The sequence below is a fragment of the Sodalis sp. RH24 genome, from assembly GCF_047324145.1.
In the GTDB taxonomy this organism is placed as follows: domain Bacteria; phylum Pseudomonadota; class Gammaproteobacteria; order Enterobacterales; family Enterobacteriaceae; genus Acerihabitans.
This window is the reverse complement of sequence record NZ_CP178729.1, coordinates 3,330,816-3,388,486: the sequence shown is the minus strand read 5'-3', so window position 1 is coordinate 3,388,486 and position 57,671 is coordinate 3,330,816. Positions and strand designations below refer to the sequence as shown.

45 protein-coding genes, 6 tRNA genes, 3 rRNA genes, 2 other RNA genes and 1 riboswitch (2 of these 57 cut by a window edge) are annotated in these 57,671 nt (G+C 55.3%); of the genes, 34 read left to right on the top strand and 22 right to left on the bottom strand.

Annotated elements, in window-relative coordinates; all coding sequences use genetic code 11:
* On the top strand, positions 1–891 hold the 3' portion of the coding sequence (rbsK, locus tag ACL2XG_RS15370) for a ribokinase (RefSeq protein WP_413721807.1). It extends 30 nt beyond the left edge of the window; 891 of the gene's 921 nt are visible here — the last part of the coding sequence; the start codon falls outside the window, past its left edge; the stop codon is at positions 889–891.
* A gap of 8 nt (positions 892–899) precedes the next feature.
* Entirely contained in the window at positions 900–1,901 is a 1,002-nt protein-coding gene (gene rbsR, locus ACL2XG_RS15365; RefSeq protein WP_413721808.1) for a ribose operon transcriptional repressor RbsR, read from the top strand.
* A 133-nt stretch (positions 1,902–2,034) separates the two neighbouring features.
* Here the strand turns inward: rbsR and tpiA are convergent, their stop codons facing one another.
* From tpiA to ACL2XG_RS15335, 6 genes are all read right to left on the bottom strand, one after another.
* Complete coding sequence (gene tpiA, locus ACL2XG_RS15360; protein ID WP_410012712.1) at positions 2,035–2,802, bottom strand: triose-phosphate isomerase; 768 nt, start codon at positions 2,800–2,802, stop codon at positions 2,035–2,037.
* A 125-nt stretch (positions 2,803–2,927) separates the two neighbouring features.
* The gene (locus ACL2XG_RS15355; RefSeq protein ID WP_410012711.1) at positions 2,928–3,521 is read right to left on the bottom strand and encodes a DUF1454 family protein; all 594 of its coding nucleotides are present in this window, start codon (positions 3,519–3,521) and stop codon (positions 2,928–2,930) included.
* Positions 3,522–3,567: 46 nt separating this feature from the next.
* A complete protein-coding gene (fpr, locus tag ACL2XG_RS15350; RefSeq protein ID WP_410012710.1) occupies positions 3,568–4,314 on the bottom strand; it encodes a ferredoxin--NADP(+) reductase in 747 nt (248 codons plus the stop codon).
* A gap of 240 nt (positions 4,315–4,554) precedes the next feature.
* Positions 4,555–5,565, bottom strand: a complete 1,011-nt coding sequence (gene glpX, locus ACL2XG_RS15345) for a class II fructose-bisphosphatase (protein ID WP_410012709.1) — start codon at positions 5,563–5,565, stop codon at positions 4,555–4,557.
* 124 nt (positions 5,566–5,689) lie between these two features.
* Complete coding sequence (gene glpK, locus ACL2XG_RS15340) at positions 5,690–7,204, bottom strand: glycerol kinase GlpK (RefSeq protein ID WP_410012708.1); 1,515 nt, start codon at positions 7,202–7,204, stop codon at positions 5,690–5,692.
* Positions 7,205–7,243: 39 nt separating this feature from the next.
* Complete coding sequence (locus ACL2XG_RS15335) at positions 7,244–8,101, bottom strand: MIP/aquaporin family protein (RefSeq protein ID WP_410012707.1); 858 nt, start codon at positions 8,099–8,101, stop codon at positions 7,244–7,246.
* A gap of 504 nt (positions 8,102–8,605) precedes the next feature.
* Here ACL2XG_RS15335 and zapB point away from each other — a divergent pair.
* Positions 8,606–8,845, top strand: coding sequence for a cell division protein ZapB (gene zapB / locus ACL2XG_RS15330; protein ID WP_410012706.1), 240 nt, complete (start codon positions 8,606–8,608; stop codon positions 8,843–8,845).
* A 61-nt stretch (positions 8,846–8,906) separates the two neighbouring features.
* Here zapB and rraA read toward each other — a convergent pair whose 3' ends face one another.
* The 7 genes from rraA to priA form a co-directional block, all read right to left on the bottom strand.
* Complete coding sequence (rraA, locus tag ACL2XG_RS15325) at positions 8,907–9,392, bottom strand: ribonuclease E activity regulator RraA (protein WP_162367566.1); 486 nt, start codon at positions 9,390–9,392, stop codon at positions 8,907–8,909.
* Between the two features lie 100 nt (positions 9,393–9,492).
* Positions 9,493–10,410: a 1,4-dihydroxy-2-naphthoate polyprenyltransferase gene (locus tag ACL2XG_RS15320; protein ID WP_413721809.1), complete on the bottom strand. Its 918-nt coding sequence runs from the start codon at positions 10,408–10,410 to the stop codon at positions 9,493–9,495.
* A gap of 92 nt (positions 10,411–10,502) precedes the next feature.
* Positions 10,503–11,834 carry an HslU--HslV peptidase ATPase subunit gene (hslU, locus tag ACL2XG_RS15315; RefSeq protein ID WP_410012704.1) on the bottom strand — a complete coding sequence of 444 codons (1,332 nt, stop codon included), beginning with the start codon at positions 11,832–11,834 and terminating at the stop codon, positions 10,503–10,505.
* The gene (gene hslV, locus ACL2XG_RS15310; protein WP_410012703.1) at positions 11,827–12,375 is read right to left on the bottom strand and encodes an ATP-dependent protease subunit HslV; all 549 of its coding nucleotides are present in this window, start codon (positions 12,373–12,375) and stop codon (positions 11,827–11,829) included. The genes hslU and hslV overlap by 8 nt, the downstream gene beginning before the upstream one ends.
* Positions 12,376–12,463: 88 nt before the next feature.
* On the bottom strand, positions 12,464–13,600 hold the full coding sequence (gene ftsN, locus ACL2XG_RS15305) for a cell division protein FtsN (RefSeq protein ID WP_410012702.1): 1,137 nt from the start codon (positions 13,598–13,600) through the stop codon (positions 12,464–12,466).
* 79 nt (positions 13,601–13,679) lie between these two features.
* Complete coding sequence (cytR, locus tag ACL2XG_RS15300; RefSeq protein WP_410012701.1) at positions 13,680–14,723, bottom strand: DNA-binding transcriptional regulator CytR; 1,044 nt, start codon at positions 14,721–14,723, stop codon at positions 13,680–13,682.
* 252 nt (positions 14,724–14,975) lie between these two features.
* A complete protein-coding gene (gene priA / locus ACL2XG_RS15295) occupies positions 14,976–17,171 on the bottom strand; it encodes a primosomal protein N' (RefSeq protein ID WP_410012700.1) in 2,196 nt (731 codons plus the stop codon).
* A 202-nt stretch (positions 17,172–17,373) separates the two neighbouring features.
* Here priA and rpmE point away from each other — a divergent pair, with 202 nt between their 5' ends.
* Positions 17,374–17,589 (top strand): 50S ribosomal protein L31, encoded by a 216-nt coding sequence (gene rpmE, locus ACL2XG_RS15290; RefSeq protein WP_162367573.1) that lies wholly within the window; start codon positions 17,374–17,376, stop codon positions 17,587–17,589.
* A 171-nt stretch (positions 17,590–17,760) separates the two neighbouring features.
* On the opposite strand, the gene ACL2XG_RS15285 is transcribed toward rpmE, so the two are convergent.
* Entirely contained in the window at positions 17,761–18,918 is a 1,158-nt protein-coding gene (locus ACL2XG_RS15285) for an ankyrin repeat domain-containing protein (protein ID WP_410012699.1), read from the bottom strand.
* Between the two features lie 658 nt (positions 18,919–19,576).
* The gene (gene metJ, locus ACL2XG_RS15280) at positions 19,577–19,894 is read right to left on the bottom strand and encodes a met regulon transcriptional regulator MetJ (RefSeq protein WP_410012698.1); all 318 of its coding nucleotides are present in this window, start codon (positions 19,892–19,894) and stop codon (positions 19,577–19,579) included.
* A gap of 324 nt (positions 19,895–20,218) precedes the next feature.
* Between metJ and metB the strand changes: the two genes are divergently transcribed.
* From metB to metF, 4 genes are all read left to right on the top strand, one after another.
* Positions 20,219–21,379, top strand: a complete 1,161-nt coding sequence (metB, locus tag ACL2XG_RS15275; RefSeq protein ID WP_413721810.1) for a cystathionine gamma-synthase — start codon at positions 20,219–20,221, stop codon at positions 21,377–21,379.
* Positions 21,380–21,381: 2 nt separating this feature from the next.
* Complete coding sequence (locus ACL2XG_RS15270; protein WP_410012696.1) at positions 21,382–23,817, top strand: bifunctional aspartate kinase/homoserine dehydrogenase II; 2,436 nt, start codon at positions 21,382–21,384, stop codon at positions 23,815–23,817.
* 227 nt (positions 23,818–24,044) lie between these two features.
* Entirely contained in the window at positions 24,045–25,232 is a 1,188-nt protein-coding gene (locus ACL2XG_RS15265; protein ID WP_413721811.1) for an ankyrin repeat domain-containing protein, read from the top strand.
* A gap of 190 nt (positions 25,233–25,422) precedes the next feature.
* On the top strand, positions 25,423–26,334 hold the full coding sequence (gene metF, locus ACL2XG_RS15260) for a methylenetetrahydrofolate reductase (protein ID WP_410012694.1): 912 nt from the start codon (positions 25,423–25,425) through the stop codon (positions 26,332–26,334).
* An 80-nt stretch (positions 26,335–26,414) separates the two neighbouring features.
* On the opposite strand, the gene ppc is transcribed toward metF, so the two are convergent.
* The gene (gene ppc / locus ACL2XG_RS15255) at positions 26,415–29,054 is read right to left on the bottom strand and encodes a phosphoenolpyruvate carboxylase (RefSeq protein ID WP_410012693.1); all 2,640 of its coding nucleotides are present in this window, start codon (positions 29,052–29,054) and stop codon (positions 26,415–26,417) included.
* 256 nt (positions 29,055–29,310) lie between these two features.
* Positions 29,311–30,462 (bottom strand): acetylornithine deacetylase, encoded by a 1,152-nt coding sequence (gene argE / locus ACL2XG_RS15250; protein ID WP_410012692.1) that lies wholly within the window; start codon positions 30,460–30,462, stop codon positions 29,311–29,313.
* Between the two features lie 220 nt (positions 30,463–30,682).
* Here argE and argC point away from each other — a divergent pair, with 220 nt between their 5' ends.
* The 3 genes from argC to argH all read left to right on the top strand — a co-directional run bounded on the left by argC (position 30,683) and on the right by argH (position 34,038).
* Positions 30,683–31,687: an N-acetyl-gamma-glutamyl-phosphate reductase gene (gene argC / locus ACL2XG_RS15245; protein WP_413721812.1), complete on the top strand. Its 1,005-nt coding sequence runs from the start codon at positions 30,683–30,685 to the stop codon at positions 31,685–31,687.
* Positions 31,688–31,710: 23 nt separating this feature from the next.
* The gene (gene argB / locus ACL2XG_RS15240; RefSeq protein ID WP_413723526.1) at positions 31,711–32,487 is read left to right on the top strand and encodes an acetylglutamate kinase; all 777 of its coding nucleotides are present in this window, start codon (positions 31,711–31,713) and stop codon (positions 32,485–32,487) included.
* A gap of 177 nt (positions 32,488–32,664) precedes the next feature.
* Positions 32,665–34,038: an argininosuccinate lyase gene (gene argH / locus ACL2XG_RS15235; protein ID WP_413721813.1), complete on the top strand. Its 1,374-nt coding sequence runs from the start codon at positions 32,665–32,667 to the stop codon at positions 34,036–34,038.
* A gap of 3 nt (positions 34,039–34,041) precedes the next feature.
* Here argH and ACL2XG_RS15230 read toward each other — a convergent pair whose 3' ends face one another.
* Positions 34,042–34,779 (bottom strand): glutathione peroxidase, encoded by a 738-nt coding sequence (locus tag ACL2XG_RS15230; protein ID WP_410012688.1) that lies wholly within the window; start codon positions 34,777–34,779, stop codon positions 34,042–34,044.
* Between the two features lie 149 nt (positions 34,780–34,928).
* Here ACL2XG_RS15230 and oxyR point away from each other — a divergent pair, with 149 nt between their 5' ends.
* Positions 34,929–35,846 carry a DNA-binding transcriptional regulator OxyR gene (gene oxyR / locus ACL2XG_RS15225; protein ID WP_162367587.1) on the top strand — a complete coding sequence of 306 codons (918 nt, stop codon included), beginning with the start codon at positions 34,929–34,931 and terminating at the stop codon, positions 35,844–35,846.
* Here oxyR and sthA read toward each other — a convergent pair.
* Positions 35,829–37,229, bottom strand: a complete 1,401-nt coding sequence (gene sthA / locus ACL2XG_RS15220; RefSeq protein WP_410012687.1) for a Si-specific NAD(P)(+) transhydrogenase — start codon at positions 37,227–37,229, stop codon at positions 35,829–35,831. The genes oxyR and sthA overlap by 18 nt on opposite strands.
* A gap of 210 nt (positions 37,230–37,439) precedes the next feature.
* On the opposite strand from sthA, the gene fabR reads away from it, so the two are divergent.
* The 5 genes from fabR to ACL2XG_RS15195 all read left to right on the top strand — a co-directional run bounded on the left by fabR (position 37,440) and on the right by ACL2XG_RS15195 (position 40,743).
* Complete coding sequence (fabR, locus tag ACL2XG_RS15215) at positions 37,440–38,084, top strand: HTH-type transcriptional repressor FabR (protein WP_410012686.1); 645 nt, start codon at positions 37,440–37,442, stop codon at positions 38,082–38,084.
* A 5-nt stretch (positions 38,085–38,089) separates the two neighbouring features.
* Positions 38,090–38,455, top strand: a complete 366-nt coding sequence (locus tag ACL2XG_RS15210; protein WP_410012685.1) for a YijD family membrane protein — start codon at positions 38,090–38,092, stop codon at positions 38,453–38,455.
* 300 nt (positions 38,456–38,755) lie between these two features.
* Positions 38,756–39,274: a hypothetical protein gene (locus ACL2XG_RS15205; protein ID WP_410012684.1), complete on the top strand. Its 519-nt coding sequence runs from the start codon at positions 38,756–38,758 to the stop codon at positions 39,272–39,274.
* A 119-nt stretch (positions 39,275–39,393) separates the two neighbouring features.
* Positions 39,394–39,909: a hypothetical protein gene (locus ACL2XG_RS15200; RefSeq protein WP_410012683.1), complete on the top strand. Its 516-nt coding sequence runs from the start codon at positions 39,394–39,396 to the stop codon at positions 39,907–39,909.
* A gap of 204 nt (positions 39,910–40,113) precedes the next feature.
* Complete coding sequence (locus tag ACL2XG_RS15195; protein ID WP_410012682.1) at positions 40,114–40,743, top strand: hypothetical protein; 630 nt, start codon at positions 40,114–40,116, stop codon at positions 40,741–40,743.
* 159 nt (positions 40,744–40,902) lie between these two features.
* Here the strand turns inward: ACL2XG_RS15195 and trmA are convergent, their stop codons facing one another.
* The gene (gene trmA, locus ACL2XG_RS15190) at positions 40,903–42,012 is read right to left on the bottom strand and encodes a tRNA (uridine(54)-C5)-methyltransferase TrmA (protein WP_410012681.1); all 1,110 of its coding nucleotides are present in this window, start codon (positions 42,010–42,012) and stop codon (positions 40,903–40,905) included.
* Positions 42,013–42,144: 132 nt separating this feature from the next.
* Positions 42,145–42,334, top strand: a riboswitch (cobalamin riboswitch).
* Between the two features lie 69 nt (positions 42,335–42,403).
* Between trmA and btuB the strand changes: the two genes are divergently transcribed.
* From btuB to birA, 10 genes are all read left to right on the top strand, one after another.
* Positions 42,404–44,281, top strand: a complete 1,878-nt coding sequence (gene btuB, locus ACL2XG_RS15185; protein WP_413721814.1) for a TonB-dependent vitamin B12 receptor BtuB — start codon at positions 42,404–42,406, stop codon at positions 44,279–44,281.
* Positions 44,226–45,104, top strand: a complete 879-nt coding sequence (murI, locus tag ACL2XG_RS15180) for a glutamate racemase (RefSeq protein WP_410012679.1) — start codon at positions 44,226–44,228, stop codon at positions 45,102–45,104. Before btuB ends, murI begins: the two co-directional genes overlap by 56 nt.
* A gap of 351 nt (positions 45,105–45,455) precedes the next feature.
* Positions 45,456–46,998: ribosomal RNA gene (locus ACL2XG_RS15175) — 16S ribosomal RNA — on the top strand.
* A 75-nt stretch (positions 46,999–47,073) separates the two neighbouring features.
* Positions 47,074–47,150: transfer RNA gene (locus ACL2XG_RS15170), tRNA-Ile, on the top strand.
* Positions 47,151–47,441: 291 nt separating this feature from the next.
* A tRNA-Ala gene (locus tag ACL2XG_RS15165) sits at positions 47,442–47,517 on the top strand.
* Positions 47,518–47,894: 377 nt separating this feature from the next.
* Positions 47,895–50,808 (top strand): 23S ribosomal RNA (locus ACL2XG_RS15160).
* 230 nt (positions 50,809–51,038) lie between these two features.
* Positions 51,039–51,154, top strand: a 5S ribosomal RNA gene (gene rrf / locus ACL2XG_RS15155).
* The 16S, 23S and 5S rRNA genes sit together here with 2 tRNA genes alongside, the layout of an rRNA operon.
* Before the next feature lie 293 nt (positions 51,155–51,447).
* The gene (locus ACL2XG_RS15150; protein ID WP_413721815.1) at positions 51,448–52,374 is read left to right on the top strand and encodes a hypothetical protein; all 927 of its coding nucleotides are present in this window, start codon (positions 51,448–51,450) and stop codon (positions 52,372–52,374) included.
* 217 nt (positions 52,375–52,591) lie between these two features.
* The gene (gene murB, locus ACL2XG_RS15145; RefSeq protein WP_413721816.1) at positions 52,592–53,629 is read left to right on the top strand and encodes a UDP-N-acetylmuramate dehydrogenase; all 1,038 of its coding nucleotides are present in this window, start codon (positions 52,592–52,594) and stop codon (positions 53,627–53,629) included.
* Positions 53,626–54,585 (top strand): bifunctional biotin--[acetyl-CoA-carboxylase] ligase/biotin operon repressor BirA, encoded by a 960-nt coding sequence (gene birA / locus ACL2XG_RS15140; protein ID WP_413721817.1) that lies wholly within the window; start codon positions 53,626–53,628, stop codon positions 54,583–54,585. The genes murB and birA overlap by 4 nt, the downstream gene beginning before the upstream one ends.
* A 123-nt stretch (positions 54,586–54,708) precedes the next feature.
* On the opposite strand, the gene coaA is transcribed toward birA, so the two are convergent.
* Positions 54,709–55,659, bottom strand: coding sequence for a type I pantothenate kinase (gene coaA / locus ACL2XG_RS15135; RefSeq protein ID WP_410012675.1), 951 nt, complete (start codon positions 55,657–55,659; stop codon positions 54,709–54,711).
* Positions 55,660–55,863: 204 nt separating this feature from the next.
* Positions 55,864–56,412: a GNAT family N-acetyltransferase gene (locus tag ACL2XG_RS15130; protein ID WP_410012674.1), complete on the bottom strand. Its 549-nt coding sequence runs from the start codon at positions 56,410–56,412 to the stop codon at positions 55,864–55,866.
* 312 nt (positions 56,413–56,724) lie between these two features.
* Between ACL2XG_RS15130 and ACL2XG_RS15125 the strand changes: the two genes are divergently transcribed.
* The 7 genes from ACL2XG_RS15125 to tuf form a co-directional block, all read left to right on the top strand.
* Positions 56,725–56,800: transfer RNA gene (locus ACL2XG_RS15125), tRNA-Thr, on the top strand.
* 10 nt (positions 56,801–56,810) lie between these two features.
* Positions 56,811–56,895, top strand: a tRNA-Tyr gene (locus tag ACL2XG_RS15120).
* 43 nt (positions 56,896–56,938) lie between these two features.
* Positions 56,939–57,065, top strand: a non-coding RNA gene (locus tag ACL2XG_RS15115) — RtT sRNA.
* Positions 57,066–57,107: 42 nt separating this feature from the next.
* Positions 57,108–57,235, top strand: a non-coding RNA gene (locus tag ACL2XG_RS15110) — RtT sRNA.
* Positions 57,236–57,377: 142 nt separating this feature from the next.
* Positions 57,378–57,452, top strand: a tRNA-Gly gene (locus tag ACL2XG_RS15105).
* A 5-nt stretch (positions 57,453–57,457) separates the two neighbouring features.
* Positions 57,458–57,533 (top strand) — tRNA-Thr (locus ACL2XG_RS15100).
* Between the two features lie 110 nt (positions 57,534–57,643).
* A protein-coding gene (gene tuf, locus ACL2XG_RS15095) for an elongation factor Tu (RefSeq protein ID WP_410012673.1) crosses the window boundary here: on the top strand, positions 57,644–57,671 show its 5' end (the start). The gene runs 1,157 nt beyond the window's last position; 28 of the gene's 1,185 nt are visible here — the first part of the coding sequence; it begins with the start codon at positions 57,644–57,646; its stop codon lies off the right edge, out of view.

The window sequence follows — 57,671 nt, the reverse complement described above, 5'->3', positions numbered from 1 at the left end:
AGCATTAACGCGGATCATATACTTAATCTACAACAGTTTCCCCGTCCCGGTGAAACGGTAATTGGCGGCAGCTATCAGGTGGCTTTCGGCGGCAAAGGCGCTAATCAGGCGGTGGCCGCCGGCCGCAGCGGCGCCGATATCGCCTTTATCGCCTGCGTGGGCGAGGATGCCATCGGCGCGCAGATTCGCCGGCAGCTGCAGGCGGACAACATTGATATTCTGCCCGTGGAACCCAGCCCGGGCGCCAGCACCGGCGTCGCGCTGATTTTTGTCAACGCGGAGGGTGAAAATGTCATCGGCATCCATCCCGGCGCTAACGCCGCGGTAACGCCGGCCTACCTGGCCCGCTATGAGCAGTTGGTCATCCATGCCGCGGCATTACTGATGCAGTTGGAATCCCCCCTTGATACCGTGATCGCCGCCGCCCGCCTGGCGCGCGATCACCAGACCCAGGTGATATTAAACCCGGCCCCGGCGCGTCAGCTGCCGGACGAATTGCTGGCCTTGGTAGACATTATTACGCCCAATGAAACCGAGGCGGAGCAACTGACCGGCGTCGCCGTCACCGATGACGCCAGCGCCGCCCGCGCCGCGCGGATTTTGCATGATAAGGGCATCGCTACGGTTATCATTACCCTTGGCCGCCGCGGTGTGTGGCTGAGCGAACGTGGCAATGGCAAGCGGGTTCCCGGATTCAAGGTCAAGGCGGTGGATACCATCGCGGCGGGCGATACGTTTAACGGCGCGCTGATGACCGCGCTGCTCGAAGACCAGGACCTGGATAACGCCGTCAGGTTCGCCCATGCCGCCGCCGCGTTGGCGGTAACCCGTCCGGGGGCGCAGCCGTCAATTCCCTGGCGTGATGAAATCGACGCTTTTCTGCAGGGTTAGGAGCTTATTTGGCCACCATGAAGGATGTTGCCCGTCTGGCGGGCGTTTCCACGTCCACCGTATCGCACGTGATCAATAACAACCGGTTTGTCAGCGATCGGGTGCGCGCTAAAGTGATGGCGGTGGTGGAACAGCTCAACTACGCGCCGTCGGCCCTGGCCCGCAGTTTAAAGATCAACCAGACGCGCACTATCGGCATGCTGATTACCTCCAGTAATAACCCGTTTTACGCGGAGGTGGTGCACGGCGTCGAACGCAGTTGCTACGAGCGGGGCTACAGCCTGATCCTGTGTAATACCGAAGAGGATGCCGATCGCATGAGCCGTAGTATGGAGACGCTGCTGCAAAAACGCGTCGACGGGCTGCTTATCATGTGTACCGAAAATAACCGGCCTTCCCGTCTGGCGCTGCGCCGCTACCCCTCGCTGCCGATTGTCATGATGGATTGGACGCCGTTTGAGGACGCGCTGGATATTATCCAGGATAACTCGTTATTGGGCGGGTGCCTGGCTACCGACTATCTGATTGCGCGCGGCTACAGCAAAATCGCCTGTATATCCGGCCCGCAGGATAAAACCACCGCCCGCCATCGCCTGCAGGGGTATCGCCTCGCCATGGCGCGCGCCGGGCTGGCGGTGCCGGCCGGTTATGAGGTTTTCAGCGATTTCGAATTTGGCGGCGGCGTAAGCGCGATGCAACAACTGCTGTCCCTCAGCGAGCCGCCCCATGCGGTATTTACCGGCAACGATGCGGTTGCGGTGGGCGTCTACCAGGCGCTGTACCAGGCCGGGCTGTCGGTGCCGGGAGATATGGCGGTCATCGGTTATGATGATATCGAGCTGGCAAAATACCTTACCCCGCCGCTGACCACGATTAACCAGCCGAAAGACTCGCTTGGCCAATTGGCGATCGACACCCTGCTTTACCGGTTGGAACATCCCGATACCGAACCCCAGGTGCTGGTGCTGACCCCCGAGCTGGTGGAGCGGGCGTCGGTCGGCCGTCGCTGAGTTGTGCCGTGGGTTTAATCATGGCGAAAAAAAAACCGCAAACACGGGGGATGAGACCCGGTTTACGGTTCAGGGCGACGATAACGAGGGGGCGGGACGGTTAACGCGTCGTGAACCCGCCCGTGGCGTTATCTCAGGCCTGTTTGGCCTGCGCCGCCGCTTTGACGATCACCGCAAAGGCGTCGGCTTTCAGCGAGGCGCCGCCTACCAGCGCGCCGTCGATATCCGGCTGGGTAAACAGTTCCGCCGCGTTGCCGGCATTCACCGAGCCGCCGTACTGAATAATAACCTGTTCAGCCACCGCGGCGTCGTGTTTGGCGATATGGCCGCGGATAAATTTATGAACCGCCTGCGCCTGCGCCGGGGTGGCCGATTTGCCGGTACCGATGGCCCAGATAGGTTCGTAGGCGATAACCGCGTTGTCAAAGGCCTTGGCGCCCATGGCGTTTAATACCGCGTCCAGCTGGCGGGCACAGACCGCTTCGGTCTCACCGGCTTCGTTTTCGGCTTCGCTTTCGCCGATACACAATACCGGGATCAGGCCCGCTTCTTTCAGAACCGCGAATTTCTCGGCGATAAGTTCGTCGCTTTCTTTATGATAGGTGCGGCGCTCGGAGTGGCCGATGATGATATATTTGGCGCCAATATCCTTTAGCATCTCGGCGGACACTTCACCGGTAAACGCGCCGGAGAGATTGGTATCGACGTTTTGGGCGCCCAGCGCCAGTTGGCTGCCGGCAAGCTGGCGCTTAGCCTGCTCCAGATAGACGACCGGCGGCGCAATAGCCACGCCACAGCCGGTCACGCCGTTTAATTCCGTGCGCAGCGCGGCGATCAGATCGTTAACCAAACGCTTGCTGCCGTTCAGCTTCCAGTTACCCATCACTAACGGATATCGCATTTTAAAATCTCCAATAGGGAACGCGAAATAAAAAAATTGACTGTCCCGGGGACAGCATTACCTGTCCCCAGTATAGAGAGAAAGCGCCGCGGTGGCTTTGTTTTTTGTCATGAAACCGCGGCCGCTCAGGGTTCGGATAAGGCGAGCTTAACCGGCTCTATGGCAAAAGTGAGACCTTTATCACCATTATCGGCCACCACATAACGCAAGGCTCCCCAGGACTGCTGGAAAAAGCGCGAGCCTTTCCCTTTGGCCAGCAGGTCGGCCACCCGGGCGTTACTTTGCGCCGCCGTCAATGCCGGCTCGAACTCCCGCAGCAGCGCGGCCATATAACTCACGGCCACGGCGCGCGCCGCTTTTTCGCTGCCGCCTTCCACCGCCAGATAGGTCAGTTGCAAGGTCTTGATCTTGCCGCTGCCCTTTTCCAGGGCGGTGGACGCATACAGGGTGCCGTTGATTTTACTGGCGGCGCGCGTGAGATTCATGCCGTCGCCACGGCTGTCGATAGCCCGGAACTCGCCTATCTGCAGCGCGGGATTGTGCGCATTAAACTGCTCGCGGAATGTCACCACCGTCAGATCAAAGGTGGGGGCGCCGGCCAGCAAATAAGGCGCGGGGGCGGGCGTGTCGGCGGGGTTTTCCGCCGCCGCGCCCATCGCCGCCGGGAACAGCAATGCCAGCAACAGGGCCGGGATAACGAAGCGGATTTTGCTGTTCACAGTGCGTAGATTCCCAGTGATCTTAACCAGTAAATTCGCATGGCGCTTACCAGTAGTGCTCGCTGGTAATATGGCCCGGCTTGCGCCGCAGATGTTTACGCATTTCGCGGGTATCTTTTAATATCTGCTGGGTGTCCCTGACCATTTGCGGATTACCGCATAACATCACATGGCCGGTTTGGGCATTTAACGGCAGCCCAACCGCGGCTTCCAGGGACCCGTCGGCTATCAGGGCGGGAACGCGGCCGGTCAGCGAGCCGGGAACCTCCTCGCGGCTGACCACCGTCTGCACATGCAGCTTGCCGTTAAAACGCTGCTGCAGTTCCAGCATCAGGGGCAGGTAGCTGAGGTCACGGGCAAAACGCGCGGCGTGTACCAGCACGATATCCTTAAAGCGCTCCAGTCCCTCCCCCTGCTGCAGGATGGACAGAAAAGGCCCCAGCGCCGTGCCGGTCGCCAGCATCCATAGCGTTTCACATTCCGGGATTTCATCAAGGACAAAAAAGCCGGCGGCCTCTTTGGTGATCATTAACGAATCCCCGGGCTGCAAGGCGTGGAGCGGCGGGCTAAGCTTACCCTCCGGCACCGTCACCAGGTAGAATTCCAGGTTATCGCTGTGCGGCGCGTTGACGTAGGAATACGCGCGCTGGACACGCTCGCCGTTGATCTCCAGACCGAGTTTGGCAAACTGTCCGGCGGTAAAAGGATCGACGGGGGCGTTAACGGTTAAGCTAAACAGGCTCTCCGTCCAGTGTTCCACATGTATGATTTTCCCGGTCACCCATTCTGCCATAACTCACTTTCCCCTTGGTCTTTCCGGCCGGTACCCGGACCGGCTAACGATTCTCCACTCTGTCACAGCGGCTGGTGATGATAGCGGATCCGGTAAGCGCCGGCATGGTTGCCTGCGCTACCTTTTTTGTTACGCCGCGAACGCGTCATTATCGGCTAATTCAGCCTTGGCATCCAGCGGGACGACTGTAATTGTTAACAATACGTTTTGCAATTGATGCCATGGCGCGAAATCCGCGGGTTAAAGAATAAAGGGGTGCAGGGCGGCATCCTTGCGATCAAGGTAATGGGTTGAGGCGATACGCCTGATGGTGCGGCTGTTGCCGCGGATCAACAAGGTTTCAGTGGTGGCCAGGTTGCCTTTGCGGGTGATGCCGTTTAACAGATCCCCTTTGGTAATGCCGGTGGCGGAAAAGACCACGTTGTCATTGCGCGCCATATCGTTAAGCGTCAGCACGGTATTGGCGCTGATGCCCATGGCGGCGCAGCGCGCCAGCTCATCGTCGCCTATCAGGCGGTTGGCCGCGGTGTCGCCTTTGACCTGATGGCGGGGCAACAGCCGGCCCTGCATATCGCCATCCATCGCGCGGATGGCCGCCGCCGAGATAACCCCTTCAGGCGCGCCGCCGATACCGTACATCACGTCCACTTCGCTATCCGGCATGCAGGTAAGCAGGGAGGCGGCCACATCGCCGTCGGGAATGGTAAATACGCGCACGCCAAGCCGCTGCAAAGCGGCAATACAGTCGTCATGACGGGGTTTGGCCAGAATGGCCACGGTCAGCTGCGAAAGCGGCTTATTCAGCGTATGGGCAATATTACGCAGGTTTTCGTCCAGGGGCAGGCTAAGGTTAATGGCGCCTTTGGCATCTGGGCCGACCACCAGCTTTTCCATATACATATCAGGCGCATGCAGAAAAGCGCCTTTTTCACCCACCGCCAATACCGCCAGCGCATTTGCCTGGCCCATGGCCGTCATACGGGTGCCTTCGATAGGGTCCACCGCGATATCCACCGCGTCTCCCTGGCCGGTGCCGACGGCTTCGCCGATGAAAAGCATCGGCGCTTCGTCAATTTCGCCTTCGCCAATCACAATCCGGCCGTCGATCTGCACCTGGTTGAGCATAATGCGCATGGCCTGAACCGCCGCATTGTCGGCCGCGTTCTTATCGCCGCGGCCCAGCCAGCTATAGCCCGCCAGCGCGGCGGCTTCGGTCACCCGGGAGAATTCGATGGCTAATTCACGTTTCATGCTTAAACCTTGCGTATCCACTTAAGAGAAGTTTATCGCAAAGTTTATCACACCTGGCGCGCATTCCGGGCGCGGGGACCGCGGCGCAATGCGGCCAGGGTAAAAAAACGTGCCGGCCGGGGTATTATTCGTCCGAGCGTTCTTCCCATGAGCGGGCGCGCTCAACCGCTTTTTGCCAGCCGCTATAGCGAACGTTGCGTTCCACCGTTTCAATGCTTGGGCGGAATTCTCGCTCGATAATCGCCTTGCTCCTGACCTCCTCCAAATCGCTCCAGAAGCCTACCGCCAGGCCGGCCAGATACGCCGCGCCCAGTGCGGTCACTTCCCGTACTTCGGGACGCTCGACGCGGGTGCCGAGGATATCGGACTGGAACTGCATCAGGAAATTATTGGCCACGGCGCCGCCGTCAACCCGCAGGGACTGCAGGCGGGCGCCGGAATCGGCCTGCATGGCGTCAAGAAGATCGCGGGTCTGGAAGGCGATGGATTCCAACGTGGCGCGAATAATATGATTCGCATTAACGCCGCGGGTCAAACCGAATATCGCGCCGCGCGCATAGGGATCCCAATATGGCGCGCCCAGGCCGGTGAACGCCGGCACCACGTACACCCCGTTGGTATCCTTCACCTTGCTGGCGAAATACTCCGAATCGGTGGCGTCGCTTATCAGTTTCATTTCGTCGCGCAGCCACTGGATGGCGGCGCCGGCAACAAACACCGCGCCCTCCAGGGCGTAATTGACTTCCCCACGCGGTCCGCAGGCGATGGTGGTCAGCAGGCCGTGTTTCGATTGCACCGCCTTGGTGCCGGTATTCATCAGCAGGAAGCAGCCGGTGCCGTAGGTATTCTTGGCCATACCCGGCTGGACGCACAGCTGTCCGAACAGCGCGGCTTGCTGATCGCCGGCAATACCGGCGATGGGAATACGGGTCCCGCCTTTACCGCCGATATTGGTCTGGCCGTACACTTCGGACGAGGGACGGACCTCGGGCAGCATGGAGCGGGGAATATCCAGGATTTCCAGCAGCTTGTCGTCCCATTGCAGGTTATGGATGTCATACAGCATGGTACGGGAGGCGTTGGTATAGTCGGTAACGTGCACGCGACCCTGGGTCATGCGCCAGATAAGCCACGTATCTATGGTGCCGAACAGCAGTTCGCCGCGTTTGGCGCGTTCCCGGGCGCCCTCGACATTATCCAGGATCCATTTCACCTTGGTGCCCGAGAAATAGGGATCGATAACCAGCCCGGTGGTTTTGCGTACGTACTCCTCATGGCCATCGCGTTTAAGCTTTTCACACATATCCGAAGTACGGCGGCACTGCCAGACGATGGCGTTGTAAACAGGCTTGCCGGATTCCTTATCCCAGACCACCGCCGTTTCACGCTGGTTGGTAATGCCGATGCCCGCGATCTGGTCGGAGCGGATGTCGGCTTTAGCCAGCACTTCCACCAGTGTCGAGCTTTGCGATGCCCAAATTTCCATCGGGTCGTGCTCTACCCAGCCTGGTTTGGGATAAATCTGGGTGAATTCGCGCTGCGAAACGCTGACGATATTGGCGTCATGATCCATGACAATGGCGCGTGAGCTGGTCGTTCCCTGATCGAGAGCCACAATATATTTTTTATCTGATGACATAATAGATTCCTGCAAAAGTTAACATTGGCACAGTAAGCATTACGCTTTGCGTTCGGATTTTGCTGTGTTTGCCGAGCGGGTCTCTTCCAAACCATCCTCGATAATATTAGAAGGAAGGTAAGGGCTGATCAGCGAGCGATAGATAAAGGCGCCAAGGCAGCCGCCGATGATCGGTGCAATCAGCGGCACCAGGAAGTAGGGAATTTCACGGCCGCCGGTAAAGGCTACCTTGCCCCAGCCCATCAGGTAGGCGAATACCTTGGGACCGAAATCACGGGCGGGGTTAAGGGCGAACCCGGTCAACGGCCCCATGGATGCGCCGATGACCGCGATAAGGATACCGATCAGCAGCGGCGCCAGCGGGCCGCGGGGAATGCCATTGCCGTCGTCGGTCAAGGCCAGGATCAGGCATAACAGAATGGCGGTAATCACCGTTTCCACTAAAAACGCCTGGATCACGGAAATATGCGGGTTAGGATAGGTTGAGAATACCCCGGCCAGCTGGAGGCTTTCCACGCTGCCGCGGACCATATGGTTTGCCTGCTCGAAGTCGATGAACAGGTTGTAGTAAAGACCGTAGACCACCGCTGCGCCGCAGAAGGCGCCGAGCATTTGCGCAACGATGTAGGGCACCACCTTGCGGCGCTCGAAATTGGCGAACAGCCATAGCGCGATGGACACCGCGGGGCTGAGATGCGCGCCGGAAACGGCGGCGGTAAGATAAACCGCCATGGCGACGCCAAAGCCCCAGATGATACTGATTTCCCATTGGCCGAAGCTGGCGCCGGCCAGCTTCAGTGCGGCAACGCAGCCGGCGCCGAAGAAAATCAGCAAGGCGGTGCCCAGAAATTCAGCGATACATTGGCCTTTCAGTGTTGGAGTTTTTTGTTGGCTCATAATCTTTTCCTGCTGGCGAAAAGTGGGGTAGCAGTGGTGGACATGTCTGCTTACCGAATCAAATCTTACCTAGTAAGGCATGTAGGTATGTTGTAAATTTATCGTTAACGAGCAGAAACGAGAAATATCGAAATCAAATTGTGTGCAGTACGTCATAAAAATGAGCGTATTCGCTTAATTTAGGCTGTTATGGGCAAAATTTCTGTGTGCTGGCTATCACCTTTTTTAACAAAATGTGTTAATTGCTAAAACGAGCATCTCATCGCCGGCAAAACTTTCCGCTGCACGTTGGGTTCATAGCGTACAATAACCGACTCATTCGGCCGTTTAGACGATTGCGGCTGGACACTGGGGGAGGCGCTACATAAAATCCCCTCTCCAGGCTGTACCCGGGGCAATGTGATACGCGCCTGTAGCGGTGCTGACGCCAAGACGATTTAAGGGCTACACGCCGGCGTGTAGCTCCCATTCATGATTACACCTTGTAGGCTTAAGGGGGCTGAAATGGCTTTTGAAGTATTTGAAAAATTAGAAGCGAAGGTACAGCAGGCGATAGATACCATCACGCTGTTGCAAATGGAAATTGAAGAATTGAAAGAGAAGAATAACAGTCTGGCTCAGGAAATTCAGCAAGCGTCCAGCAACCGCGAGTCGCTGGTTAACGAAAATGAGCAGTTGAAGCAGGAGCAGGGCGTGTGGCAAGAGCGTTTACGCGCATTGCTCAGTAAGATGGAGGAAGTGTAACGCCGGCTTGCGGGCAACAACAAGGGCGATGCCAGATCGCCCTTTTGCGCGTTGCCGCCAATTACTCGAGATCTAGCGCGTCTTCCGACAGGATAATACCGGTATTGTCGGCGTAAAGATGATCGCCGGAAAAGAAGGTTACCCCGCCAAAATTGACCCGGATATCGCTCTCGCCTATGCCTTCGCTCGCGGCGCCGGCAGGCGTGGCGGCCATGGCCTGGATGCCTAGGTCAAGCTCTTCAAGATCGTCCACCTGGCGCACCGCGCCGTAAACCACGATACCTTCCCACTCGTTTTGCACCGCAAGCGTGCCCAGCTCGGCATTAATCAGCGCGCGCCTGACCGACCCGCCGCCATCAACGACCAACACGCGGCCAAGGCCGTTTTCTTCAAGCACGTCATAAAGCAAACCATTATCCTCGAAACATTTCACGGTAACGATTTGCCCGCCAAACGATGTCCTCCCGCCGAAATTGCTGAAGAGAGGTTCGACAACATTCACGTCTTCATGATAAATGTCGCATAGTTCTGAAGTATCGTATTTCATAGGATTTACGTCGGTTTGCCGCTGGAGCGGAAAGTATATCGCGTTCTCGCGCCAGTTGCCAAAACCATCAATTGTTAACTTGATGCGCGTCAGAAAACGTTTAGCTAAACAGCAGCCCCACGGCAAACAGGATATTGATCAGCAGCGCGCATTTTACGGTTTTTTCCAGCATGGGACGGATGCCTGACGGGTCTGGCTCGTGCAGGACATAACGCGCCTGCATATACAGCGCCGGCACGGCCAGGGCGAACAGCCAGCCTACCAGGTTGCGCAACTCAAGCAGGGTGAAAACGGCCAGGCACAACACCGCGCACGCCAGCAGGCCCGCATGGTAATAACGCGCCCGCAGCGGCCCGAGACGCACCGCGAGCGTGTTCTTCCCGGTCAGGCGATCGGATTCGATATCCCGCAGGTTATTGATATTCAACACGGCGGCCGCCAATAGTCCACAGGCGGTGGCCGGTAGCATCACGATGGTATGGAAGGCGCCGGTTTGCAGATAATAGCTGCCGCCGACGCTGAGCCAGCCGAAAAAAATCAGCACCGACAGATCGCCCAAGCCCATATAACCGTAGGGGCGCGTACCCATGGTATAAGTAATGGCGGCGATAATCGACAGTACGCCGAGGGCCAGGAAACCCAGGATATCGGCGGGTTTTTCGCAGGCCACGGCAATAAGCGTTGCGCCGGAAATCAGCGAAAGGGCGATGGCGATAATCAACGCCAGTTTCATCTGCCCGCGGGAGATAACGCCCATCTGCATACCGCGCAGCGGCCCGATGCGGCCGTGATCGTCGCTGCCTTTCACTGAATCGCCATAATCGTTGGCCAGATTGGACAGGATTTGCAGCAGCGCGGCGGTAAGCAGCGCCAGCAGCGCGACGCCGGGTTTAAAATGGCCTTGCCAGCCGGCAATCGCCGAGCCGGTGACGATAGAGGCCAGCGCCAGCGGCAGCGTGCGCAGGCGCAGGCTGACCATCCAGGCTTTGGTCGGGCTGATGGTGACGGTTTCGCTCATAATTAACGAATCTTATGTGTAATACCCGGTTTTGGCAAAAAAAAACGGGAGGCCGGAGCCTCCCATTGCGGATGTCGTTTACCCCTTGGCGCTTACAGGATAAATCGGCTCAAATCTTCGTCAGATATTAGCTCATCCAGATGGCTACGAACATAATCTGCATCAATTGAAATTGTTTTACCATCCCATTCGCTGGCGTCATAGGAAATATCTTCCATCAGGCGCTCAAGCACGGTATGCAGGCGACGGGCGCCGATATTCTCGGTGCGTTCGTTGACCTGCCAGGCGGCCTCGGCGATGCGTCGGATGCCGTCGGCGGTAAATTCGATGCTGACGCCTTCGGTGGCCATCAGCGCTTTGTACTGAATCGTCAGGGAAGCGCTGGGTTCGGTCAGGATACGCTCGAAATCGTTGGTCGTCAGGGCTTCAAGCGCGACGCGGATCGGCAGCCGGCCTTGCAGCTCCGGAATCAAATCGGACGGGCTGGACACCTGGAACGCGCCGGAGGCGATAAACAGGATATGGTCGGTTTTTACCATGCCGTGTTTCGTCGAGACGGTACAGCCTTCCACCAACGGCAGTAAATCCCGTTGCACGCCCTCGCGGGAGACATCCGGGCCGGACGTTTCGCCGCGTTTGCAGATTTTATCAATTTCATCGATAAATACGATGCCGTGCTGTTCGACGGCTTCGATAGCCAGCTCTTTCAGCTCTTCCGGATTGACCAGCTTTGCCGCCTCTTCCTCGACCAGCAGCTTCAGCGCTTCCTTGATTTTAATCTTGCGTGGTTTTTGTTTTTGCCCGGCCAGGTTTTTGAACATCGATTGCAGCTGATTGGTCATCTCCTCCATTCCCGGAGGCGCCATAATCTCGACGCCCATCGGCGCGGCGGCCAGGTTTATCTCGATCTCTTTATCGTCCAGCTGGCCTTCGCGCAGCTTTTTACGGAAATTCTGACGCGCCGCCGACGGTTCGGCGGTCTCCTCCGGCTGGCCCCAATTATTTTTCGGCAGCGGGATCAGCACATCCAGCACGCGTTCTTCCGCTAATTCTTCGGCGCGCTGGCGGTTTTTATCCATGGATTGCAGGCGCACCATTTTTACCGCCGCGTCGGTGAGATCGCGGATGATTGAATCCACTTCTTTGCCGACGTAACCGACTTCGGTAAATTTAGTGGCTTCCACCTTGATAAACGGCGCGTTGGCCAGTTTTGCCAGACGGCGGGCGATTTCTGTTTTACCGACGCCGGTCGGGCCGATCATCAGGATATTTTTTGGCGTCACTTCATGACGCAATGCTTCGTCCAGCTGCATGCGGCGCCAGCGATTGCGCAGCGCGATGGCAACCGCGCGTTTTGCATTATGCTGTCCGATAATATAGTCGTCGAGTTCGCTGACGATTTCGCGTGGAGTCATCTCAGACATTTTCAGGCTCCTTCACTTTGGAGGTGATTTCTTTAATCGTGTGGAATTGATTGGTGTAAATGCAGATGTCTCCCGCGATCGTCAATGCTTTCTCCACGATATCCCGCGCGCCAAGCTCGGTGTTATCAAGCAAGGCGCGCGCGGCGGCCTGGGCATACGGCCCGCCGGAACCAATGGCGATCAGATCGTCTTCCGGCTGTATAACATCGCCATTGCCGGTAATGATAAGCGACGTCTGTTCATCCGCCACCGCCAGTATGGCCTCCAGCTTGCGTAACATGCGATCCGTACGCCAGTCCTTAGCCAACTCCACGGCCGCCTTGGTCAGATGGCCTTGATGCAGTTCCAGCTTACGCTCGAACAGTTCGAATAAGGTAAAGGCATCCGCGGTGCCGCCGGCAAAACCCGCTATCACTTGATCATGGTAAAGCGTACGGACTTTGCGCACATTCCCTTTCATCACGGTATTACCCAGGGTAGCCTGGCCGTCGCCGCCGATGGCCACACGGCCATTGCGGCGTACGCTTACGATTGTTGTCACGTGCAACCCTCCGGTAACTATAGATTCAAGCGTCTCATAATGAGTATGAGACATATTGAATTTATAGATGGGGTGGGATTAAGGGTTTTCAACCCCCACTGGCAATGGGAATGCAATTTGACACCCCGGACGCGCGTAAATTTTGCAGCGACTTATCGGCGCCGGCGCGGGTGGAATAGGGGCCCAACATGACGCGGTTCCAGCCGCCATTGCTGGTGATCCGGCTTTCAATGCCGCCGAAGGCGAGCTGGGCGCGGATAGACTCGGCCTGATCCATCGCTTTAAACGAACCACACTGGATCAGCCAGCGTTGGGCTTTTTCCGCCGGTTCTTTTTCCGCCTTCGCTTCGGCCTTGGGTTCGGCGCGGGCTTCCGTTTTCGTCTGGGGCGCCGGTTGTATGGCAGTCACCGGCGCCTGATGAGGCTGTTGCACCTGCTGTGCGGCCGGCGCCTGGCGCGGCGGCTGTTGAACCTGCTGTGCGGCCGGCGCCTGGCGCGGCGGCTGTTGCACCTGCTGTGCGGCCGGCGCCTGGCGCGGCGGTTGTTGCACCTGCTGTACGGCCGGCGCCTGGCGCGGCGGCTGTTGCACCTGCTGTGCGGCCGGCGCCTGGCGCGGCGGCTGTTGCACCTGCTGTACGGCCGGCGCCTGGCGCGGCGGCTGTTGCTCAACCGGCGCGGAGAAAACCTGGCGCGGTTGTACCGGCGTGGCGGCAGGCGTTGGACGCGGCGCAGGCGTCGTCTGGAATGATTGCTGGTTCTGCTGGTTACGGGCGTGATTTGCCGCCGACGATTTCACCTGGTCGTTATAAGGCACTTCGTTGAGGTGGGTCGGCTGCTGGCGCATGTCCGCTTGCATCTGCTCAAGCAACTGGCGCTGCTCGTCGGTCAACTGGGCGGGTGTTTGCACCTCGCCGCCCGCGGTGGGCTCGGTAGGCGTTTGCACCCCTATCTGGCGATTTTCCAGCTCTTTAATATAACGCCAACGCTCTTCCGGTTTAGGCGGCAGGCCGTTGCTGGTATGGTTGCCGTGGCTCGGCAGAATGACTGCCTCCTCCGTCTTATTGTGGGCAATAAAGTAGAGACCGCCAATAAACGTAATCAATACGGCAACGGCCAATGCGATCATGGTCTTTGAGATGCCGGAAGAGGTGCGTTTTTTTCGACTGTTGGTTTTTTTGCGCCGCGTGTTTGTCCTTCCACGGCCTACATAGTCTCTTTGTGCCACTGTCGTTTCGCTAAGTTTGAGAAAGTAACCAGCCCGTCATGTTACTGAAGGCAATAATATTTGACCAGCGCCTGTAGTCCTAAAGCGCATTTCGTTTTATGCGGGGCATGGCGGTACTGCCCCGGACGATCAGTTTGCTATCCAATAGCAGGGAGGTATTCGCTACCGCCTGTTGCCTGAGCTGCTGCAAGAGTAACAATAACGCCTCTCGGCCAAGCTGGTAGCTCGGCTGGGCCACGGTAGTCAACGGTGGGTCGCAGAATTTCGCAAGCGTTATATCGTCGAAGCCGACCAGGGACAAATCCCCCGGCACGTCCAGCCCAATTTTCTTCGCCTGGGATAAAACGCCAAACGCTATGATATCACTGTGACAAAAGATAGCAGTAGGCGGATACGTTCGCGAAATTAATGCATTAAGTCCCGCCGCGCCTGCCTCGTAACTCACGTCGCCCTGGATGACAATATGATCTTCGGGCGGGATGCCATGACGTCGCAGCGCCTGAATATACCCCTGTACCCGATAATGACAAAGCATCAGATGCTCCGGGCCGCTAATGCAGGCGATACGCTGGTGGCCAAGGCTGAACAGATAATCCACCGCCTCATAGGCCGCGGTAAGATTATCGATATGCACCGTGGGCAATGCAAGCTCCGGAACAAACTCATTGACCATCACCATCGGCGGCAGGTTTTGCTGCTCTGCGATATCAATGGCAAATGGCGGCTCGGACCCGAGCAGCAACATACCATCTATCTGCCTGGCAATGATCAAATCACTGAAGCTTTTTTTATGTGGGCGCTGGTGGGCGTAGTCGGCAATCAGGACCAGATAGCCGTTTTCATCGGCGGTTTCCTCAATGCCGCGCAGGATTTCAGAGAAAAAGGGATCGCAGATATCCGGCACCAGGGCCAGCAGGTTGCAGGTTTCATTTCGTTTTACCTGGCGGCCGAGAGGCTGCGGGGAATAGCCGACATCGCTTACGGCGAGCTGGACTTTTCTACGCGTGGTGACGGAGACTTTCTCCGGATTCATGAGCGCCCTGGAAACCGTGGCTGTCGACACGCCGGCTTTTTCCGCCACATCCTTCATGGTCGCCAGGCCGGCAAACTTTTTAGATTCCACATCTTTCTCCTGATGTCAGCGCAATAGGCACGTTTTATCGCGCATGTTCCATACGGTGTTCCGGTGCGACCCTCAACACCAGCGCCCGGAAAGATGCCGGCCGCGCGTGGCGGCACGGGACGATCCCAGTGTCCCCTGGCCCGTCTTTTCTATCAGATAGTGCGTTACTTGAGTGACTAAAAAGATCGTTCCGGTACAAACTTTGAATATTATCCGAATGTGATGCGCAAAATACTGATAACCCCGTCAGGATTAAATATCCACCGGATCCACATCCAGCGACCACTTTACCTTGCGCGCCTGGGTCATGGTGCCCACCAGCGGCAGGCTGGCGGCGACCAGTCGTTGCAATTGCGCGCGCGAAGGGTGTTGCAGCAGCAGTTGCCAGCGAAAACGTCCGCCGCGTTTGGGCTGCAGCGCTGGGATAGGTCCCATCAGCCACAGGGACTCATCGCGTAACGGGCTGGCATCCAGCAACTGGCGCAGTCGCTCCAGGAACTGCCTGGCCTGTTGGTTATCGTGGTCTTCCGCCCGAAACAGAATATGGCTGGTAAAGGGCGGCAACAGCACCGTCTGGCGTTCGGCCAGCGCCTGTAGCGCAAAAGCCATATACCCTTCATGCAGTAATACCTGCAATAACGGATGATCGGGATGATGCGTTTGCAAGAACACTTCGCCCGGTTTACCGGCGCGCCCCGCGCGTCCCGAAACCTGGGTATAGAGCTGCGCGAACCGCTCCGCCGAGCGGAAATCGGCCGAAAACAGCGCGCCGTCCACATCCAGCAGCGACACCAGCGTGACGTCCGGGAAATGGTGCCCTTTCGCCAGCATCTGGGTGCCGATTAAAATACGGGCGCCGCCTTTATGCACTTCGGCCAAATGGTGTTCCAACGCGCCTTTGCGCGACGTGGTGTCGCGATCGACACGGGTAATGGGGGTGGTGGGGAATAATGCCGTCAGCGTTTCTTCAAGCTGCTCGGTACCGAGGCCGACCGGCACCAACTGGGTTGAACCGCACTGCGGGCATTGATTGGGGATCGGTCGCTGGCTGTCGCAATGATGGCAACGCATCAGGCGCTGCTGCTGGTGAAGGGTATAATAATGATCGCAGCGCTGGCATTCGGCGATCCAGCCGCATTCGTGGCATAACAGCGCCGGGGCGAAGCCGCGCCGGTTCAGGAACAGCATCACCTGGTTGCCGGCATCAAGATGGGTACGCATTTTTTTCAACAGCGGCTGCGACATGCCGTTGGTCAGCGCCAGTCCCTTCAGATCCTGCAACTGCTGCGTGGCGGGCCTGGCGTTGCCCGCGCGTTTGCCAAGCGTCAGGTTGCGGTATTTTTTCAGTTGGACGTTATACAGCGTTTCCAGCGCGGGCGTCGCCGACCCCAGCACAATGGGAATGTTTTCTTCGCGCGCGCGGAATACCGCCAGGTCGCGGGCATGATAACGCCAGCCCTCGTGTTGTTTATAAGAGCTGTCATGCTCTTCGTCGATAACGATAATGCCCAGGCGGGCAAAGGGCGTAAACAGCGCCGATCGGGTGCCGATGACAATCGCCGTTTCGCCGCTGCGCGCGTTCAGCCAGACCGCCATGCGTTCACTGTCGTTTAAACCGGAATGCAGCACCTCCACCGGCGCGTGAAAGCGTTCACGAAAGCGGGCAATCGTCTGCGGGGTCAGGCCTATTTCCGGCACCAGGATCAGTGCCTGCTTGCCTTTGGCCAGGATATTTTCCAGCACCGTCAAATAGACTTCTGTCTTGCCCGAGCCGGTAACCCCGGCCAGCAGCCAGGCGGCGAACCGATCGTCTTCGCTGCGGATGGCGCCGACGGCGGTGGCCTGTTCGGTATTAAGCCGCAGTCGTTCCCCCTCGACCCGATAACTCTCGCGCCAGTCGCCGACGGCGGCGGGGCTGGAACGTAAATCACTCAACCCCTTGGCGCGCAGGGCCTGCAGCGCGCTGTCGGCCAGCATGAGTTCCCCAACCTGATGCCGGTAGACAGGGCCTTGCAACAGGGCGGCCAGCGCCTGCTGCTGTTTCGGCGCCCGTTTCAGGGTGTCAAGCGCCGTCGCGCGTCCCTGTTCGGTGGCGAACCATTGCCATAACGGCGCCGTTTCCGCCGCTTTGCCCTGGCGAATCAATACCGGCAACGCGTGGAACAGCACTTCCCCGACCGGGTAATGATAATAACCGATGGCCCAGTTCAGAATCCGCCACAGACTTTGCGGGAATAGGGAATGTTCATCAAGCACGTCGGTGATGCTTTTGAGTTTATCCAGCGGCAGTTCGCTTTCTTCGCTGATGCCGGTGACGATGCCGATGGCGTGGCGTTGTCCAAAGGGAACGCGGACGCGCCCACCCACCGCGGGGCGCAGATGGCCGGGCAAAAGATAATCGAACGTGCGTGCCAATGGCACCGGTAGCGCAACGTGAACAACAGGCATCGACTCATCCAGGGTGGAAAAATTGCGCTGATAGTGTACACTGTGTCGCCTTCAATGCACGGATGTGTTTGCAAAGCCCGGCGGCATTCTGTATGATTCGCCGCCTTTGGTGCCATCCGGCATTAGAGAAACTCAACTCCCTTCGCGTGGTGTCCGGCGGAAGAAGACTGGATAGCGACGCGGCCTTACGACGAGGTTTTCCATGAAAAAAGATATCCATCCGAAATACGTAGAAATTACTGCAACCTGTTCTTGCGGTAACGTTATCAAGACCCACTCCACCCTGGGCCACGATTTGACCCTGGACGTTTGCGGCGCCTGCCATCCGTTCTACACCGGTAAACAACGTGTTGTTGATACCGGCGGACGTGTTGATCGCTTTAACAAACGTTTCAGCGTTCCGGTCAGTAAAAAATAATTGCCTGACCGACAGCACAAAAATCACCCAGTGTGACTTTTGCTGTTTAACGAAGCCCCGGCCGCAAGGCTGGGGCTTCGTTTTTTAACGGCAGGAAAAGAACGCGCCCGCCCCGCTGTGTTGATCGCCCTTGATGTTCAAGCCCCCCGCAGAAAAGTGCCGCGCTGGTCGTTACCTTTCTTTCAGCAGCCTGGTAATGCCGCCTTCGCGCCGGATTAACGCATAGAATAATGCGTTGCAGCCATAATTATCCGTGGCTTTAATATCGATATCCGGCTCGTCAAGCAAACGTCTTATCGCCTGGGTATGACCATTGAGGACGGCGCAATGCAACGGGGTCCATCCGTCATTCTGGCGCCTGTTGATCTGGATATTGGGTTTGCGCAACAGAAGGTCCACCAAAACGGTATTGCCTTGGGTCGCGGCATAATGCAGCGCTGTCCAGCCTTCAGCCTGGGCGGAATTGATATCGATGTCCGGCAATGCAATCAAGCGGATAGCGATATCGGTGCGCAACAGGGCCAGCGCGCTTAGCAACGCCGTGTAGCCGAGGCTGTCGGCGCAATCAGCATTAATCCCGGGCGCGGACAGCAGCCGGTGAACGATGGGATCAAGACCGTCCTTGGCCGCGAGTTGCAAGGGGGTACAGCCGTCGTTATCACAACGGTTCACATCAATGCCAGGGGTGGCCAGCAATTGTTGTATCGCCGTTATTTTCCCGGCAAGCATGTCCTTTGCAACATCCGCCGGACCGAGAGTCATGGCGGCATAGTGCAGAGGGGTGGCACCGATATGATCGCCGGCGTTAACGTTAATCTCCCGCCTTGCCAGCAGTAACTCCAGCACGGCGACATGACCGAACGCGGCGGCGCAATGCAGCGCCGTTGAACCGAGATGGTTAACGGCGTGGATATTAACGCCGGGCTGGGCCAGCAGTTGCGCGCTGATAGCGTCATCATTGTTCAGGGCGACAAAATGCAGGGCGCTGAGTCTATTCCGATCGGCGGCATTGACGTCTATTTTCGGCAGCGCAAGCAGTTGTCTGACGATAACGGGATGATGATGCCGGATCGCCTCCATTAACAGCGTCCTGTCATTTTCTGCTTTAGTGAGCGTGGCGATATCCAAGGCCATGGCTTGGCAAAACGGCACTATTCGCGTATTTCCCTGGCAAACTTGGGCAAATATTTGCTGCGCCAGCGCAGTTTTTTCAATGCGCCGAAACGCAAAAAGCGCCTCGTCCCGGTCGATACCGCCCAATCTCATCACATTAAGCAAATCACCCAAGTCCAGGTTGCGGAAAATAGCGGCCTTTATTTCGGATGGCATGGCGGCGAAATCCGGCCCGGAAGGCGGAACGACATTTTTTATCTGGAGGATAGGGCGCGCAGCAAATGCCCGGGCCATGTCCACGCCTTGGCTATGCACGATCGCGCGCCCGGCGAGGGCTTGCGCCTTTTTCTTCACCCGGCCGCCGGGGCGAGACAGTGTTTCCGGCCATGACGTTACCGATTGTATTTTTTTGAGGAAGCGTTGAGGCAACGATATCTCCTGAGAATATGGCAAACGGCGTTGCGTCGAAAATAAGCAGATTGGCGCAGGGGCCCCGGAAATAGGTAAACAAAAAGGATGCATAATGTTAAGCCTATAGGATACAAGGATTTTTATGATAATGGTTACAACAGGGAAATCAGCTTATTTTATCGCGGCTATGCGACGATGGCGGCGTCCCCCGACAGGCACGCAGGGATGGGGTGAATTTATTTTTCTGATTTTGAAGGGCTTTTTTTCATTATTGCGGCCGGCTAGAGTTGGGCGGAGGGTAAAGGGAGCCGCTTATAATGTTAATGCCCGTCAGTTAACGACCAGCAGCGTGCAACGGCACAGGCATTTATGCCAGGCAACGGGGGACGCAGGCAACGATTGCCCGCGCGCGGATGGCGCTAGCGCGAAGCCTTCGCCACGCGCTGTCTTTACCTGGCCGGGGTTAGTATTCCCACGTGTCGGGATTGATGCCCATTTCGCGCATCAGCTCCTTGGCGGCTTCGGGAATTTCGTCGCTACGTTCTTTACGCAGGTCGTTATCGTCTGGCAGCGGCTGGCCGGTAAACGCATGCAGGAACGCCTCGCAAAGCAGTTCGCTATTGGTGGCATGCCGCAGGTTGTTGACCTGGCGCCGGGTTCTTTCGTCGGTCAGGATTTTGAGAACCTTCAGCGGAATGGATACCGTAATTTTTTTTACCTGCTCGCTTTTTTTACCATGTTCAGCATAAGGGCTGACATACTCACCTTTCCATTCCGCCATGGGATACCTTAACTCTCATCAAATGAATATAATATGCTAAAAACGGGCAGATTATGCCGTAACTGTCTGTCTCTCACTACCGTATGCCCGCTTATTTTGCGATTTATCAACTTTTCCTATCACCCCGCCCTCGACCTGGCCTGGCGGCTGCGGTAAAAAGTCAGTTAGATTTTAACACTTAAAACCCGCATAATTTTAGCTGTTATTAATGCATTGCTCAATCTATACGCAAAGAAGTTTAGATGTCCAGATGTATTGACGTCTATCGCCGGGCGGTTTACTCTTTGACCTTCACTCTCACGCACACAGTCAGGATGCGAGTACATGACGCGTAAGCAGGCCACCATCGCAGTTCGCAGCGGGTTAAATAATGATGAACAGTTCGGCTGCGTCGTTCCCCCCATCACCCTTTCCAGCACCTATAACTTTACCGACTTCAATCAACCGCGCGTGCATGATTACTCGAGGCGCGGTAACCCGACCCGGGATGTGGTGCAGCGCGCGTTGGCGGAACTGGAGGGCGGCGCGGGCGCGGTGATGACCAGCAGCGGCATGTCGGCGATACATCTTGTCTGTACCGTATTCCTGCAACCCGGCGATCTGCTGGTGGCGCCGCATGATTGCTACGGCGGCAGCTATCGCCTGTTCGACAGTCTGAGCAAACGCGGCGCGTACCGGGTCAAATTTGTCGATCAGGGGGATGCGGGGGCGTTGCAGGCGGCGCTTGACGAAAAACCCAAGCTGGTACTGATCGAAACGCCCAGCAACCCGCTGCTGCGGGTGGTGGACATCACCGCTATATGCCAGGCCGCCCATCGGGCGGGCGCCCTGTGCGTGGTGGATAATACCTTTATGAGCCCGGCCCTGCAGCAGCCGCTGGCCCTGGGGGCCGATCTGGTGGTGCACTCCTGTACCAAATACCTTAACGGGCACTCCGACGTGGTGGCCGGCACGGTGATAGCCAAGGACGACGCGCTCGCCACCGAGCTTGCCTGGTGGGCCAATAACATCGGCGTGACCGGCGCCGCCTTCGATAGCTATCTTTTGTTGCGCGGCATCCGCACCCTGGCGCCGCGCATACGCCAGCAGCAAAGCAATGCCCTGGATATCGTGACCTATTTGCAACAGCAGCCGCTGGTGAAAAAATTATATTACCCCGGCCTGCCGGACAATGCCGGTCATGAAATCGCCTGTCGCCAGCAAAAAGGGTTCGGCGCCATGCTCAGCTTTGAAGTGAACGGCGATGAATCCGTGCTGCGCCGCTTTTTAGCCAGCCTGGAATTATTTACCCTGGCGGAATCCCTTGGCGGCGTAGAGAGCCTGATTTCCCATGCCGCCACCATGACCCACGCGGGTATGGCGCCTGCGGCACGCGCTGCGGCCGGTATATCGGAAACATTATTGCGGGTGTCCGTCGGCATTGAAGACAGCGAAGATTTAATTGCCGATCTGGAACAGGCTTTCCAGGCGGCGGCGAAGAGGTAGTTATGAGTGCTCTGGGAACGACGGTACGCTTGGCCGGCAGGCAACTGCACAAGTTTGGCGGCAGTAGTCTGGCCGATGTGAAGTGTTACCAACGGGTCGCGGGCATTATGGCCGATTACAGCCAACCCGGTGATTTAATGGTGGTCTCCGCGGCGGGCTCCACCACCAACCAGCTGATCAGCTGGCTTAAGCTGAGCCAAACCGATCGCCTTTCCGCGCATCAGGTCCAGCAGACCCTGCGCCGCTACCAGCAGCAACTGTTCGCCGGCCTGCTGCCGCCCGACCTGGCGGATGCGATGATGACGGAATTTATCCGCGATCTGGAGCGTTTGGCGGTATTGCTGGACGGCGCGGTGACCGATAGCGTGTATGCGGAAGTGGTAGGCCACGGTGAAATCTGGTCGGCGCGTCTTATGGCGGCGGTACTCAACTGCCAGGATATCGAGGCGGTCTGGCTGGACGCGCGGGATTTCCTGCGCGCTGAATATGCCGCCCAGCCGCAGGTAGACGAAGGGCGTTCATGGCCCTTATTACAGCAGCTATTGACCCAATACCCCAGCCAACGTCTGGTGGTCACCGGCTTTATCTGCCGCAATCAGGCCGGGGAAACAGTATTGCTTGGGCGTAACGGCAGCGACTATTCCGCCACCCAAATCGGCGCGCTGGCCGGTGTGGCCAGGGTGACCATCTGGAGCGACGTGGCCGGAGTCTATAGCGCCGATCCGCGCAAGGTGAAAGACGCCTGCCTGCTGCCCCTGCTGCGATTGGACGAAGCCAGCGAGCTGGCGCGCCTGGCGGCGCCGGTATTGCATACCCGCACCCTGCAGCCGGTATCCGGCAGCGATATCGATCTGTTATTGCGCTGCAGCTATCAGCCGGAACAGGGGTCTACACGTATCGAGCGGGTACTGGCTTCCGGCACCGGGGCGAAAATCGTCACCAGCCACGACGATGTCTGCCTGATCGAGCTGACCATTGCGCCGCAGCACGACTTTTCCCTGGCGCAGAAAGAACTCGACCAGGCGTTAAAGCGCGCGCAAATCAAGCCGCTGGCGGTAGGCGTTCATCGCGATCGGCGGCTGTTGCAGCTGTGCTATACCTCCGAACTGGTCCATAGCGTGTTCCAGACCCTGCAGCAGGCGGAGCTGCCGGGAGAGCTTAAGCTGCGCGCAGGACTGGCGCTGGTGGCGATGGTCGGCGCGGGGGTTACTAAAAACCCGCTGCACTGCCATCGTTTTTACCAACAGTTAAAATATCAGCCGGTGGAATTTTTCTGGCAGGCGGAGGACGGCATCAGCCTGGTGGCGGTATTGCGCGTCGGTCCCACCGAACATGTGGTGCAGGGATTGCACACCTCGTTGTTCCGCGCCGAAAAGCGCATCGGCCTGATCCTGTTCGGCAAAGGCAATATCGGCTCGCGCTGGCTGGAGTTGTTCGCCCGCGAGCAGGAAAGCCTGTCGGCGCGCACTGGTTTTGAGTTTATCCTCAGCGGCGTGGTGGACAGCCGGCGCAGCCTGCTCAGCTATGACGGGCTGAACGCCAGCCGGGCGCTGGCTTTCTTTCATGATGAGGCCGTCGAGCAGGAGCCGGAAGACCTGTTTTTATGGATGCGCGCCCATCCCTATGATGATTTGGTGGTGCTCGATGTCACCGCCAGCGAAGCGCTGGCCGGACAATATCTGGATTTCGCCAGCTATGGTTTTCACGTTATCAGCGCCAATAAGCTGGCGGGCGCCTCCAGCGGTGACAACTACCGCCAGATCCGCGACGCCTTTGCCAAAACCGGTCGTCATTGGTTATACAACGCCACCGTGGGCGCCGGCCTGCCGGTTAACCATACGGTGCGCGATCTGCGCGACAGCGGCGACAGCATCTTGTCCATAAGCGGCATTTTTTCCGGTACCCTTTCCTGGCTTTTTCTGCAATTCGACGGCACGGTGCCTTTTACCGATTTGGTGGAACAGGCCTGGCAGCAGGGGCTGACCGAACCCGATCCGCGGGTGGATTTATCCGGCCAGGACGTGATGCGCAAGCTGGTGATCCTGGCGCGCGAAGCGGGTTATGAAATCGAGCCGAACCACGTGCGGGTGGAATCGCTGGTATCGCCCGACAGCGTGCTCGGGTCGGTGGATCAGTTTTTTGAGGACGGCCATGCCCTTAATGAACAAATGGTCCAACGTCTGGAGGCGGCGAATGAGATGGGCCTGGTGCTGCGCTATGTGGCGCGTTTTGACGCCAACGGCAAGGCGCGGGTCGGGGTGGAGGCGGTACGTCCCGAGCACCCGCTGGCGTCGTTGCTGCCTTGCGATAACGTGTTCGCCATCGAAAGCCGCTGGTACCGCGATAACCCGTTGGTCATCCGTGGGCCGGGCGCGGGCCGGGATGTTACCGCCGGCGCCATCCAGTCGGATTTGAACCGGCTGGCGCAATTATTATAATGCCATTCACGGGCGGAGAAATCCGCCCGCTGCTACCTGTGTTTATCTCCCCCTCTATTGAGCAGAATTCGGTATCTGCTTAATTAAACGAAGTATAACCTTAGCTTTGAAAATTCATTAATTTTTTGTCTGCTTCTGAAATTTATCATATTGTGTATTTTACTTATTGCCGTAAATATAGCGGGTAATACCCATCGTCAGTAGATAATAAAAGGAGTTGTCAAAGGATGAATGGATGCCATCAATTGCAGGCCGAATCTCTTAGTATCATCAAGACTAATCTTAAACCTCTACAGCAACAGAACGACTGTATCCCGGGGCTGAAATCATGTGTTAGCATAAAAAATAACTGCATCGCGCTCTATTTTGATAGATTGCCCAAGGAGATTATCGGCGATATTTTGGGTAGGCTACCGGTGCCGGACTTGATCCGATTGTCACAGACGACGCCAGATTTCGAGGCGGAATCTCAACGTATACTGAATTTATTACAGGAAAAGTCTAAATCGGAAATTTATTTTCAACTGGTCGCCAGTGGCGATGATAGTGCCTTGCGTACTCTTATCAAGTTGGGCCAGAACCTCGGCCATAGCATTGATCATGAAACGGGTAATACGCTATTGCATGAAGCGGTGAATGCTAATCAACCTACAGTAATGGAAGCCATTTTAGAGTCAGGAACGATAGATGTTAATACCAAAAATCTTACAGGATTCACGCCATTGCTGATGGCGGTAAAAAAGGAAGATATTGTTGCGGTTAATAAGCTGATCAATGCGCCTGGCATTAACATGAATATTAGTTATGATATCAGTGATAGAGGTATTTATGGTTTTGGAGAATATGATTTTGTATTCGCCCTCTCGCATAAATATAATTCAGGCGCCACCGCTCTCCATTTTGCCGTCGATGCCGGTAATGTTGAGGTGTTCGACGCTATATGTAAAAATGAAAACACGGATGTCAATATTGTTGACCAGGACGGTAACACTGCTTTAATGAAAGCAATTTTCAAGAAACAAAATGAAATGGTTCGCCGGTTGTTAAAAAGAAATGATATTATTCTGTGCCAGCAAGACCAACGCTGCCGCGAATTGCTGCATACCGCCGTGCTGGGCGGCAATGATGATATCTTGCCGGATCTGCTGGAAACCCTGGCCGATGTAAATATTGAGGACCGTCGGGGCGACACCGCTTTGCATATTGCGGTGATAAAAGGCACCAAAGAAACAGTCGACAGATTACTTACTGCGTCAAAGATAAATATTGATGCCCGCAACCGCGGACTGTGGACACCGCAACAAATAGCGCATTCCGGGGGGCTTGCCGATATTGTACGTTTATTAGAACAAAGACGACTGCGCGACCGGCGGCCTCGGACATCAGAATCGGTTGAACATCACAGCGGCGGATAAAGTGAATTTTTTTCATAATGCGTGAAGATTACTCCCCATCCTGCCAAATGATTTTGTTGACTCCACTAACGATTTCAGTCAAATTCTATTTAGCCGTCTAAACGTATAGACGCATAAAACAACCGATCGCAACGGACCACCACCGGCGTAGAGTGTTAGTGAACCATCACACGCGTTAAGAGGAAAAGGTATGAGTTTTTTTCACGCCAATCAGCGGGAAGCCCTGAACCAAAACCTGGCTGAATTACAGGGCAGCATTAATGTCTCGTTTGAGTTTTTCCCTCCGCGCACCAGTGATATGGAGCAAACCCTGTGGCATTCCATCGACCGGCTAAGCGCCCTCAAGCCCACCTTTGTCTCGGTGACCTACGGCGCCAATTCCGGCGAGCGCGACCGCACCCATAGCATTATCAAGGATATCAAGGAGCGCACCGGCCTGGAGGCCGCGCCCCACCTGACCTGTATCGACGCCACCGCGGACGAGCTGAAAAAAATCGCCGAGGATTACTGGCATAGCGGTATCCGTCATATCGTGGCGCTGCGCGGGGATTTACCCCCCGGCAGCGGGGCGCCGGCCATGTATGCCGCCGATCTGGTGACATTGCTGAAAAAAGTCGGCGATTTTGATATCTCCGTGGCCGCGTATCCAGAAGTACACCCGGAAGCGAAAAGCGCGCAATCGGATTTGATTAACCTGAAAAAGAAAGTGGACGCGGGCGCCAACCGGGCGATTACCCAATTCTTTTTTGATGTGGAAAGTTACCTGCGCTTTCGCGATCGCTGCGTGGCGACCGGGATTGATACCGAAATTGTGCCCGGTATCCTGCCGGTCTCCAATTTTAAGCAGTTGCAGCGTTTTGCCGCCATGACCAATGTCAAGGTCCCTAACTGGATGACCAGTATGTTCGAAGGACTGGACGACGATGCCGAGACGCGCAAAATGGTCGGCGCGTCCATTGCCATGGACATGGTGAAAATCCTCAGCCGGGAAGGGGTGAAGGATTTTCATTTTTATACCCTCAATCGCGCCGATTTAACCTATGCCATCTGCCATACCCTGGGTGTGCGGCCGCAGGTAGCCACCGCCCCGTCCGCGCGTTAAAAAGCATTTTTACCCGGCAATCATAAAAAAACCGGACCATAACAGGTCCGGCTTCAGGGTATTGAGATCAGGGTTTCACATTAACCGGTATTACGCATTCCCGCCGCCACGCCGGCAATGGTCACCATCAGCGCCTGCTCGACCCGTGGGTCGGGGTGTTCCTGCTGGCGCGAGCGATGCAACAATTCAGCCTGCAGTACATTCAGCGGGTCGGTATAAACATTGCGCAGCGCGATGGACTCCGCAATCCACGGCAGATCGGCCATTAAATGATCGTCGTTGGCAATGGTCAGCACCACGTTAATGTCGTCCGCCAATTGCTTGCGCAGCTGTTTACCCAGCGGCCAGAGCTTTTCTTCCACCAGGCGCTGATCGTAATATTCCGCCAGCCACAGGTCGGCCTTGGCGAACACCATTTCCAGCATGCCGATGCGGGTGGAGAAAAACGGCCAATCGCTGCACATGGCTTCCAGCTGATCTTGTTTGCCTTCTTCCACCGCTTTTTGCAGCGCCGCGCCGGCGCCCAGCCACGCGGGCAGCATCAGGCGATTTTGCGTCCAGGCAAAAATCCACGGAATGGCGCGCAGGCTCTCAACGCCGCCGGAGGGACGCCGTTTGGCAGGACGCGAGCCCAGGGGCAGTTTACCCAGTTCCTGCTCCGGCGTAGCCGAACGGAAGTAAGGTACAAAATCGGGGTTTTCACGCACGTAGCCGCGATACATATTGCATGAGGTGGTTGAAAGGTCGTCCATCAAGGCGCGCCATTCCTGCTTCGGTTCCGGCGGCGGCAGCAGGTTGGCTTCGAGGATCGCACCGGTGTACAGCGCCAGGCTGCTGATGGCCACTTCCGGCAGGCCGAATTTAAAGCGGATCATTTCGCCTTGTTCGGTCACCCGCAGGCCGCCCTTCAGGCTGCCCGGGGGTTGCGACAGCAGGGCCGCGTGGGCCGGCGCGCCGCCACGGCCAATAGAACCGCCGCGGCCGTGGAACAGCGTCAGGGCGATGCCCACTTTTTCGCAGGTTTTGATTAACGCGTCCTGCGCGCGGTATTGCGCCCATGAGGCCGCCATGACCCCCGCATCCTTGGCCGAATCCGAATAGCCAATCATGACCATCTGTTTGCCCTGGATAATGCCGCGGTACCAGTCAATGCTGAGCAGCTGGCTCATCACCTCATCGGCATTATTCAAATCGTCCAGGGTTTCAAACAGCGGCGCCACCGGCAGGATAAACTGGCAGCCGGCTTCCTTTAGCAGCAAATGTACCGCCAGCACATCGGAGGGCGTCTTGGCCATGGAGATGACATAGGCGGCAATGGAGCCTTCCGGCGCGTCGGCGATCACCCGGCAGGTATCGAGCACCTCGCGGGTTTCGTCGCTGAGCTGGTAATGACGGGGCAACAGCGGGCGTTTGGAGTTCAATTCGCGGATCAGAAACGCCTGTTTATCGCTTTCAGACCAGCTTTCGTAATCCCCCAGCCCCAGGTAGCGGGTGACTTCGCTTAACGCTTCCGTGTGACGCGTGCTTTCCTGGCGCACGTCGATACGCACCAGCTGGATGCCGAAGCACTTGATACGCCGTAGGGTATCCAGCAACTGGCCGCTGGCAATAATGCCCATGCCGCAGGCTTTCAGCGATTCGTAACAGGCAAACAAGGGCGCCCAAAGCTGATCGTTGTGCTCCAGCAGATCTTCCGGCGGCAGCACCAGCTCGCCCCTGAGTTTCGCCGACAGCCAGTTCTGGGTGCCGATCAACTGGGCGCGCAACCGCTTCATGATGACCCGATAAGGTTCCTGGATTTCGTCGCCGCCGGCCAATGCCCGTAGCTCCGGCGTGCATTCCGTCATCGACAGCTCGGATACCAGTACCTGGATGTCGCGGATAAACAGATCGGCGGCTTTCCAGCGGCTTAACAACAACACGCGCCGGGTGATATCGGCGGTGACGTTGGGGTTGCCGTCCCGATCGCCGCCCATCCAGGAGGTAAATCGCACCGGCACGTTCTCCACCGGCAGTTTATAACCGAACACCGTTTCCAGCTGTTCGTTCAGTTCGCGCAAATACTGCGGCACGCCTTCCCACAGGCTGTTTTCCACATTGGCGAAACCCCATTTTGCCTCGTCCACCGGCGATGGACGGTTTTTGCGTATCTCGTCCGTATGCCAGTATTGCGACACCAGCTGGCGCAGACGCCGCATAATCTGTTTACGCTCATAGTCCGCCAGATCGCTGTGATCCAGCTGTTTCAGGCAGCTGTTGACTTCAACCATCATATGGATCAGGGTGCGGCGGGCAATTTCGGTGGGATGGGCGGTTAATACCAGTTCGATTGACAGTGACTCCACCGCGGCGCGAATATCTTTATCATCCAGCGCGTTATTCTCTTTCAGACGGGCAAAGACCTTACCCAGGCCTTCCGGGTTATTCGCCGCCTCGCCGTGGGGGGAAATGACGTGGAACTGTTCCGCGGTATTGGTCAGGTTCAAAAACTGACTGAAGGCGCGTGCCACGGGCAGCAACTCGTCATTGGATAAGTTCTGTAAAGTGGAAAGCAGTTCCTGGCGATGGGTTTCGCTACCCGCACGGGAGGACTTTGACAGCTTGCGGATGGTCTCTACCTTATCCAGGATATTCTCGCCCATCGCATCTTTTATGGTGTCGCCCAGAAGTTTCCCGAGCATACTAACGTTGCTTCGCATTGCCGAATATTGTTCGTTCATAAGGACCCTGATCCAACTCACCTGAAAATTTATTTCACCCGAATGACGTAAATCACCCACCGTTATCTAGCCATGTATCCATTCATTCGTCAAATGACATCAATTCACGCCATATAACATTAAAATCGCGTCAATTCTTGAAAGTTAACAACATGTAATGATTATAAGAAATACTTATCGCCATAAACCTGGCCGCGCCTTTCATACGGGGCCAGGCGCGCGAAGTCTGGGGCAAAGGACAAAAAGTCAGCGATGATCATTGCAGGCAGAAATGTCGTATCACTTGGGAAATTAATTCCCGCGTCGGTTTAATAAAGGCGGTATCAATATATTCGTCGGGCTGATGCGCCTGTTTTATCGATCCCGGGCCCAAGACGAGAGTGGGGCACAGCTGCTGGATAAACGGCGCTTCGGTACAATAATTGACCACATCGGTTTTGACGCCCAGCAACGTCTCCACCACTGCCACCAGACGATGGTCCGCCGGGCATTCATAACCGGGGATGGGCGGATGCAGGGCGGTAATGGTTAACCGTCCCGGCCAGCGCGCGCTTACCGGCGCCAGGGCCTCGGTCAATAACCCGTCCAGGTCGCCGAGCGTCAGGCCGGGCAACGGGCGGATATCCATATGCAGCTCGCAGCAGCCGCAAATGCGATTGGCGGAATCACCGCCGTGGATGTGGCCGAAATTCATGGTGGGGTAGGGGATGTCGAAGGCCGGGTGATGGTAACGTTCCTGCAACGTATTGCGTAGTATCATCAGGTGGGAAATGGCCTCGTGCATCAGTTCGATAGCGTTAACGCCCAGGCTCGGGTCGCTGGAGTGGCCTGATTGGCCCTGGATACGCACCGCATTGGAAATATGGCCTTTATGGGCGCGCACCGGCTGCAGCGAGGTCGGTTCGCCGATAATGGCGCAATCCGGGCGCAGCTCGCTGGACTGGGCGAAATAGCTGGCTCCCGCCATACTGGTTTCCTCATCGGCGGTGGCGAGGATATATAATGGCTTTTGCAGCTTGCTGGTATCGATATCGCGCAGCGTGTCGAGGATAAAGGCAAAAAAGCCTTTCATATCGGCGGTGCCCAGGCCATACAGCTTATTATTGTCTTCGGTCAGGGTAAAGGGATCGCGTGTCCAGCGTCCGTCGTCAAACGGGACGGTATCGGTGTGCCCCGTCAGCAGCAGGCCGCCGGCGCCGCTGCCGATACGGGCCAGCATATTATATTTGTTGCGCGTGCCCGGCACCGGCTGGATTTCGACCTGGAAACCCAGCGTCGTGAACCACCCCGCCAGCAAATTGATTAAGGTCTGATTACTTTGATCCAGGGCGCTGTCGGTGGCACTGATGGACGGCGTGGCGATCAGGGCGCGGTACAACTCCATAAACGGGGGTAATTTTGTCTTCACTGTTGACAGCCTTTAGTTTGGATAGTATCAATATTCATGCAATAATAGTGAATAAAAATACACTAACGTTGAGCGTAAAGTAAACGGATACTTACCAGACTACTACGCTTGACCTCGCGGGTGAACAGCGAATAGTTGCTTAAGCGACGACTTAGGCGACAAAGAGTTGCTGGAGATCCCTTCTCGTCGTGATAGCAAATCAAGAAGGTGAACAAAAGTCATGCTGAATACGCTGATTGTTGGTGCCAGCGGATACGCCGGAGCTGAGCTTGCGGCCTATCTCAACCGTCACCCGCATATGAACATAACCGCTTTGGCGGTTTCAGCGCAAAGTGCGGATGCCGGGAAATTACTGTCCGAACTGCATCCCCAGCTTAAGGGAGTGGTCGATTTACCACTGCTGCCCCTGACCGACGCCGCTGAACTGGCGAAAACGGTGGATGTGGTGTTTCTCGCCACCGCCCATGAGGTCAGCCACGATCTGGCGCCGGTATTCCTGGCCGCCGGCTGCGTGGTGTTCGACCTCTCCGGCGCGTTCCGCGTCAATCAGGCATCGTTCTACAGCCAGTATTATGGTTTTGAACACCAGCATGCCGACTGGCTGGCGAAGGCGGTCTACGGCCTGGCGGAATGGCAGGGCGAGGCGTTGCAGCAGGCCCAGCTGATTGCCGTGCCGGGCTGCTATCCCACCGCGTCCCAGCTGGCGCTCAAGCCGCTGGTCGACGGCGGTCTGCTTAACGGCGCCCAGTGGCCGGTGATCAACGCCGTCAGCGGCGTCAGCGGCGCTGGCCGGAAAGCGTCGCTTGCCACCAGCGTCTGCGAGGTCAGTCTGCAACCCTACGGCATATTTACCCATCGCCACCAGCCGGAAATCGCCGCCCATCTTGGCATCCCGGTGATATTTACCCCCCATTTAGGCAATTTTGCCCGCGGTATCCTGGCCACCATCACCTGCCGCTTAAACGCGGGCGTGACGGCGGGCGATGTGGCCGAATCCTATCATAACGCCTATCACGATAAACCCCTGGTACGGTTGTATGAGAAAGGCGTGCCGGCGCTGAAGGCGGTAGTGGGACTGCCGTTTTGCGATATTGGCTTCGCGGTGCAGGGCGAGCATTTAATCGTGGTGGCCACCGAAGATAATTTATTAAAAGGAGCGGCCGCGCAGGCAGTACAATGCGCTAATATCCGCTTTGGTTTTGCACAAACGCAGGCGCTGCTGTAACGGCTGGCGACGAGGTAATAAAAATAATGAATCCGTTAATTATAAAACTGGGTGGCGTGTTACTCGATAGCGAAGAGGCGCTGGAGCGTTTATTTTCGGCGCTGGACAGCTATCGCGCGCAGCATCAACGCCCGTTGCTGATTGTCCATGGCGGCGGTTGCCTGGTGGACGAGCTGATGAAAAAACTGGCGCTGCCGGTGACCAAGGTCAACGGCCTGCGGGTTACGCCGGCGGACCAGATTGATATCATCACCGGCGCGCTGGCCGGCACGGCCAATAAGACCCTGCTGGCCTGGTCAAAAAAACATGCCATCCCGGCGGTCGGGTTATGCCTGGGCGACGGCAATAGCGTCGATGTTACAACGCTTGATGAGAAACTCGGCCATGTCGGCAAGGCGCAGCCGGGTTCGCCGGCGTTGTTAAATACCTTGCTTGGCGCCGGTTACCTGCCGGTTATCAGCTCTATCGGCATTACCGCCGACGGCCGGCTGATGAACGTCAATGCGGACCAGGCCGCCACCGCGCTGGCCGCCACCCTGGGGGCCGATCTGATCTTATTGTCCGATGTCAGCGGCATTCTCGACGGCAAAGGCCAGCGCATTGCCGAAATGACCGCCCATAAAGCGGAGCAGCTGATAGCGCAGGGGATCATTACCGACGGCATGATTGTAAAAGTCAACGCGGCGCTGGATGCGGCCCGCACGCTGGGCCGTCCGGTGGACATCGCCGGCTGGCGGCATGCGGAGCAACTGCCGGCGTTGTTTAACGGCGAGCCCATCGGCACGCGCATCCTGGCCTGACGTTGCCGGCGGGATACCGGCTGGGTAAGATAACATGCGCGGCCGCATGGCTATCCGGGGGGCCTGGCGCAGGTTCAGCAGCATTTCCATGGGAGCGCCGTTTCCGGCGTCCCCTCATCATTCGGCATGGGCGCGCGGCGGCGAGCGCGCCGGCAAAAAAAATAATGGAGCACGGTTATGGCACTTTGGGGCGGACGGTTCAGCCAGGCGGCGGATCAGCGGTTTAAATCATTTAACGACTCGCTGCGCTTTGATTACCGGCTGGCGGAGCAGGATATTATCGGCTCGGTGGCCTGGTCGAAAGCGCTGGTTACCGTCGGTGTGCTGACGGCGGAGGAACAGCTGCGCCTGGAGGAAGCCCTGTCTTTTCTTCTGGAGGAAGTGAGTGCCGCGCCCGAGTCCATCCTTGCCAGCGACGCCGAGGATATTCATAGCTGGGTGGAGCAGCGCCTGATTGAAAAAGTCGGCGACCTGGGCAAAAAACTGCATACCGGCCGCAGCCGCAACGATCAGGTGGCCACCGATCTGAAGCTGTGGTGCAAGATGCAACTGTCCGAGCTGCTGGCCGCCGTGCGCCAGTTGCAAACCGCGCTGGTCGCCACCGCCGAGGTCAACCAGGACGCGGTGATGCCTGGTTATACGCATTTGCAGCGCGCCCAGCCGGTCACCTTTGCCCATTGGTGCCTGGCCTATGGCGAAATGCTGGCGCGCGATGAAAGCCGCCTGCGGGACACCCTAAAACGTCTTGACGTCAGCCCGCTGGGTTCCGGGGCGCTGGCCGGCACCGCTTACGCCATCGATCGCGACCAGTTGGCCGGCTGGCTGGGTTTTGCCACGGCAACGCGAAATAGCCTTGATAGCGTGTCCGATCGTGACCATGTGCTGGAGTTGCTGTCCAATGCCGCCATCAGCATGGTCCATCTCTCGCGTTTTGCCGAAGACCTGATTCTGTTCAACAGCGGCGAGGCGGCGTTTATCGAATTGTCCGATCGGGTCACTTCCGGCTCGTCCCTGATGCCGCAAAAGAAAAATCCCGATGCGCTGGAGCTTATCCGCGGCAAGTGCGGCCGGGTCCAGGGGGCGCTTACCGGCATGATGGTGACCCTGAAAGGGCTGCCGCTGGCGTATAACAAGGATATGCAGGAAGACAAGGAGGGCCTGTTCGATGCGCTGGATACCTGGCTGGATTGCCTGCATATGGCCGCGCTGGTGCTGGAAGGGCTACAGGTGAAGCGTGCGCGTTGCCGCGAGGCGGCGCAGCAGGGCTATGCCAATGCCACCGAACTGGCCGATTACCTGGTCGCCAAGGGCATCCCGTTTCGCGAGGCGCATCATATCGTCGGCGAGGCGGTAGTCGAGGCCATCGGCCAGGGCAAAGCCCTGGAAGCGCTGGAGCTGGCTGAATTGCAGGCGTTCAGCCCGGTTATTGGCGAGGATGTTTATCCGGCCCTGTCGCTGCAATCGTGCCTGGACAAACGCTCGGCAAAAGGCGGCGTGTCGCCGCAGCAGGTGGCGGCCGCCATTGCCGAGGCGAAAAACCGTTTGGCGTAGCTGTCAGGCCGGTTGCAGTAAAAACGCTTCCAGCTCTTCGCTGCCGCCGATATGGCGCCCGCCGATAAACACCTGCGGCACGGTGGAACGGCCGGTTACCGCGCGCAGACTGACGGTGGTGGCGTCTTTACCCAATGAGATTTCTTCATACTGGATTCCGTTGTCGCGCAGCATCTGCTTGGCTTTGGCGCAGAACGGACAGCCTGGTTTGGTAAACAGCGAAACGGACTCCTGGACTTTGCATTCCGGCGCCAGGTAACACAGCATGGTATCGGCGTCGGAAACTTCGAACGGGTCGCCCGGTTTGTTCGGTTCAACAAACATTTTTTCCACCACGCCGTCGCGTACCAGCATCGAATAACGCCATGAGCGCGGGCCGAATCCCAGCTCGGCTTTTTCCACCAGCATGCCCATGCCCTGGGTAAATTCACCGTTGCCGTCGGGGATAAAGGTAATATGTTCGGCGTTTTGGTCGGCTTGCCAGGCGTTCATGACAAACGTATCGTTAACCGAAATACAGACGATGCTGTCCACGCCGTGCTTGTGGAATAACCCGGCCAGCTCATTGTAGCGCGGTAAATGGCTGGAGGAGCAGGTAGGCGTAAAGGCGCCCGGCAGTGAAAATACGATAACCGTTTTATGCTTGAACAGTTCGTCGGAAGAGATATCGACCCAGTTGTCATCCTTACGGGTGTGGAAAGTAACCGATGGGACTTTCTTGCCTTCATGACTACTAAACATTGAAGAACCTCTTAACAGAAAAGAAAAAAGTGACTTTAACAGCTTGTCATACTGCGCGGGAATTATTATTAAGATTAACTATTGATAGGGATAATCGTTGATTGCTATCCTATCTATCGACGCGAACTATCGCGGCACGGAGGATGTTAATGAATATTCGCGATCTTGAGTATTTGGTGGCCCTGGCCGAGCACCGTCATTTCCGACGGGCGGCCGATGCCAGTCATGTCAGCCAGCCCACCCTAAGCGGCCAGATTCGTAAGCTGGAAGACGAACTGGGCGTGATGCTGCTGGAGCGCACCAGCCGTAAGGTCCTGTTCACCCAGGCCGGGCTGCTGCTGGTGGATCAGGCCCGCACGGTCCTGCGCGAAGTGAAAATACTGCGCGAGATGGCCAGCCAGCAGGGGGAGTCCATGTCCGGCCCATTGCATATCGGCCTGATCCCTACCGTCGGCCCCTATTTACTGCCGCATATTATCCCCACCCTGCATGAGACCTACCCGAAGCTGGAAATGTACCTGCACGAGGCCCAGACCAGTCAACTGCTGCTGCAACTGGACAGCGGCAAACTCGATTGCGCCATCCTGGCCTTGGTAAAAGAGAGCGAAGCTTTTATCGAAATCCCGTTATTCGATGAACCAATGCAACTGGCTGTTTATGCCGATCATCCCTGGGCGGACCGTGAACGTGTGCCGATGTCGGATTTATCGGGGGAGAAGCTGTTGATGCTGGAAGACGGCCATTGCCTGCGCGATCAGGCGCTGGGCTTCTGCTTCCAGGCCGGCGCCGACGAGGATACGCATTTTCGCGCCACCAGCCTGGAAACCCTGCGCAACATGGTGGCGGCCGGCAGCGGCATTACCTTGCTGCCCGCATTGGCGGTGCCTAATGAGCGTAAGCGTGACGGCGTCTGTTATATGAAATGCTATAAACCCGAGCCGAAACGCACCGTGGCGTTGGTCTACCGGCCCGGCTCACCGCTGCGCGCCCGCTATGAGCAGTTGGCCGAGTCGATACGCACCCATATGCAGGCCTATATGGGTACCGACTTAAAAGAGGCGGTTTAAGCCGTTCAGCGCCGCCACACGGAAGGCTTCCGCCATGGTGGGATAGTTGAAGGTGGTATTAACGAAATAATCGATAGTATTGCCTTCGCCTTTTTGCTCCATGATGGCCTGGCCGATATGGATGATCTCCGCGGCGCGCTCGCCAAAGCAGTGGATGCCGAGTATCTGCCGGGTATCACGGTGAAAAAGGATTTTCAGGCTGCCGACATTCATGCCGACAATCTGCGCGCGCGCCAGATGCTTGAACTGCGCCCGTCCCACTTCGTACGGCACCTTCAGCAGCGTTAATTCCTGTTCGGTTTTACCCACCGAGCTGATTTCGGGAATGGTATAGATACCGGTGGGTATATTTTCAATCAGCTGCACATTGGCCTGGCCCTTGATGATCACCTGTGCGGCGATTCGCCCCTGGTCATAAGCGGCCGAGGCAAGGCTTGGGTAGCCGATAACATCGCCGACGGCGTAAATATGCGTCAGGGCGGTCTGGTACATGCTGTTGACTTTAATCAGCCCCCGGCTGTCCGCCTCCAGTCCCACGTTGCCAAGGGACAGCGAATCGGTATTGCCGGTGCGCCCATTGGCATACAGCAGGCAGTCCGCGCGCATCCTTTTGCCGGAACGGAAGTGGACTTCCACGCCATTCTCGGTGCCTTCGATTTTTTCATATTCTTCGTTATGGCGGATAACCACGCCGTTTTCCCAAAAATGGTATGACAGCGCGTCCGACATTTCCTGGTCGAGAAAGGCCAACAGCCTGTCGCGCGTATTGATCAGATCCACCTTGACGTTCATGCCGCGAAAGATTGATGCATATTCACAGCCGATCACGCCGGCGCCATAAATAATCACATGCTGCGGATCGTGCTTTAAATCCAGGATGGAATCGCTGTCATAAATGCGCGGATGGGTGAAATCGACATCGTTGGGGTGATACGGACGGGAACCACAGGCGATAACGATATGCGCCGCGCTGAAATGCTCGGCGGTATTATCCGGATACTGGACCTTGACGGTATGGGCATCGACAAAAGTCGCGTCGCCGGTAATAATCCGGCACTGATTACGTTCATAAAATCCCTGGCGCATCCGGATCTGCTGTTTTATCACGCTATCGGCGTGATGCAGGATATCGGCGAAGCTGGCGCGCGGCAGATGTTGACTACCGTTATACAGCGGATTCTGGTTAAATTCGATAATCCGGCTAACCGCCTGGCGCAGCGCCTTGGAGGGAATGGTCCCCCAATGGGTACAGCCGCCGCCGACGCTGTTATAGCGTTCGATAACCGCGACGCGGGCGCCCTGTTTCGTCAGGCCCATGGCGGCGCCTTCCCCACCCGGGCCTGAACCAATGATAATGGCATCGTAATCGTACTGTGGTTGCATACCGGCTTAGCCTATATTTATACAAAATCACAACGTCAATGTAACATTGTAGACGGGAGATCCCAATCTTCACGGCCTTTTTTCTTGGTCTATGGCACCGGCGCCTACGGCGAACAACATTACGTCAAAATTCGCAGTTTGTATCAACGCTGTTGCAACAAATTTTGATATAGTGGCATTTTTACCGGTAATGTGGGGCAGGTCAGGACTATGGGCGTCAGAGCGCAACAAAAAGAGCGGACCCGTCGTTCCCTTGTCGAAGCGGCCTTTAGCCAGTTAAGCGCCGAGCGTAGTTTTGCCAGCCTGAGCCTGCGCGAAGTAGCCCGTGAAGCCGGCATTGCGCCCACCTCGTTCTATCGCCACTTTCGCGATGTCGATGAACTGGGCCTGACCATGGTGGACGAAAGCGGCCTGATGCTGCGCCAACTGATGCGCCAGGCGCGCCAGCGTATCGCTAAAGGCGGCAGCGTTATCCGTACGTCGGTGGCCACGTTTATGGAGTTTATCGGCAATAACCCTAACGCCTTTCGCCTGTTGCTACGCGAGCGATCCGGCACTTCGGCGGCGTTTCGCGCCGCCGTCGCCCGGGAAATACAGCATTTTATCGCGGAGTTGGCCGATTACCTCGAGCTGGAAAACCATATGCCGCGCAGCTTCACCGAAGCCCAGGCCGAGGCCATGGTTATCATTGTCTTTAACGCCGGCGCGGAAGCGCTGGACGTGGACGTCAATCAGCGCAGGCTGCTGGAAGAGAGGCTGGTCCTTCAGTTGCGCATGATTTCGAAGGGCGCGTTTTACTGGTATCGCCGGGAACAGGAAAAGTCGACCGCCCTCTCTTTTGACGCAAGCAGGTAGATAATATGACGACACGACCCCTGGGTGAAAAAGGCACGCTCCTATTGGCGCTGATTGCCGGTTTATCCATTAACGGCTCCTTCGCGGCCCTGTTCAGCACTATTGTGCCTTTTTCCATCTTCCCGCTGATTTCGCTGGTGCTGTCGGTATACTGCCTGCACCATCATTATCGCGACTGCGCCATGCCGGAGGGTTATCCTTCCCTGGCGGCGGTAAGCTTCCTGCTGGGCCTGTTGATGTACAGTGCTATTATCCGGGTGGAATACCCGGTTATCGGCTCAAATTTTATTCCAGCCATCCTGATGGTGGTCCTGGTATTCTGGATTGGGCGCAAATTGAAACGGCTAGACAAAATCCAACGGGATTCATAAATTTCTTGAGCCTGGATTATTAAACAATAGCCAATACTGAACGCGAAGACCGCATCTGCTATTTTTAAATGACGTATAATCCGTCGTTTTACAAAATGAACTCCGCTATGCTCAAAGGTTGCTAATTTATCAAAGAGAAAAGTATAATTATTAATTTTTTTGAATGCTATACAAAAATTTTCATTAAGATATTCTCTCCTGTTGTTTTTTATGTATTTATAGTAAAGTTTTTTTCCTGCGGTTAGCCTTGTAAAATATAAGCAAATGAAGTTTTACTTCAAGTAAAATAGGGTGTTAATTATGTGTAATTCTAATTTCTCCAACATAAATATTAGTAATAAAATAATACATGACAATTTTTTTTATATTTCATCGGATGATGAGACTGACGATGAGTTTTCTGCGCGCCCCCTGTTTTCCCAGCCATTAGTCCAGGTCAACAATGCTGTAATGACGCTACCTAAAATTTGCTATAAAGCAGGGGTTGCCCTGTCCACGGCGCTGTCGGCAAATAGCTATTTCCGAGGAATTTCTATTGTGACCAACCGAAATGAAGCACCCCCTATGGGTTCTACCAGCTTGCAGATATATGATCCGCAGTATAATATTTTCAACTATAAGCTATGTATGGGTATCATGGCGGCTTGTTTTGTCGCTGGGTTTACGCTCGGTAATATAAACTCGTTAATTAATAAGTTATTTAATTTTAATCGTATTGCTAGAGTTCCATTAGCTATGTACTGTATAGTCGCCTTATTCTATTTCTCTCTAGGCTTGTTATGGTACCCTCACTTTTCAAGTGCGCTTAATTATCTGTGATTCTTAAAAAGGCCTATGGCGGGGGGTATTCTTATGATGATAGGTAGAAATATCAGCCTTCAGTTTATCTTCGGATCGATTTTATGTAATAGAAAATTAGTTAGTATTGATAGGAGTTAATGATGCCTGTCTCAGACCCAACAATGCCGACCACAACAACCCATTGCCCTTTAGAGGAGATTAGCCAGGGGGATAATGGTTTCGGTCAGGGCGTTACGCGTTTTGCCAGATCATTTAGCGGCGCGGCCAACAGCGCCTTACCCTTTATCAAGACCCTGTCTGTAGTCACTTTGTCTGCCGCGTCGGCAATAGGTATCGTCTTTGGCGCCCAACGGCTTATCGCTGTTTCAATCCAAAATATCAGCAAGCCGCCCCCCGTTACCCATCTGGACGTCAGGGAATGGAAAGGCAAAATCATGGGCCTGGGTTTGAGCATCGGCATGTTGGGCGGCGGCGCTGCGGGATTCGCCGCAGGCTGTGCGCTAGAATCATGCAAATCATTTTGTGGTGCGGATCCGCTGCGTCATCGTGATAGTGTTTTTTATACCGTAGGAATTGGTTTTATCGTAGGCGCTTTAGCCGGTGTGGCTTATACAAACTTTATCGACATTGAACTGGACAATATTACCCAATAGGATAGTTAATCTGGTCAGGCGGCTACTGTAAGCGAACCGGCTAACTTCGGGATCAATTTTGCCGCTTGCAGGCACCGACCCGGGCGGTTGTTAGGGATATTACCGGCTTCGGGGAGTTTAACCTTTATTTGTGAAAATAGTCTATCAGCGCTTTCGTCTTTTTACATCGTTATGCCATTTAATCCCTTGCCGAGGAATCATTATATGAACCCTGAAATTAATAATCGAGAAAAGAATAATGCCGGGATGGTCAGCCAAGTGTCTCATGCCGATAAATATCACAATAATACGACAAGCAAATTTTTTAAGTTGATGACGAAATTGGCACGTGCCTGCAATTCCGCCACGGCGTTTTGTTGCTCTAATCCTTTATCGGTGATTTCCATCCCGCTTACCGTATCATTAACAAATAAGTTAATTTATGATTTGTTAGGTAGCCTGAAAGCCGCAAGGGCCGACCGATGCTACTTCCAGCTTGAGTTGGAAGGATGCTGGAAACCGCTGCAAGATTGCAGGATTAACATTGATAAAACGTTAGCGATGGAAAAGTCTTGCGCAGAGTTGAAGGAGATATGCAGTGAAATCCGCACGAGATGCGATACAGAACAGTGGCGCCACGAGCTATTTGAAAATACGCTGGTAAATTGTTTCATGACCGGACTTATGGCCGGCGCTGCAGCCTTTGTAATAGATTATGTTTATCAAGCCGCCCATAACCAGTTTAATCATAAGCCTGGCATGTTAAAGATGTCCATGGTCAGTTTTTTTATGGGTGCGTTATTTTATCTCGGTCTCATGAAGATAAACGATACCGCTTTAGGCTTCGATTGCTAGTTCAGCGCCTTTGCTGTCCGCACCCCGGGGGCGGTCGGTCAAGCTGAAATGTCACCAGCATTGACTATGAGAGCGACAAATAAACATCCTTTAAGGGGAATCAGCGGCTCTAGGCGGGCACGAAGCATGCGTAAGAGCCTCATTTTAGGTGCCATTGATCTATGGCTGCGTTTTGGCGGTTAACAGCACTCCGCATTCCATATGGCGGGTATAAGGAAATTGATCAAACAGCGCCAATCGTTCGATACGGTGGGTTTCCGCCAACGTTGTCAAATTACCGCACAACGATTCCGGGTTACATGAGATATACAGGATGCGCGGATACCCCTGCACCAGCCTGACGGTGGCATCATCCAACCCGCTGCGCGGCGGGTCGACAAATATGGTTTCGCAGCGGTAGCTTGCCAGGTCGATGTCCTTCAGGCGGGTAAACTCCCGCACCCCTTGCATGGCTTGGGTAAACTCCTCAGCCGACATGCGGATAATCTGCACGTTGGTCATTCGATTGGCGGCGATATTAAACTGTGCCGCTTCCACCGAAGGCTTGGCTATTTCCGTGGCCAGCACCCGGTTAAAATTGCCCGCCAGCGCCAGGGAAAAATTGCCGTTGCCGCAATACAGCTCCAGCAGATCCCCTTGTGCCGGTTCAGTGGCCGAGAGCGCCCACTCAAGCATCTGGATATTCACGGCGGCGTTGGGTTGGGTAAAGCTATTTTCGATTTGACGGTAAATGATTTCCCGTCCCGCCACCGGCAAGCGCTCATCGACATAATCACGGTCCAGGCAAATTTTGGTTTTGGTGGCGCGGCCAATCAGGTTGACCGCAAAACCCTGCGTCCTCAGATGATCGCGCAGCGCGCCCGCATGCTCGCGCCATTCGTCGTCTAACGGACGATGATAGATAAGGGTAATCACCGCTTCACCGCTCAGGGTCGTCAGGTAATCAAGCTGGAACAGCTTGCGCCGCAGGATCGGCGATGGCCGCAATGCGTCCATCATGGCGACCATCAATCGGTTCATCAGTTCGCCGCCGGCGGCGAAGTGATCGATGCGGATCCGGTCCTTGGTCTGCTGATCAAACATTATATGATACAAATCCTGCTCATCATGCCAGACCCGGAATTCAGCACGCATCCGGTAATGTTCGGGCTGCGAGCGGAATATTTCCGCCTCGGGCGCCTGAAACGCCGCCATCATCGCGTTCAGTCGAGCGGCTTTTTCCGCCAGTTGGGTTTCATACGCGCTAATGGGTAACGTCTCGTCGGTCATGATGATCTCTCGCTAATATCCGTTATTTGTACCACTTTATGGGGGATTGTAGGGGATAAACCGGTGATGTCCAGTGTTGTTGCGCTTATAAATAGTTTGATTATTAGTGCTATAGACATGCTTATCTCTTTGATTGTAGGATTATTGTCCGGTCTTTCGTAAGTTAAAAGGGAATCCAGTGGAAAGCTGGAGCTGACGCGCAGCGGTAAGGGGACTTCAGGGCGATCGCGCAAGCAGACACTGTCTTTATGATGGGAAGTCGTCGCCTGGCGTATTATACGCATCCCAAGCCCGAAAACCTGCCGGTATTCTGTCGCAATATCCCTGTTTATCGCGAGCCATCAAACATGGAACCTGCGGCATCCTATTTTATCATTTGGATGCTATGGCAATGCCTAAGATTAACAATACCGTGCTGCTGGCGCTCTGCGTCACGGCATTCTCCGGGTGGGCGCAAGACGGCGCCCAGGATCAGGCCGCGCAAATGATGGTCGTATCCGCCAACCGTTTTCCCCAGCCAATATCCACCGTACTGGCACCGACCAGCGTGGTTACCCGCAGCGATATCGACCGCGGCCAGATCAAATCGGTGGCCGAAGCGCTAAGCCGTCTGCCGGGCGTGGATATCGCCCAATCCGGCGGATTGGGGCAGCAAAGCTCACTGTTTATCCGCGGCACCGATTCAAGCCATGCCCTGGTGCTGATAGACGGCGTGAGGCTGAACCAGGCCGGCATCTCAGGTTCTTCCGACCTTAGCCAGATTCCGCTGTCCTTGGTGCAGCGCATCGAATATATCCGTGGCCCGCGTTCCGCGGTCTATGGGTCGGACGCCATCGGCGGCGTGGTGAATATCATTACCACACGCGAGCAGCCGGGCACCACCCTCAGCACCGGCATAGGGTCCCATGGCTATCAAACCTATGATGGCTCCACCCAGCAACAGCTTGGAGAGGACACCACCGCCACCGTTGCGGGCAACTATACCTATACCCATGGTTTTGATGTGCGCGCCAACCTGCCGGATACCTATGGCGATCCCGCGCAGCCCGACCGCGATGGTTTTATGAGCAAAACGTTGTTTGCCTCGCTTGATCATATCTTTAACCAGCAGTTCAGCGGTTTTGCCCGCGCCTATGGCTACGACAACCGCAGCGGCTATGACGGCAGCTACGCCTATACCGACCCTGATCATTTTGACGCGCTGCCCGATACCCGTAAACTCTACAGCCGTACTTACGATACCGGCATGCGTTACCAGGACGGGATCTACGCGTCGCAGCTGTCCTTTAGCTATAACCATACTCAGGATTATAACTACGATCCTCAATATGGACCCTATTCCGCCTCCGCCACCCTTGACGATTCCAAACAGTATAATGCGCAGTGGAGCAATACCCTGCAGACAGGCCATGGCACGGCAGGCGCTGGGGTGGACTGGCAAAAGCAGACCACCGAACCAGGCACCGGTTACCTTACCGACGGCTATGAGCAACGCAATACCGGTATCTACGCCACCGCTTCGCAGCTTGTCGGGCCGGTTACCCTCGAGGGCGCGGTGCGCGGTGATGATAATTCGCAGTTCGGCTGGCACGGCACGTGGCAAACCAGCGCCGCCTGGGAGTTCATTGAGGGCTACCGGCTTATCGGATCTTACGGCACCGCCTACAAGGCACCCAACCTGAGTCAGCTTTACAGTGGTTTTGGCGGCAACGAAGATTTAAAACCCGAGGAGAGCAAGCAGTGGGAGGGCGGGGTGGAAGGGCTGACCGGCCCGCTGACCTGGCGCGTCTCGGCATACCGCAACGATATCGACAACCTGATTGATTATGACACCAACGACGACACTTATAAGAATATCGGCAAGGCGCGGATCAAAGGTGTGGAATGGACCGGCTCGGTCTATACCGGCCCGCTGCAGCATCAACTGACGCTGGAGTACCTCGATCCCCGCGACGCCACCACCAATCAGGTGCTGGCGCGACGCGCCAAGCAGCAGGTGAAATATCAGCTGGATTGGCAGGTGGCCGATATCGACTGGTCGCTTAACTACCGTTATCTCGGCGAGCGTTACGATACCAACTACAACACGAATGACCGGGTGCGAATGGGCGGCGTCAGTTTGTGGGACATCGCCGCCTCTTATCCGCTAACCCCCCATCTGACGGTTCGTGGTAGAATAGCCAATCTGTTCGACAAAGACTATGAGACGGCTTATGGCTACCAGACCGCAGAGCGAGAATTTTATCTCACCGGAACTTATTCCTTCTGACGGTAGCAACATCAAACGGCCCACGATCCTGATTTTCGACTCTGGCGTGGGCGGTTTATCTATCTATGATGAAGTGCGGCAACTGTTGCCGGACCCGCATTATATCTACGTATTCGACAATGAGGCTTTTCCGTATGGCGAAAAGCCGGAAGACTTTATTGTCCAGCGGGTCGTGAATATCGTTGCGGCGGTGCAGCGCCTGCACGTGCTTGATATGGTGATTGTCGCCTGCAATACCGCCAGCACCATTTCCCTGCCGGCCCTGCGCGAGCGGTTTGAGTGCCCTATTGTCGGCGTAGTGCCGGCGATAAAACCCGCCGCCAAGCTAACCCGTAATGGTATCGTCGGGCTGTTGGCTACCCGCGCCACCGTGCACCGTAGCTATACCCATGAGCTGATCGCTAAATTCGCCGCGGATTGCCATATCATTACGCTTGGATCCGCCGAGCTGGTGGAGCTTGCTGAAGCCAAGCTTCATGGCGAAACCATCGCCCTGCCGGTGCTGCAGAAAATCCTGCGCCCCTGGTTGCGGCTTCCCGAGCCGCCCGACACTGTGGTCCTTGGTTGTACCCATTTTCCATTATTAGGCGACGAGCTTAAAGCGGTGTTGCCGGACGGTACCCGGCTGGTGGATTCCGGTTCAGCGATCGCCAAACGCGCGGCCTGGCTTATCGCCCATGAAATAGACGGTGCTTATTCGACGGAAGCGAACCAGGCCTATTGCCTGGTGGCTTCACCGCAGGCCATGGAGCTGGTACCGGTATTACAGCGCTATGGCTTCGTTTCGCTGGAAAAATTGCCGATGCAGCCTGCGGTTGTGTGATAATTCAGCGGTCGGCGCAATATGTGAAATAAGTACTTGTCAGGCTGGGGAAAGTCCCTATAATGCGCCTCCACTGACCGGGAACAAACGCTAACGCGATGCCGGGTCGGGAAGGGAAAAGCGCCCGGTTCGGGCAAATAAAAGCTTGACTCTTCAGCGGGAAAACGTAATATACGCAACCCGCGCCAGGTGAGATTGATGCACGCTGGCCATGCTCTTTAACAATTTATCAGACAATCTGTGTGGGCACTCACAAGACCGTATCGAAACACAAAATACCAAGTCTTGAAGAGTGAACAAACAGTTAATTCATAAGATTAACAGTATGACAATCTTTGAGCATCAAGCTTTTAATTGAAGAGTTTGATCATGGCTCAGATTGAACGCTGGCGGCAGGCCTAACACATGCAAGTCGAGCGGCAGCGGGAAGTAGCTTGCTACTTTGCCGGCGAGCGGCGGACGGGTGAGTAATGTCTGGGGATCTGCCTGATGGTGGGGGATAACTACTGGAAACGGTAGCTAATACCGCATAACGTCGCAAGACCAAAGTGGGGGACCTTCGGGCCTCACGCCATCGGATGAACCCAGATGGGATTAGCTAGTAGGTGAGGTAATGGCTCACCTAGGCGACGATCCCTAGCTGGTCTGAGAGGATGACCAGCCACACTGGAACTGAGACACGGTCCAGACTCCTACGGGAGGCAGCAGTGGGGAATATTGCACAATGGGCGCAAGCCTGATGCAGCCATGCCGCGTGTGTGAAGAAGGCCTTCGGGTTGTAAAGCACTTTCAGCGGGGAGGAAGGCGATAAGGTTAATAACCTTGTTGATTGACGTTACCCGCAGAAGAAGCACCGGCTAACTCCGTGCCAGCAGCCGCGGTAATACGGAGGGTGCGAGCGTTAATCGGAATTACTGGGCGTAAAGCGTACGCAGGCGGTCTGTTAAGTCAGATGTGAAATCCCCGGGCTTAACCCGGGAACTGCATTTGAAACTGGCAGGCTAGAGTCTCGTAGAGGGGGGTAGAATTCCAGGTGTAGCGGTGAAATGCGTAGAGATCTGGAGGAATACCGGTGGCGAAGGCGGCCCCCTGGACGAAGACTGACGCTCAGGTACGAAAGCGTGGGGAGCAAACAGGATTAGATACCCTGGTAGTCCACGCTGTAAACGATGTCGATTTGAAGGTTGTGGCCTTGAGCCGTGGCTTTCGGAGCTAACGCGTTAAATCGACCGCCTGGGGAGTACGGCCGCAAGGTTAAAACTCAAATGAATTGACGGGGGCCCGCACAAGCGGTGGAGCATGTGGTTTAATTCGATGCAACGCGAAGAACCTTACCTACTCTTGACATCCAGAGAAGTTTGCAGAGATGCGAATGTGCCTTCGGGAACTCTGAGACAGGTGCTGCATGGCTGTCGTCAGCTCGTGTTGTGAAATGTTGGGTTAAGTCCCGCAACGAGCGCAACCCTTATCCTTTGTTGCCAGCACGTAATGGTGGGAACTCAAAGGAGACTGCCGGTGACAAACCGGAGGAAGGTGGGGATGACGTCAAGTCATCATGGCCCTTACGAGTAGGGCTACACACGTGCTACAATGGCGCATACAAAGAGAAGCGAACTCGCGAGAGTAAGCGGACCTCACAAAGTGCGTCGTAGTCCGGATTGGAGTCTGCAACTCGACTCCATGAAGTCGGAATCGCTAGTAATCGTGGATCAGAATGCCACGGTGAATACGTTCCCGGGCCTTGTACACACCGCCCGTCACACCATGGGAGTGGGTTGCAAAAGAAGTAGGTAGCTTAACCTTCGGGAGGGCGCTTACCACTTTGTGATTCATGACTGGGGTGAAGTCGTAACAAGGTAACCGTAGGGGAACCTGCGGTTGGATCACCTCCTTACCGAAATAGATACTAGATTGTGTAGTGTCCACACAGATTGTCTGATAACTGTAACGAGCAAGAAAAACCTTCTATAGGCTTGTAGCTCAGGTGGTTAGAGCGCACCCCTGATAAGGGTGAGGTCGGTGGTTCGAGTCCACTCAGGCCTACCAGTTCTACTTACCCTGGTCATTTTCACCGCTGCGTGACTCATGTGCTTGCGCACACTGCGTTACTCGCGCCGAAACTGTCTGCGGCTAAGCGAACTGGTCCATTCTTTACTGTGCAGGATTACGGCGCCACTCGTTTATTTCAATAAACTTCGTGACCCCACGCCTTGCCTGGAAACGAATGGGCTATCAAGTTGTTCTCCTTTCTAAATGCCATTGCTTTGTAGCTTAATTGATGCACAGCAATTTCAGTGTGGAAAAGAGTCTGGTTGATGTTAAAAGGTTAAACGACTTGGGGCTATAGCTCAGCTGGGAGAGCACCTGCTTTGCACGCAGGGGGTCAGCGGTTCGATCCCGCTTAGCTCCACCATTTCCTGATGGGATGGGTGGTAAGATTGTCTGGTTTTTCTTATTTATTTCAGAGCACACTCTTATGAGTATGCTGCGAAATACATGCTCTTTAACAATCCGGAACAAGCTGAAAATTTGAAAAAAACATGCTGAGCAAAATCAGTATGCGATTCTCTCAAAGCAAGCAAACCTAATGATTGCCGTGTCGATGGCAATCTCTGTAGCCCAGGCGAGGGTTTACTCTCACCAGGGTGAGACTGTGCGAACAGTGTCAGGGCAAGGCGCACGGCGCGCAGCCAGCGGAGTGGACTCAATGTCCATGAGCATGGCGAGCATCGCGCAACGATGCCATGGCAGTGTGCAGCCAGTCGCAACACAGACACTTTAGGGTTGTGAGGTTAAGTGAATAAGCGTACACGGTGGATGCCTAGGCAGTCAGAGGCGATGAAGGACGTGCTAATCCGCGAAATGCGCCGGTGAGCTGATATGAAGCGCTATCAGCCGGCGATGTCCGAATGGGGAAACCCAGTGCAATTCGTTGCACTATCATTACGTGAATCCATAGCGTATTGAGGCGAACCGGGGGAACTGAAACATCTCAGTACCCCGAGGAAAAGAAATCAACCGAGATTCCCCTAGTAGCGGCGAGCGAACGGGGAACAGCCCAGAGTCACCATCAGCGTTTGCATCAGGAGAACGGTCTGGAAAGTCCGGCAACACAGGGTGATAGCCCCGTATCCGAAGGTGCAAGTGCTGTGAGCTCGATGAGTAGGGCGGGACACGTGATATCCTGTCTGAAGATGGGGGGACCATCCTCCAAGGCTAAATACTCCTGACTGACCGATAGTGAACCAGTACCGTGAGGGAAAGGCGAAAAGAACCCCGGCGAGGGGAGTGAAATAGAACCTGAAACCGTGTACGTACAAGCAGTGGGAGCCTTGATTTATCAGGGTGACTGCGTACCTTTTGTATAATGGGTCAGCGACTTATATTCTGTAGCAAGGTTAACCGTTTAGGGGAGCCGTAGGGAAACCGAGTCTTAACTGGGCGTTAAGTTGCAGGGTATAGACCCGAAACCCGGTGATCTAGCCATGGGCAGGTTGAAGGTTGGGTAACACTAACTGGAGGACCGAACCGACTAATGTTGAAAAATTAGCGGATGACTTGTGGCTGGGGGTGAAAGGCCAATCAAACCGGGAGATAGCTGGTTCTCCCCGAAAGCTATTTAGGTAGCGCCTCGTGAATTCATCTTCGGGGGTAGAGCACTGTTTCGGCTAGGGGTCCACCCCGGATTACCAACCCGATGCAAACTGCGAATACCGAAGAATGTTACCACGGGAGACACACGGCGGGTGCTAACGTCCGTCGTGAAGAGGGAAACAACCCAGACCGCCAGCTAAGGTCCCAAAGTCATGGTTAAGTGGGAAACGATGTGGGAAGGCATAGACAGCCAGGATGTTGGCTTAGAAGCAGCCATCATTTAAAGAAAGCGTAATAGCTCACTGGTCGAGTCGGCCTGCGCGGAAGATGTAACGGGGCTAAACCATGCACCGAAGCTGCGGCAGCGATACCTTCGGGTATTGTTGGGTAGGGGAGCGTTCTGTAAGCCTGCGAAGGTGGCCTGTGAGGGCTGCTGGAGGTATCAGAAGTGCGAATGCTGACATAAGTAACGATAAAGCGGGTGAAAAGCCCGCTCGCCGGAAGACCAAGGGTTCCTGTCCAACGTTAATCGGGGCAGGGTGAGTCGACCCCTAAGGCGAGGCCGAAAGGCGTAGTCGATGGGAAACAGGTTAATATTCCTGTACTGGGTGTGACTGCGAAGGGGGGACGGAGAAAGCTAGGTTCGCCGGGCGACGGTTGTCCCGGTTTAAGCGTGAAGGTGGAAAGAGCAGGTAAATCCGCTTTTTTATTCAACACTGAGGCGTGATAACGAGCCACTACGGTGGTGAAGGAATTGATGCTACGCTTCCAGGAAAAGCCTCTAAGCTCCAGGTCACATCGAATCGTACCCCAAACCGACACAGGTGGTCAGGTAGAGAATACCAAGGCGCTTGAGAGAACTCGGGTGAAGGAACTAGGCAAAATGGTGCCGTAACTTCGGGAGAAGGCACGCTGGCATTAGGTGGAGGGACTTGCTCCCCGAGCTGAAGCCAGTCGCAGATACCAGCTGGCTGCAACTGTTTATTAAAAACACAGCACTGTGCAAACACGAAAGTGGACGTATACGGTGTGACGCCTGCCCGGTGCCGGAAGGTTAATTGATGGGGTTATCCGCAAGGAGAAGCTCTTGATCGAAGCCCCGGTAAACGGCGGCCGTAACTATAACGGTCCTAAGGTAGCGAAATTCCTTGTCGGGTAAGTTCCGACCTGCACGAATGGCGTAATGATGGCCAGGCTGTCTCCACCCGAGACTCAGTGAAATTGAACTCGCTGTGAAGATGCAGTGTACCCGCGGCAAGACGGAAAGACCCCGTGAACCTTTACTATAGCTTGACACTGAACATTGAGCCTTGATGTGTAGGATAGGTGGGAGGCTTTGAAGTGTGGACGCCAGTCTGCATGGAGCCAACCTTGAAATACCACCCTTTAATGTTTGATGTTCTAACTCCGGCCCATAATCTGGGTCGAGGACAGTGTCTGGTGGGTAGTTTGACTGGGGCGGTCTCCTCCTAAAGAGTAACGGAGGAGCACGAAGGTTAGCTAATCACGGTCGGACATCGTGAGGTTAGTGCAAAGGCATAAGCTAGCTTGACTGCGAGAGTGACGGCTCGAGCAGGTGCGAAAGCAGGTCTTAGTGATCCGGTGGTTCTGAATGGAAGGGCCATCGCTCAACGGATAAAAGGTACTCCGGGGATAACAGGCTGATACCGCCCAAGAGTTCATATCGACGGCGGTGTTTGGCACCTCGATGTCGGCTCATCACATCCTGGGGCTGAAGTAGGTCCCAAGGGTATGGCTGTTCGCCATTTAAAGTGGTACGCGAGCTGGGTTTAGAACGTCGTGAGACAGTTCGGTCCCTATCTGCCGTGGGCGTTGGAAGATTGAGAGGGGCTGCTCCTAGTACGAGAGGACCGGAGTGGACGCACCACTGGTGTTCGGGTTGTCATGCCAATGGCATTGCCCGGTAGCTACGTGCGGAAGAGATAACCGCTGAAAGCATCTAAGCGGGAAACTTGCCTCGAGATGAGTCTTCCCTGTGGCTTTAAGCCACCTGAAGGGACGTTAAAGACGATGACGTTGATAGGTCGGGTGTGTAAGCGCAGCGATGCGTTGAGCTAACCGATACTAATGACCCGTGAGGCTTAACCTTACAACACCTAAAGTGTTTGACGCGAAGAGAGCGTTGCCCCAAGGGGCGGCGAGAGGATTTTCAGCTTGTAACGGAAAGTATTAAACACAACCGGTCGAGATATTGACGGGTTGTCAACAACGCGGAGCGTTGGCCTTGCACAGGGGAAATGACAAAATCGCCGGGAGCGATTTTGTACAGCGCACAGCGCTGGCCCGCAGGGCGAGTCTCAGGATGAGACGAGAAATTTGCCTGGCGGCACTAGCGCGGTGGTCCCACCTGACCCCATGCCGAACTCAGCAGTGAAACGCCGTAGCGCCGATGGTAGTGTGGGGTCTCCCCATGCGAGAGTAGGGAACTGCCAGGCATCCAATTGACGAAGCCCTCTGTGAAAACAGAGGGCTTTTTCATGTGCGTAACCCTGGCGGTTCGCTACTCGAGTAAGAGAGTAGGACCACCGGCAAAGCTTTATAAATATATTTATCCCAATATCATCTTTTAATAGTTCATGTAATAAAATTGCTGACATTTTACTAAATACTTCAGATTAAGATTATTATCAACGCGAAATGTGACAATAGACCGGACGATTGTTTGATTACTGTTTATGGGCTGATCTATATTATGAGACACAATTAAATCAATCAGGATTTTTGTAAAATGATCAATAATCATAGAGACATTAACCACTCAGATTTATTTGGGATATATAATCAGTCACTTCATTCTCATATAAATGCACGTCCGAATGGTCGGATATTGACAGAAGTAAGTAATGTAAGCTTGCCACTGACTAAAGGTGCTAGCGAAAGCACCGATGATGACCCCGATTTGTCAGCGGTATTGTTACGGAGTATGGCGAGTTTAAATGAAGACGTTATATTAAGGCAAACCATTGACGCCAGTTTGTCCTCCGCTAACCTGCCCTCCGGTGAAAAGGATGATGATTTCCTAAGGGCACTGGCTGCCAGCCAGCAAAGCGCCCTTGAAGATGAGGAGATCAGGCGAGCAATGGAGGCAAGTTTGGCCAGCACCACTTCCGTAGGAAATGGCCGTGTGGGCATGGCAGGGCCTGCAGCCGAGGCAAATAAGAATACGGTACAGCTCGAAACGCAGGCAATGGCCCATCTCAGCGCGATGCCGGCGTTAGAAAAGTATCTCTTTGAAACGGGATATGTTATACGGGATAGTAGTGGTGAGAATAACAATTGCTTATTTCATTCCATTGTCCAGTGTATTTACCACGATAAAGGAATTACCGGCTCTATCGGGCATAAAGCATTTGAACTGCGTATGTTTTATGATGCAGTAAAACCAGGAAGTGAAAACCAAGGCCTCTTTTTTGATAACAATAATTCCACGGGTAGTAATAGCGGCGACGCCACTTTTATTGTTAATTTAGTCAATCAGGCTCTTGGTGAAAACATCAAGGTTAAATTGATTTCTCCTAATATTGTAGATGACGGTAATCACTACATTACTGAAGGAGAGTACTCTGGCGATGAGGCGGATAATAATAGCCCTGTACGCGAGATTATAATCTTAAATACTCCTGGTCATTATCAATCGGTGGTTAAAATAGCGTAGCACGGCAAATCCAGCGTTTCGTAACGGTGATAAAAGGAAATGTTGGGGAAAATGCAGATAGTCTGGTCATGTTTACACTTTTCTTATCATAACGGCCTCATACCCTAAGGGGTAACGGAATCCTGCCCGCCAGATCGGGAAGGCGCTAAAGTTAGTCGCTGAAATCCGTCCCGATCGGGTAAACTAGGCTCAAGAGTGATTAAGAAAGGTTTTTACCATGACAATGCATGGTGTGGCGTTAAAACACCTGAATACCTTTGCCATCGACGCGGTAGCCGCCCATATCGCCACTGCCCATACCGCAACTGAATTGTTGACGCTTTGGCGCGACGCCCAACGGCGGTCCGAAGCGGTATTGCTGCTGGGCGGCGGCAGTAATGTCCTTTTTTTGGAAAATTTTGCCGGCACCGTATTGCTAAATCGCATTAAAGGAATACAGGTCAGCGAAGACAACCATGCCTGGCATCTGCATGTCGGCGCCGGCGAGGACTGGCATGGACTGGTGTCCTTCGCGTTGGCGCAGGACATGGCGGGGCTGGAAAACCTGGCGTTAATCCCCGGCCGTGTCGGGTCTGCGCCCATCCAGAATATCGGCGCCTACGGCGTGGAGCTGGAATCGGTATGCGAATACGTCGATCTGCTTGATCTGAATAACGGCGAGAAGATACGCCTTAGCGCCGCGGAGTGCCGGTTCGGTTATCGCGACAGTGTGTTTAAACACCGTTATCGGGCCAGCTACGCTATCGTGGCGGTGGGGTTTACCCTGGACAAAACCTGGCGCCCGGTGCTTACCTACGGCGATCTTGTCCGCCTGGATAGCCGGACCGTCACCCCGCGCCAGGTTTTTGATACCGTTTGCGCCATGCGCCGCAGCAAATTACCCGACCCCGCCATTACCGGCAATGCCGGCAGCTTTTTTAAAAATCCACTGGTCGGCGCTGAGGACGCACGGCGCCTGTTGCAACGGTATCCCGATGCGCCGCACTATCCGCAGCCGGACGGTAGCGTAAAACTGGCGGCGGGATGGCTGATAGATCGGTGCGACCTGAAAGGCTATGTGCTGGGCGCCGCCGCGGTGCATGCCAAACAGGCGCTGGTATTGATCAATAACGGCCAGGCTGATGGGCGGGCTATCGTCGCGCTGGCGAAACTGGTGCGCAATAGCGTAGCGGAACGGTTTAACGTCTGGCTGGAGCCAGAAGTGCGGTTTATCGCCGCCGGCGGTGAAGTAGACGCGGTGGATACTCTGTCATGAAAGATATCACCGTTCCGCTAAAATTAATCGGGCTGCTGGCCGACGGGGAATTCCACTCCGGCGAGCAGTTCGGCGATTCGCTGGGCATGAGCCGCGCGGCCATCAATAAACATATCCAGACCCTGCGGGAGTGGGGTATTGATGTTTTCACCGTTCCCGGTAAAGGGTATCGCCTCTATGCCCCGCTGCAACTTTTGGATGAGGGGAAAATCCTGTCGCTGCTGCCGCGGGGCGGGGTCACGGTGCTGCCGGTGATTGATTCCACCAATCAGTACCTGATGGAGCGCACCGCCGTCCTGCGCTCCGGCGACGCCTGTGTCGCAGAGTACCAGATGGCGGGACGGGGGAGGCGCGGCCGGCAATGGGTCTCGCCGTTTGGCGCCAATCTCTATCTGTCCCTGTATTGGCGGCTGGAGCAAGGCCCGGCGGCGGCGATCGGCCTTAGCCTGGTGATCGGCATCATCATGGCGGAAGTGCTGCATGAACTGGGCGCGCGCGAGGTGCGGGTGAAATGGCCTAACGATCTCTATCTGCACGATCGCAAGCTGGCCGGCATCCTGGTGGAGATCAGCGGCAAGGCAGGCGATGCCGCGCATCTGGTGATAGGCGCCGGAATTAACCTGGCGATGAGGGAAGCGGCCGAGCCGGTCATCAATCAGGGCTGGATTAATTTACAGGAAGCGGGTATCCAGATCGATCGTAACGCTCTGGCTGCGAAGCTTATCAACGGGCTCAGGCTGGCATTGCCGATTTTTGAACGGGACGGCTTCGCCGCGTTCGTAACGCGTTGGCAGGCACTGGATAACTTTTATCATCGCCCGGTTAAGCTGCTGATTGGCGAGCGTGAAATCAAAGGTATTTCACGCGGCATCGATGCGCAGGGGGCCTTGTTGCTGGAACAAGACGGTAAGGTAAAAGCCTACCTCGGTGGTGAAATCTCGCTGCGGGGACTTTGACATGTTCATCCCGCGCGGGGTCATATGGCTACGGCCAATAATGCCGTAACAGACAATCACTGACGATTTATAGGGCGCCGTTTCCTGTTATTTATGGATTACAGCGTGCCCGGACGTTATGGACTATTTCCGCAGCCTGATATTCCCCACTGCGTGATTGGCGCTTTTGGATAAAATCAGACTCGCGCGCTCACGCGTGGGCAGGATATTTTCTTTCAGGTTTAATCCGTTAATTTCTTCCCAAAGCTGGCTGGCAATTTGTACGGCTTCTTCTTCCGTCAGCTTGGCATAATTATGAAAATAAGAATGCGGATTGGAAAACGCACCCTGCCGAAAACGCAGGAAACGGTTGATATACCAGCTTTTTAGTAAATCTTCCGGTGCATCCACATAAATGGAAAAATCGACGAAATCGGAAACAAAAACATGATGGGAGGCATGCTGATAATCCATGCCACTCTGCAACACGTTTAATCCTTCAAGAATTAATATATCGGGTTGCGAGATGACTTTATTATCTTCCGGCACGATATCGTAGATCAGATGGGAATATACCGGAGCAGTAACTTCACTGGCGCCTGATTTTACTTCGGAAACAAAATTAACCAGGCTGCGCATATCGTAGGATTGCGGGAATCCCTTTTTCTTCATTAATTCCCGTTCTTTCAGTACGCGGTTGGGATATAAAAAACCATCGGTGGTGACCAGCTCGACCGAGCGGTGTTCAGGCCAACGGCTCAGCAACGCCTGTAATACGCGCGCGGTGGTGCTTTTACCCACCGCCACGCTGCCGGCAATGCCGATAACATACGGGATGTGCTGGCCGTTGGTGCCAAGGAACTGTTCCAATACCGCCTGGCGGCGCAGATTGGAGCTGATGTAGAAATTGATTAAACGCGAGAGCGGCAGATAAATTTCCGCCACTTCATCAAGGGAAAGATCTTCGTTAATCCCTTTCAGTTTTATTATTTCTTCCTGGGTTAACGTCAGGGGAACCGTATCACGCAAAGCGGCCCATTGCTGCCGGTTGAACTGAAGATAGGGTGTGGTAAGTGATTGATCACGATTTATCATAAGCTTAGCCAGCCTGTTGCGCAGGTCCAATCGGGGCAGCCGAGCCCACCCGGAACGAAAACAAGCTGCATAGTATAGACAGCTTCGTTAACATCGTAGAGTGTTTTTTCTGCTTAAACCATGGAATCTTGACAATGGGCGGAAGGGTACGGCCCGGGGACACTTGGGTCACAGGACAAAGATCCGTACCCGCCGCTTATGAGCTTAGCTGGCGATGGCGTTTAGCTGCTGGTTGACGGCGAATAAGCGTTTGTAATAGATAACCGTGGGATGGTAATAACCGTCCGGCGTGCAGGCGTAATCGGGAATTTCACCCAGGCAGCGGTAGCCGAGCGCGCGGTAAAAGGCTTCCGCGGGGGAACCGGATTGGGTATCCAGGTAGAGCAGGCCGCGCTGCAGATCGCGGGCGGTGCGCTCAAGGGCGCCTATCAGCGATTTCCCAATCCCTTCGCGCCTGGCGCGGCTGTGCACCAGGAGTTTTTGTATTTCCGCCCGGTTTTGCCCGTTTGGCTTACGGCATAACTCCAGCTGGATACTGCCGACAATGCCCCGCTCGTCACGTGCAATCCATAACAATAAGTCATTCTTAGCCATGGCGGAGCGCAGGCCGTGGATATAGCCCTCCGCCTCATCCTGGGTCAGGGGATTGGTGTAGCCCACCGAGGCGCCGTACGCAACGGCGTCCATCAGCAGGCCTGCGAGCTCGCTGCGGTAAACGGGAAGCGTGGCGGCATTCAGCTGTACTATTTTCATGATGTCATCCTCCGGCCGGTGATATCACAGAAACTACGGTATAAATAAAGCAAGACGCGTGCCAGCTGGGGATCATGGCCAACAGAGGCACCGCGCGGGAAGCGGCGATGTTCCGGGCGCCACGGCGGTGCAATACGCCCATCGTGGTGCAGACTCGCCCTGGCCGGCCGGGGCGCTTCTCTCGGTGCATGAATAACAAACAAATTTGTGAGACATTTTCTAATTTTGGGTATTTTATGAGCGAAAGTGCGATTTACGCGATTTTTTTGTTGCATAGGTCGCCGGCTCTACCTAGAATGCGCTGCACTTGATGCCGGCATAGCTCAGTTGGTAGAGCAACTGACTTGTAATCAGTAGGTCGAGGGTTCGACTCCTTCTGCCGGCACCAACAAAAATCTGGTGGGGTTCCCGAGCGGCCAAAGGGAGCAGACTGTAAATCTGCCGTCACTGACTTCGAAGGTTCGAATCCTTCCCCCACCACCAAATTCGCCGCGGGCAACCAAGGCAATCCCTGATGCAAAGCAACATTATGCGCCAGGGGGAAGGTTGAGAACCTTCGATTAAGGTTCGAGTCGAGCAAAGCGAGACAACGTCGCTTGCGACGGCCCGAAGGGTGAGGAACGAAGTGACGAATAATCCTTCCCCCACCACCAAATTCGCCGCGGGCAACCAAGGCAATCCCTGATGCAAAGCAACATCATGCGCCAGGGGGAAGGTTGAGAACCTTCGATTAAGGTTCGAGTCGAGCAAAGCGAGACAACGTCGCTTGCGACGGCCCGAAGGGTGAGGAACGAAGTGACGAATAATCCTTCCCCCACCACCAAATTCGCCGCGGGCAACCAAGGCAATCCCTGATGCAAAGCAACATCATGCGCCAGGGGAAGGTTGAAAACCTTCGACCAAGGTTTGTATGATATGAACCTTTCAACAATCTACAGAAATATCAGGTAGCCGAGTTCCAAGATGCGGGCATCGTATAATGGCTATTACCTCAGCCTTCCAAGCTGATGACGTGGGTTCGATTCCCACTGCCCGCTCCAAATGTGCTGATATAGCTCAGTTGGTAGAGCGCACCCTTGGTAAGGGTGAGGTCGGCAGTTCGAATCTGCCTATCAGCACCACTTCTAGTCTCCCTCCTGATTCACTTTCTGTTAGAAAATAAATTTATCAGGCCTATGTCTGGTTAATGTGGTGATACCACCGATTTATTCGTGTCTTAGAGGGACAATCGATGTCTAAAGAAAAGTTTCAACGTACAA

What these genes read in the sequence shown, in the direction of transcription:
- priA (WP_410012700.1), bottom strand. Translation starts at nt 17,171, where the DNA reads ATGCCTGTTGTTCACGTTGCGCTACCGGTGCCATTGGCACGCACGTTC.
- coaA (WP_410012675.1), bottom strand. Translation starts at nt 55,659, where the DNA reads ATGATAAATCGTGATCAATCACTTACCACACCCTATCTTCAGTTCAAC.
- ACL2XG_RS15230 (WP_410012688.1), bottom strand. Translation starts at nt 34,779, where the DNA reads ATGTTTAGTAGTCATGAAGGCAAGAAAGTCCCATCGGTTACTTTCCAC.
- glpK (WP_410012708.1), bottom strand. Translation starts at nt 7,204, where the DNA reads ATGTCATCAGATAAAAAATATATTGTGGCTCTCGATCAGGGAACGACC.
- glpX (WP_410012709.1), bottom strand. Translation starts at nt 5,565, where the DNA reads ATGAAACGTGAATTAGCCATCGAATTCTCCCGGGTGACCGAAGCCGCC.
- sthA (WP_410012687.1), bottom strand. Translation starts at nt 37,229, where the DNA reads ATGCAACCACAGTACGATTACGATGCCATTATCATTGGTTCAGGCCCG.
- ACL2XG_RS15130 (WP_410012674.1), bottom strand. Translation starts at nt 56,412, where the DNA reads ATGAAAATAGTACAGCTGAATGCCGCCACGCTTCCCGTTTACCGCAGC.
- birA (WP_413721817.1), top strand. Translation starts at nt 53,626, where the DNA reads ATGAAAGATATCACCGTTCCGCTAAAATTAATCGGGCTGCTGGCCGAC.
- argC (WP_413721812.1), top strand. Translation starts at nt 30,683, where the DNA reads ATGCTGAATACGCTGATTGTTGGTGCCAGCGGATACGCCGGAGCTGAG.
- trmA (WP_410012681.1), bottom strand. Translation starts at nt 42,012, where the DNA reads ATGACCGACGAGACGTTACCCATTAGCGCGTATGAAACCCAACTGGCG.
- rpmE (WP_162367573.1), top strand. Translation starts at nt 17,374, where the DNA reads ATGAAAAAAGATATCCATCCGAAATACGTAGAAATTACTGCAACCTGT.
- murI (WP_410012679.1), top strand. Translation starts at nt 44,226, where the DNA reads ATGGCTACCAGACCGCAGAGCGAGAATTTTATCTCACCGGAACTTATT.
- ACL2XG_RS15320 (WP_413721809.1), bottom strand. Translation starts at nt 10,410, where the DNA reads ATGAGCGAAACCGTCACCATCAGCCCGACCAAAGCCTGGATGGTCAGC.
- zapB (WP_410012706.1), top strand. Translation starts at nt 8,606, where the DNA reads ATGGCTTTTGAAGTATTTGAAAAATTAGAAGCGAAGGTACAGCAGGCG.
- ACL2XG_RS15265 (WP_413721811.1), top strand. Translation starts at nt 24,045, where the DNA reads ATGAATGGATGCCATCAATTGCAGGCCGAATCTCTTAGTATCATCAAG.
- hslU (WP_410012704.1), bottom strand. Translation starts at nt 11,834, where the DNA reads ATGTCTGAGATGACTCCACGCGAAATCGTCAGCGAACTCGACGACTAT.
- ACL2XG_RS15195 (WP_410012682.1), top strand. Translation starts at nt 40,114, where the DNA reads ATGAACCCTGAAATTAATAATCGAGAAAAGAATAATGCCGGGATGGTC.
- ACL2XG_RS15150 (WP_413721815.1), top strand. Translation starts at nt 51,448, where the DNA reads ATGATCAATAATCATAGAGACATTAACCACTCAGATTTATTTGGGATA.
- tpiA (WP_410012712.1), bottom strand. Translation starts at nt 2,802, where the DNA reads ATGCGATATCCGTTAGTGATGGGTAACTGGAAGCTGAACGGCAGCAAG.
- metB (WP_413721810.1), top strand. Translation starts at nt 20,219, where the DNA reads ATGACGCGTAAGCAGGCCACCATCGCAGTTCGCAGCGGGTTAAATAAT.
- argH (WP_413721813.1), top strand. Translation starts at nt 32,665, where the DNA reads ATGGCACTTTGGGGCGGACGGTTCAGCCAGGCGGCGGATCAGCGGTTT.
- murB (WP_413721816.1), top strand. Translation starts at nt 52,592, where the DNA reads ATGACAATGCATGGTGTGGCGTTAAAACACCTGAATACCTTTGCCATC.
- ACL2XG_RS15335 (WP_410012707.1), bottom strand. Translation starts at nt 8,101, where the DNA reads ATGAGCCAACAAAAAACTCCAACACTGAAAGGCCAATGTATCGCTGAA.
- fabR (WP_410012686.1), top strand. Translation starts at nt 37,440, where the DNA reads ATGGGCGTCAGAGCGCAACAAAAAGAGCGGACCCGTCGTTCCCTTGTC.
- ACL2XG_RS15210 (WP_410012685.1), top strand. Translation starts at nt 38,090, where the DNA reads ATGACGACACGACCCCTGGGTGAAAAAGGCACGCTCCTATTGGCGCTG.
- metJ (WP_410012698.1), bottom strand. Translation starts at nt 19,894, where the DNA reads ATGGCGGAATGGAAAGGTGAGTATGTCAGCCCTTATGCTGAACATGGT.
- metF (WP_410012694.1), top strand. Translation starts at nt 25,423, where the DNA reads ATGAGTTTTTTTCACGCCAATCAGCGGGAAGCCCTGAACCAAAACCTG.
- ppc (WP_410012693.1), bottom strand. Translation starts at nt 29,054, where the DNA reads ATGAACGAACAATATTCGGCAATGCGAAGCAACGTTAGTATGCTCGGG.
- ACL2XG_RS15205 (WP_410012684.1), top strand. Translation starts at nt 38,756, where the DNA reads ATGTGTAATTCTAATTTCTCCAACATAAATATTAGTAATAAAATAATA.
- rraA (WP_162367566.1), bottom strand. Translation starts at nt 9,392, where the DNA reads ATGAAATACGATACTTCAGAACTATGCGACATTTATCATGAAGACGTG.
- btuB (WP_413721814.1), top strand. Translation starts at nt 42,404, where the DNA reads ATGCCTAAGATTAACAATACCGTGCTGCTGGCGCTCTGCGTCACGGCA.
- ACL2XG_RS15200 (WP_410012683.1), top strand. Translation starts at nt 39,394, where the DNA reads ATGATGCCTGTCTCAGACCCAACAATGCCGACCACAACAACCCATTGC.
- fpr (WP_410012710.1), bottom strand. Translation starts at nt 4,314, where the DNA reads ATGGCAGAATGGGTGACCGGGAAAATCATACATGTGGAACACTGGACG.
- ACL2XG_RS15285 (WP_410012699.1), bottom strand. Translation starts at nt 18,918, where the DNA reads ATGCCATCCGAAATAAAGGCCGCTATTTTCCGCAACCTGGACTTGGGT.
- oxyR (WP_162367587.1), top strand. Translation starts at nt 34,929, where the DNA reads ATGAATATTCGCGATCTTGAGTATTTGGTGGCCCTGGCCGAGCACCGT.
- ACL2XG_RS15270 (WP_410012696.1), top strand. Translation starts at nt 21,382, where the DNA reads ATGAGTGCTCTGGGAACGACGGTACGCTTGGCCGGCAGGCAACTGCAC.